The organism is Enterobacter sp. UPMP2052 (assembly GCF_053709675.1).
This window is the reverse complement of sequence record NZ_JBSKJR010000003.1, coordinates 115,343-173,013: the sequence shown is the minus strand read 5'-3', so window position 1 is coordinate 173,013 and position 57,671 is coordinate 115,343. Positions and strand designations below refer to the sequence as shown.

Here is a 57,671-nt window from a genome sequence, read left to right as displayed (position 1 = left end):
ATGGACTCGATTAGTCATTGAGTATTAACAATCATTTTGATGGCGAGATTAAGCGCCGTAATAAAACTGCCGACATCCGCTTTACCCTGGCCTGCCAGATCCAGCGCAGTACCATGGTCAACGGACGTTCGAATAAAAGGTAAACCGAGCGTGATATTCACACCGCGGCCAAAGCCCTGGTATTTTAGCACGGGTAGGCCCTGATCGTGGTACATCGCGAGCACGGCATCGGCATTATCAAGATATTTAGGCTGGAAAAGCGTGTCTGCAGGCAGCGGCCCGCTCAGATTCATCCCTTTCGCCCGCATCTCCTCGAGCACCGGAATGATGGTGTCGATCTCTTCGGTCCCCATATGCCCGCCTTCACCGGCGTGCGGGTTCAGACCGCACACCAGCACGTGCGGCTGCGCGATACCGAACTTGGTTTGCAGATCGTTATGCAGGATAGCGATGATCTCGCGCAGCAGTTCCGGGGTGATGGCGTCAGGAATGGCTTTAATCGGCAGATGCGTGGTGACCAGCGCGACGCGCATCGCTTCGGTTGCCAGCATCATCACCACTTTCGGGCTGTGTGAGCGCTCTTCAAAGAACTCGGTATGGCCCGTAAAGGGAATTCCCGCCTCGTTGATCACGCCTTTGTGCACCGGCCCCGTAATCAGCGCCGCGAACTCGCCGTTAATGCAGCCATCGCAGGCGCGTGCCAGCGTATCGACCACGTAGTGGCCGTTTTCCGTGCTGAGCTGACCCGGTACGACAGGAGCACGCAGCGGAACGGAAAGCAGCGTGAGCGTCCCCGCCTTCTGGGGGGAGGGCTGCAGGCCGGCATCATAGGGGAGAAGCTGTAAAGGCAGACCGAGCAATTTTGCCCGGTCTTGTAAGAGTGTTGCATCTGCGCAGACGACCAGTTCAACCGGCCAGCTGCGCTGAGCAAGCTGGACGACAAGGTCGGGACCAATCCCGGCGGGCTCGCCGGGAGTGATAACAACACGGTGCTGTTGCATTAGTTGCTCAACACTTTCACGTAGGCGCTGGCGCGTTGTTCCTGCATCCAGGTTGCCGCTTCTTCAGAGAATTTACGGTTGAACAGCATGCGATAGGCCCGGTCTTTCTGCGCCGCGTCGGTTTTATCCACGTTGCGGGTATCGAGCAGCTCAATCAGGTGCCAGCCGAAGGAAGAGTGCACTGGCGCACTGATCTGTCCTTTGCTCATTTTCATCAGCGCATCGCGGAAGGCCGGATCGTAGATATCCGCTGCCGCCCAGCCCAGATCGCCGCCCTGATTGGCAGAGCCAGGATCCTGAGAGAACTCTTTTGCCGCGTTGGCAAACGAGGTTTTACCGCTCTTGATGTCTGCTGAAATCTGTTCCAGCTTCGCACGCGCCTGATCGTCAGTCATGATCGGCGACGGCTTGAGGAGGATATGGCGAGCATGCACTTCCGTAACGGAAATATTCTGGCTCTGACCGCGCAGGTCGTTGACCTTCAGAATGTGGAAGCCCACGCCAGAACGGATAGGACCGACGATATCGCCTTTCTTCGCTGTGCTCAGGGCCTGGGCAAAGAGGGAAGGCAGTTCCTGAATACGTCCCCAGCCCATCTGGCCGCCTTTCAGCGCCTGCTGATCGGCAGAGTAGGTGATGGCAAGCTTACCGAAATCGCCGCCGTTACGTGCCTGTTCAACGATAGAGCGCGCCTGGCTTTCCGCTTCGGCTGCCTGATCGGAGGTTGGGTTTTCCGGAAGTGGAATGAGGATGTGGCTCAGGTTCAGCTCGGTGCTGGCATCGTTCTGATTACCCACCTGTTTCGCCAGCGCGTCCACTTCCTGAGGCAGGATGGTGACGCGGCGGCGCACTTCGTTGTTACGCACTTCGGAAATCAGCATCTCTTTGCGGATCTGATTGCGGTAGGTGGCGTAGCTGATGCCATCGTAGGCCAGACGGCTGCGCATCTGGTCCGGGGACATGTTGTTTTGCTTTGCGATATTGGCGATCGCCTGGTCGAGCTGCTCGTCGGAGATCTTCACACCCATTTTCTGACCCATCTGCAGAACGATCTGATCCATGATCAGTCGTTCCAGGATCTGGTGGCGCAGCGTGGCGTCATCCGGTAGCTGTTGACCCGCTTCGCCTGAGTTGAGCTTGACGGATTTCATCAAACCGTCAACGTCACTTTCAAGCACGACGCCGTTGTTAACCACAGCTGCGACTTTATCGACAACCTGGGGAGCAGCGAAGCTGGTGTTGGCAACCATGGCGACACCGAGCAGCAGCGTTTTCCAGTTCTTCATACTTTTTCCATTTCAATTAACCGCAAAGCGGATTACGTTGTAAATCAAGCACATTACAAGGAACTACGGTACGGCAGAATGTTCGAGCGCAGCATCTGCTGCGTGCCCAGACCGTAGTTGGAACTCAGGCCGCGCAATTCGATATTAAAGCCAATCACGTTGTCGTATTTGCTCTGAACGTTTTGGGTATCCCAGCCGTTAAGTTTGCGTTCGTAACCGACACGCAGCGCATAACAGCAGGAGTTATATTGCAGACCTACCATCTGGTCTGCAGCTTTATTGGCATTGGTGTCGAAGTAGTACGCTCCGACAATTGACCAACGATCGGCAATAGGCCAACTCGCTGCACCGCCCACCTGCGAAATCCCATCTTTGTATTGCACAGATTTCGCATAGTTAGGCAGTGTTGCCTGAATATATTCCGGGCTGGCATAACGATAGGTAAACTGCACCATACGGTCTTCGTCACGACGGTACTCGATTGCTGCACTGCTTGTTGCAACGTTGTTGAGACGCGTATCGTACTGCAAACCGCCGCGTAAGCCCCAGCGATCGGTCATGCGCCAGTAGGTATCACCTGCCCATACCAGTGAACCCGTTTTGTTGTCTTTCTCCCAGTTAATGTCGTCATCACCGGTACGAGACTCGGTGAAGTAGTAGATTTGACCCACAGAAACGTTAAAACGTTCAACGGCAGATTCATCATAAACGCGCGTTGTGACACCGGTCGTTAACTGGTTAGCAGAGGCAATACGGTCGAGGCCGCCATAGGTACGATCGCGGAACAGGCCGTTATAGTCAGACTGCAGGAACGAAGAGTCGTAGTTCTGGATTTTGCTTTGATCGCGATAGGGCACGTAGAGATACTGCATACGTGGCTCAAGCGTCTGGGTATAACCGTCCGCAAGCAGGCCCATATCACGTTCGAAGATGAGCTTACCGTCCATTTTGAACTGCGGCAGCACGCGGTTCACTGACTCTTCAAGGTCGGTACCATAATTGTTGTTGTACCAGTCCACATTTTTTTGCTGATAGTGGGTGGCCATCAGTTTGGCTTCGGTGTTCAGGCTTGCCCAGTTATTTGAAACTGGCAGGTTGATCGTTGGCTCAAGGTGAACACGCGTCGCTTCCGGCATATCCGAATTGGTATTAACGAAATGCACGGCCTGGCCGTAGACACGGGTATCGAACGGGCCGACATCGTTCTGGTACCAGTTAACATCCAGCTGCGGCTCCGCGCCGTAGGTGCTTCTCGTCTGGGTGTCAAAGACCTGGAACTGCTTGGTGGAGACCGTGGCGTTGAAGTTTTGTAAGGCATAACCGACGCTGAATTTCTGCGTGGCGTAACCGTCGGTACTGGAACCGTATTTAGAATCAAAGTCGTTGAAGTAGTAAGGATCGCTGACCTTGGTGTAATTGACGTTAAAACGCCAAACCTGATCCATCACACCGGCATGCTGCCAAAAATACATCCAGCGGTGTTTGTCGCCTTCGGTTGGATGCTCATCCTGGAAGACGTTGTCGGATGGCAGATAATCCAGTTCCATCAGGCCTGCGCCTGCCTGTGTCAGATAACGGAACTCGTTCTCCCACATGACGTTGCCGCGTTTGTGGATATAGTGCGGCGTGATCGTCGCGTCCATGTTCGGCGCGATGTTCCAGTAATACGGCAGGTAGAACTCAAAGTAGTTTGAGGTGCTGTATTTGGCATTCGGGATCAGGAAGCCGGAACGACGTTTGTCGCCCACCGGGAGCTGCAGATAAGGGCTATAGAACACCGGCACCGGGCCGAGTTTAAAACGCGCGTTCCAGATCTCTGCAACCTGTTCTTCACGGTCGTGGATAACTTCGCTGCCCACCACGCTCCAGGTGTTTGAACCTGGCAGACACGAGGTGAATGAACCGTTTTCCAGAATGGTATAGCGGTTTTCACCACGTTGTTTCATCAAATCCGCATTACCACGCCCCTGACGGCCCACCATCTGGTAGTCGCCTTCCCAGACGTTAGTATCTTTGGTATTCAGGTTTGACCAGGCTTTCGGACCTTTCAGGATGACCTGGTTATCGTCGTAGTGCACATTACCCAGCGCATCCACGGTACGTACCGGTTCTGCCGCCCCGTCCGGTTGCTTCTGGTGCAGCTGCACTTCGTCAGCCTGCAAACGGCTGTTGCCCTGGTTAATGTCCACATTACCTGTGAAGGTGGCATTATCCGGATAATTGCCTTTTGAACTGTCGGCAGTAATAGTGACCGGCAAGCTGTTTGCATCGCCCTGTACCAGCGGGCGATTATAACTTGGGACGCCAAGCATACACTGCGAGGCAAGATCGGCTGCCAGCCCCTGATGGCTATACAGGGCGGAGCCAATCATTGTGGCCAGGAGGGTGGGGATACGTTTTTTCATACGTTATATTTTAGTGTTCCGTCATCAGTGGCTACGGCGTACAAACGCTCAGAGACTATCTTACTCATCAGCGCAGTACCAGCGTTAATCCTGCCCGTTTGCGCGCCAGAGTGTTAGGCTCGCTATCGAATGACGAGTATGATAATGCAAATTATAGGCGATGTCCCTCAATTGACCGTGGCTCGACCACTGTAATGATGGAGTTGCGTCGAACCAGGAACATGACTATTCGGGGAGTATATGCAGTATTGGGGTAAAATAATCGGCGTCGCGTTCGCTATTATGATGGGTGCCGGATTTTGGGGCATCGTTCTCGGCCTTATTATCGGCCACATGTTTGACAAGGCACGCAGCCGCAAGATGGCGTGGTTTGCCAACCAGCGCGAGCGTCAGTCGCTCTTTTTCTCCACCACCTTTGAGGTGATGGGGCATTTAACCAAATCAAAAGGGCGCGTCACCGAGGCGGATATCCAAATCGCCAGCGTATTTATGGATCGTATGAACCTGCACGGTGAGTCACGCCTGGCGGCGCAAAACGCGTTTCGTGTCGGCAAGGCTGATAACTATCCGCTGCGTGAAAAAATGCGCCAGTTCCGCAGCATCTGCTTCGGACGTTTTGATTTAATTCGGATGTTTCTGGAGATCCAAATCCAGGCGGCATTCGCAGACGGGTCTCTCCATCCCAACGAGCGCGACGTTTTATACGTCATTGCCGAGGAGCTGGGGATCTCGCGCATGCAGTTCGATCAGTTCCTGCGCATGATGCAGGGCGGGGCGCAGTTCGGCGGGGGCTACCAGCAACAATCTTCTGGCGGAGGCTGGCAGCAGGCGCAGCGTGGCCCGACGCTGGAAGATGCCTGTAACGTGCTCGGCGTAAAACCGACGGACGATGCAACGACCATCAAACGCGCCTACCGCAAGCTGATGAGCGAGCATCATCCGGATAAGCTGGTGGCGAAAGGTCTGCCGCCGGAAATGATGGAAATGGCGAAGCAAAAAGCCCAGGAAATTCAGAAAGCGTACGAGCTGATAAAAGAGCAAAAAGGTTTCAAATAATAAAAAGGCCCGACGATGTCGGGCCTTTTTGTTCAGAAGTCCACCGGGGCTTTGAACGTCATCGAATTGCCAAATGCCGGATGGGTGATGGTCAGCGTTTGCGCATGAAGCTGCAAACGCGGCGCCAGCGCCAGCGCGTCGGGCGGGGCGTAGAAACGGTCACCCAGAATCGGGTGGCCCATGGCGAGCATGTGCACACGCAACTGGTGCGAGCGTCCGGTAATCGGCTTAAGCAATACGCGCGCGGTGTTATCCGCGGCGTACTCCAGCACTTCATACTCGGTTTGCGCTGCTTTGCCCGTTTCATAGCAGACCATCTGCTTTGGCCGGTTCGGCCAGTCGCAGATCAGCGGTAAATCTACCAGCCCTTCCGCCTGCGCCGGGTGGCCCCACACGCGCGCGACATACTGCTTTTTCGGCTCACGCTCGCGGAACTGACGCTTCAGTTCGCGCTCGGCGTCTTTATTCAGCGCCACCACAATCACGCCGCTGGTTGCCATATCCAGACGATGGACGGATTCGGCCTGCGGATAGTCGCGCTGAATACGCGTCATCACGCTGTCTTTGTGCTCGTCCAGGCGTCCAGGTACGGACAGCAGGCCGCTCGGCTTGTTGACCACCATAATATGCTCATCCTGATACAGAATGACCAGCCAGGGATCGGTCGGCGGATTGTAGGGCTCCATCACCATGTTGTGCTCCGGTTACTGATGCGTCACAACGATAAGACGCAGGGCATCCAGACGCCAGCCGGCCTGATTCAGGCTTTCCAGCACCTGCTGGCGGTTGCTTTCAATGGCGGCCAGCTCGTCGTCACGGATGTTCGGGTTCACCGCCTTCAGCGCTTCCAGGCGGGACAGCTCTGCGGAGAGCTTCTCGTCGGCTTCGCTGCGCGCGGCATCAATCAGTTCGCGAGCCGCTTTTTCTGCCTGGGCTTCACCCAGCTGCAGAATGGCGTGCACGTCCTGCTGTACCGCGTTGACCAGCTTGCTGCCGGTATGGCGGTTAACCGCGCTCAGCTGGCGGTTGAAGCTTTCGAACTCAACCTGTCCTGCCAGGTTGGTGCCGTTTTTGTCCAGCAGCAAACGTACCGGCGTTGGCGGCAGGAAGCGAGTGAGCTGCAACTGCTTCGGCGCCTGCGCCTCCACAACGTAGATCAGCTCGACCAGCAGAGTGCCAACCGGCAGCGCTTTGTTTTTCAGCAGGGAGATGGTGCTGCTGCCGGTGTCGCCTGAGAGGATCAGATCCAGCCCGTTGCGGATCAGCGGGTGTTCCCAGGTGATGAACTGCGCGTCTTCGCGGGACAGCGCCACGTCGCGCTCAAAGGTAATGGTGCAGCCGTCTTCCGGCAGGCCCGGGAAGTCCGGAACCAGCATATGATCGGACGGCGTCAGCACGATCATGTTTTCCCCGCGATCGTCCTGGTTGATCCCCACGATATCGAACAGGTTCATTGAGAAGCTGATCAGGCTGGTGTCGTCATCCTGCTCTTCAATGCTTTCTGCAAGCGCCTGGGCCTTTTCGCCGCCGTTGGAGTGGATCTCCAGCAGGCGGTCGCGGCCCTGTTCCAGCTGGGCCTTCAGCGCCTCGTGCTGTTCGCGGCAGGATGTGATCAGATCGTCAAACCCGTCCGTGTTTTCCGGCGCCGCCAGATAGCCGATCAGATCGGAATGAACCCGATCGTAAATGGCCCGGCCGGTTGGGCAGGTATGTTCAAACGCGTCCAGACCTTCGTGGAACCAGCGCACCAGCACGGACTGGGCGGTTTTTTCCAGGTAAGGCACGTGGATCTGAATATCATGCGCCTGGCCAATACGATCCAGACGACCAATACGCTGTTCCAGCAGATCCGGGTTAAACGGCAGATCGAACATCACCAGGTTGCTGGCGAACTGGAAGTTTCGGCCTTCAGAACCGATCTCAGAACAGAGCAGCACCTGCGCGCCGCTGTCCTCTTCACCAAACCAGGCCGCCGCGCGGTCGCGCTCGACGATGGACATGCCTTCGTGGAACACGGCGGCACGAATCCCTTCGCGTTCGCGCAGAACCTGCTCCAGTTGAAGCGCCGTCGCGGCTTTGGCGCAAATCACCAGCACCTTCTGGGAACGGTGCGCGGTCAGGTAGCCCATCAGCCACTCAACGCGCGGATCGAAGTTCCACCAGGTTCCGGTATCGCCTTCAAATTCCTGGTAAATCTGCTCCGGATAGAGCATATCGCGCGCGCGATCTTCGGCGCTTTTACGCGCGCCCATAATGCCGGAGACCTTAATGGCCGTCTGGTACTGGGTTGGCAGCGGCAGCTTGATGGTGTGCAGTTCGCGTTTCGGGAAGCCCTTCACGCCGTGACGGGTGTTACGGAACAGCACGCGGCTGGTGCCGTGGCGGTCCATCAGCATGGAGACCAGCTCCTGGCGCGCAGGCTCGGCGTTATCGCCCTCGCTGTTGGCGGCCTTCAGCAGCGGTTCGATGTCCTGCTCACCAATCAGCTCGCTCAGGGTGTTCAGCTCATCGTTGGATAGGCGTTTACCTGCCAGCAGCAGGGCGACGGCATCCGCCACCGGACGGTAGTTTTGCTGCTCTTCGACAAACTGCCCGAAATCGTGAAAACGGTTCGGATCGAGCAGACGCAGGCGGGCGAAGTGGCTCTCCAGACCCAGCTGCTCCGGCGTTGCGGTCAGCAGCAGGACGCCTGGCACGCGCTCGGCGAGCTGTTCAATGGCCATATATTCGCGGCTGGGCGCATTTTCGCTCCAGACCAGGTGGTGCGCTTCGTCAACGACCATCAGGTCCCACTCGGCATCGCACAGATGCTCAAGGCGCTGCTTGCTGCGGCGCACAAAGTCCAGAGAGCAGATCACCAGCTGTTCGGTTTCGAACGGGTTATCCGCATCGTGCTGCGCTTCAGCGTAGCGCTCGTCGTCAAACAGCGAGAAGCGCAGGTTGAAGCGGCGCAGCATTTCGACCAGCCACTGGTGCTGCAAAGTTTCAGGAACAACAATGAGCACGCGCTCTGCCGCCCCGGAGAGCAGCTGCTGATGCAGGATCATCCCGGCTTCGATGGTTTTCCCCAGACCCACTTCATCTGCCAGCAGCACGCGCGGCGCATGGCGACGGCCCACGTCATGGGCGATGTTTAACTGGTGCGGGATCAGGCTGGTACGCTGGCCGCGCAGCCCGCTCCACGGCATACGGTACTGTTCGCTCTGGAACTTACGCGCGCGATAGCGCAGCGAGAAGCGGTCCATGCGGTCGATTTGCCCGGCGAACAGGCGGTCCTGCGGCTTGCTGAACACCAGCTTGCTGTCGAGGAGCACCTCGCGCAGGATGACATTGGATTCATCCGTATCCAGACGCGTACCAATATAGGCAAGCAGTCCATTCTCTTCTTTTACGTCTTCAACCTTGAGCTGCCAGCCGTCGTGGCTGGTCACGGTGTCACCCGGATTGAACATCACGCGGGTCACAGGAGAGTCATTGCGAGCGTACAGGCGGTTTTCACCGGTGGCCGGGAAAAGGAGGGTAACCATGCGCGCGTCAACCGCTACTACGGTTCCTAATCCAAGTTCGCTTTCTGTATCGCTGATCCAGCGTTGACCAAGTGTAAAAGGCATATTTGTTCGGCTCTAATCTTTAATTGCAGGCAATAGTTCAACCGCCGTCGCAGAATGACGGCCAGTGAAAAATGGGTCCGGGAATGGAAAGGGCGCTATGGTACTGGATGGCAACGATTTCGTCACGCGTCAAAATAGCCCAAGTTGTCCTGTCACTAGTGTAGCAAAATCGTCGTCCAGGAAGGGCATAATTCCCTCGGCAACCGGCTGAAGCTGACGCGTAAGATAATGCTCATAATCCAGGGGCGATCGCTGGTAATCCACCGGTTCCGGGCCGCTGGTGGTCCAGACGTATTTAATGGAACCGCGGTTTTGATACTGCGGCGCGCGGCCCCGCTTAACATTCTCTTCATCCGCAAGGCGGGCGGCGCGCACGTGTGGAGGCACGTTACGCTGATACTCCGCCAGCGGGCGGCGCAGGCGTTTACGATAGACCAGTTGGCTGTCCAGTTCGCCGGCCATCAGGCTGGCAATGGTCTCGCGCACATAGTCCTGATACGGCTCATTGCGAAATATCCGCAGATAGAGCGTTTGCTGGAACTGCTGCGCCAGCGGCGTCCAGTCGGTGCGCACCGTCTCCAGCCCTTTAAAGACCATGCGCTGCGTGTCGCCCTCCTGGATAAGCCCGGCATAGCGCTTTTTGCTCCCCTGGTCGGTGCCGCGGATGGTGGGCATCAAGAACCGCGCGAAATGAGTCTCTAATTCCAGCTCTAACGCGCTGGTTAACCGCTCTTTTTGCAACGTTTCACGCCACCAGTCGTTCACAAGAGCCACCAGTCGTTTGCCGATACGCGCGGCCTCGTCTTCCGAATGCGGCCCCTTTAACCAGACAAACGTCGAGTCGGTATCGCCGTAGATCACGTCATAGCCCTGGGATTCAATCAGCGCTTTGGTCTGGCGCATGATGTCGTGCCCGCGCATGGTAATCGACGACGCCAGACGCGGGTCGAAGAAGCGGCAGGCGCTGGTGCCCAGCACGCCGTAAAAGGCGTTCATGATGATTTTCAGCGCCTGAGAAAGGGGCTTATTACCATGACGTTTGGCATCGTCGCGCCCGTGCCAGATTTTACCGACGATATCCGGCAGGCAGTGCGTCTCACGCGAGAAGCGCGCCCCAAGATAGCCTTCGGTGCTGTGCGCATCGTCCGGCTGCGCCATGCCCTCCACCAGCCCGACCGGGTCAATCAGGAAGGTGCGAATGATCGACGGATAAAGGCTTTTATAATCTAGTACCAGAACCGAGTCATAAAGACCCGGACGGGAATCCATTACGTAGCCGCCGGGGCTGGCCTGCGGCGGCACGTCACCGAGGTTTGGCGCGACATAGCCTGCCCGGTGCATCCGCGGGAAATAGAGGTGGCTGAACGCGGCCACCGAACCACCGTGCCGGTCGACGGCCAGGCCGTTCACCGACGCGCGCTCCAGCAGGAACGGCATGATCTCCGTTTTATGGAAAATGCGGGTGACCAGCTCACAGTCTTTCAGGTTATAGGTGGCCAGCGCCGGTTTATCTTCGTTAAAGCGCCGCTCGATTTCATCCATCCTGTCCCACGGGTTGTCGATGGATTTCCCTTCGCCCAGCAGCGCCTGCGCCACCGCTTCCAGCGAAAACGACGGGAAGCTCCAGAAGGCGGATTTCAGCGCATCGATACCGTCAATAATCAGCCGACCTGGGGCCTGAGCGAAGAACACACCGTTCTTGAAACCGTGCTCGCGCCACTCCAGTTCGCTATTGCCGCGCCCCAGCATCAGTGGGATACGGTAGCGCTCGGCGTGCTTTTGCAAAACGCGCAGATCGAACTGCACCACGTTCCAGCCGATCAGCACGTCCGGATCGTGCTCGGCAAACCACTGATTCAGCTTCTCCAGCAGCTGTGGGCGGCTGGTGACGTACTCAAGCTGGAAATCGAGCCGGGACGCATCGCCGTTTGGCGGCCCCAGCATATAGACAACGCGCTGGCCGCAGCCTTCAAGGCCGATGCAGTAAAGCTCACCGTGGCGGGTGGTTTCGATATCCAAAGAGACCCATTTGAGCGGTGGGCGAAAGTCGGGGTGGGGCTTCAGGCGGGCGTTCACAAGCCTGCCGTTTTGCAGGGTGCCATCGACCCAGACGGGAGCAGTGATAAACCGCTCCATCAGGAAACGCTCCGGCGGGCGGATATCGGCTTCATACAGCGTCACGCCCGCCTCGCGCAGCAGCTTTTCATAGCGCATTAGCTGACGGTGTGCGCGGCAGTAAAGGCCGTACACCGGCTGGCGGTGAAAATCTTTCAGCTCAAGCGGGGTGATACGCCAGTTGTTTTCGCCGCGCAGCAGCTGTTTAACTTTCTCAACCTGGGCTGCAGGGATAAAGGCCACGGACTCCTGCGGTGGCAGCGTGACCTGCAGCGGACCGCTGTCCGTTGCCAGCCAAAAATCCACTTCTGTCCCCTGAGGGGTATCCCGCCAGTGTCGGGTCAGTAAAAAGCCTTCTTGCGCCTGCGCCACGGCGTTATCCCATAAAACAAAACCAGGCTTGATTATAGCCTGGTTGAGGGTGTTTTGCTGGGGTTTTATACAGTTATTGCGCGTGATTTCCCCTCACCCCAGCCCTCTCCCAAAGGGAGAGGGTGCGTAAAATCCCCTCTCCCTTTGGGAGAGGGTTAGGGTGAGGATTACTGCCCGTAGTACGCCTTCGCGCCGTGCTTGCGCAGGTAATGTTTATCCAGCAGGGTTTGCTGCATATCCGGCAACTGCGGCGCCAGCTGGCGGCAGAAGATGCCCATATAGGCCACCTCTTCCAGCACAATCGCGTTATGTACGGCATCTTCGGCATTCTTGCCCCATGCGAACGGACCGTGAGAGTGGACCAGCACGCCCGGCATCTGTGCCGCGTCGATACCCTGTTTTTCAAAGGTTTCAACAATGACGTTACCGGTCTCCCACTCATACTCACCGCCAATTTCCGCATCGGTCATCAGGCGCGTGCAGGGAATCGAACCGTAAAAGTAGTCCGCGTGCGTGGTGCCGGTGGCCGGAATCGACTGGCCCGCCTGCGCCCAGATGGTCGCGTGGCGTGAGTGGGTATGCACAATCCCGCCGATAGTCGGGAATGCCTGGTACAGCAGGCGATGGGTTGGGGTATCGGAGGAGGGCTTTTTCGTCCCTTCCACCACCTCACCGGTGGTGAGGCTGACGACCACCATGTCGTCGGCGGTCATTAGCGTGTAATCCACGCCGGAGGGTTTGATCACCAAAACCCCTTTGTCGCGATCGACGGCGCTGACGTTGCCCCAGGTCAGGGTCACCAGGTTATGTTTGGGCAGCGCCAGGTTGGCGTCGAGCACCTGACGTTTGAGATCTTCTAACATTGTTATCTCCTGCCGGATGGCGCTTCGCTTATCGGGCCTACAGAACCGCAGGCGGTAAACGCAGCGCCACCGGGCATACAGGGCTTAACGTTTTGAACCGTAATAGACTTCGTTCCAGCGCAGCGCGTCTTTAAACGCTGGCAGGCGGGTATCGTTATCAATCACCGTCAATTCGATGTCGTGCAGCTCGGCGAACTGGCGCATATCGTTGAGATCCAGCGCGTGGCTAAAGACGGTGTGGTGCGCACCACCGGCGACGATCCAGGCTTCGGACGCGGTCGCCAGATCCGGCTGTGCTTTCCACAGGGCGTTAGCCACCGGCAGTTTTGGCAGAGAGTGCGGCGTTTCGACCGCATCCACGCAGTTGACCAGCAGGCGGAAGCGATCGCCCAAGTCGATCAGGCTGGCGTTGATGGCCGGGCCGGTACGGGTGTTGAAGATCAGGCGAGCCGGATCCGCTTTGCCACCAATGCCGAGATACTGCACGTCGAGGATCGGTTTCTCTTCCACGGCGATCGTCGGGCAGACTTCCAGCATGTGCGAGCCGAGCACCAGGTCGTTGCCGTTATCGAAGTGGTAGGTGTAGTCCTCCATAAAGGAGGTGCCGCCCTGCAGACCGGTTGACATCACCTTCATGATGCGAAGCAGAGCGGCAGTTTTCCAGTCGCCTTCGCCCGCAAAGCCGTAGCCCTGCTGCATCAGACGTTGCACCGCCAGGCCGGGCAGCTGTTTCAGGCCGTGCAGATCTTCAAAGGTGGTGGTAAAGGCGTGGAAGCCGCCCTGTTCCAGGAAGCGCTTCATCCCAAGCTCAATGCGCGCGGCATCGAGCACGTTCTGGCGTTTTTCACCGTTGACTTGGGCGGCGGGCGTCAGGCGGTAGCTGCTTTCGTACTCGTCGACCAGCGCGCTCACGTCACCGTCGGTGATCTCATTGACGACCTGCACCAGATCGCCAACCGCCCAGGTGTTTACCGAGAAGCCGAACTTGATCTGCGCCGCGACTTTATCGCCGTCGGTCACCGCTACTTCACGCATGTTGTCGCCAAAACGCACCACTTTCAGATGGCGGGTATCCTGTTTCGACACCGCCTGGCGCATCCACGAGCCGATACGTTTTTGCGCATTCTGATCCTGCCAGTGGCCAGTCACCACCGCGTGCTGCTGGCGCATACGTGCACCAATGAAGCCGAACTCGCGGCCGCCGTGTGCGGTCTGGTTCAGGTTCATAAAGTCCATGTCGATGCTGTCCCACGGCAGAGACGCGTTGAACTGGGTGTGGAACTGCATCAGCGGTTTGTTAAGAATCGACAGGCCGTTGATCCACATTTTGGCCGGGGAGAAGGTGTGCAGCCACACGACCAGCCCGGCGCATTTATCATCGTAGTTCGCGTCGCGGCAGATATTGGTGATCTCGTCCGGCGTGGTGCCGAGCGGTTTCAGCACCAGCCTGCACGGCAGTTTGGCTTCCGCGTTCAGCGCGTTGACGACGTGCTCCGCATGTTTCGTGACCTGCTGCAGCGCTTCCGGCCCGTACAGATGCTGGCTGCCAATGACAAACCACACTTCATAATTATTAAACAGGGTCATATCGTGTCCTTAATGAGTCAGGGTTGCCGTAGCATCCGCGGCGTTTTTAGCCGGGGCGGCGACAGGGAGATAGTGAAGTTCGGCGCTTTTCGCCCACTGCTGGTAGCGCTGGTAAAGCTGTTCGAAGCGCTGCGCCTGCTGAGGACGCGGCTGGAGCGTACTTTCCACCGCGCTCGCCATGTGTGCTTGTGCCGCCGGAATATTCGCGTGAACGCCTGCGGCCACGGCGGCAAAAATCGCCGCGCCAAGCGCGCAGCACTGATCGGAGGCCACAATCTGCAGCGGACGATTCAGAACGTCGCAGCAGGCCTGCATGATCACCGGGTTTTTACGGGCGATGCCGCCGAGCGCCATCACGTTGTCCACGTCGATACCCTGCTCGGTGAAACACTCCATAATGGCGCGGGCGCCAAAGGCGGTCGCCGCAATCAGGCCGCCAAACAGCGCGGGCGCGTCGGTCGCCAGGTTGAGATCGGTAATCACCCCTTTCAGGCGCTGATTCGCAAACGGCGTGCGGCGACCGTTAAACCAGTCGAGTACCACCGGAAGATGATCAAGAGAAGGGTTCGTCGCCCAGGCTTCCGTAAGCTGCGGCAGTAGCTGCTTTTTGCTTTCAGAAATCTGCGCTTTCAGTTCAGGATGCGTGGCTGCCAGCCGATCCAGCGGCCAGCCCAGTACGCGGCCAAACCAGGCGTAGATATCGCCAAAGGCCGACTGGCCCGCCTCAAGGCCGATAAGGTCCGGCACGACGCTGCCATCAACCTGGCCGCAAATGCCTTTCACCGCGCGGTCGCCCACGCTGGCTTTATCGGCCATCAGGATGTCGCAGGTTGAGGTGCCTATGACTTTCACCAGGGTGTTTGGCTGCGCACCGGCGCCGACCGCACCCATATGGCAGTCAAACGCGCCGCCGGAGATCGCCACGTTTTGCGGCAGCCCAAGGCGCGTCGCCCACTCCTGACAGAGCGTGCCAACCGGGATATCGGCGGTAAAGGTGTCGGTAAACAGCGGGTAGGTCAGGCTCTTGTTGATAACCGGATCAAGCTCATCGAAGAACGCCGCAGGCGGCAGCCCGCCCCAACTCTCGTGCCACAGAGATTTATGCCCGGCGCTACAGCGACCGCGACGGATATCCTGCGGACGCGTGGTGCCGGAAAGCAGGGCGGGTACCCAGTCGCAAAGCTCAATCCAGGACGCCGCCGCCTGCGCCACCGACGCGTCGGCGCGGGTCACGTGCAGGATCTTGGCCCAGAACCATTCGCTGGAGTAAACGCCGCCAATAAAGCGCGAGTAGTCGGTTTTGCCGGGCTGGTGGCACAAACGGGTAATGGCTTCGGCTTCTTCAACGGCGGTATGGTCTTTCCACAGCACGAACATGGCGTTCGGGTTGTCGGCAAACTCCGGGCGCAGCGCCAGCACGCGGCCTTCGGCATCCACGGGGGCTGGCGTTGAGCCGGTGCTGTCCACGCCAATGCCCACAACATCCGCACGCTGGGCGTCGGTGAGCTCCGCCAGCACGGTTTTGATCGCCGCTTCCATCGACTCAATGTAATCCCGCGGATGGTGACGGAACTGGTTATTCGGCGCATCGCAGTAGCGCCCCTCTTGCCAGCGCGGGTACCACTCAACGCTGGTTGCTATCTCCTGGCCAGTGTTGCAGTCCACTGCCAGCGCGCGAACCGAGTCGCTGCCAAAGTCGAGGCCAATCGCAATTGCCATGGTGTTGCTCCATCGAAAACAGGTATGGAAGAACATTAGAGACTGGGGGCAAAAATCGTCAGGCAGGATCCGCTAATCTTATGGATTAAATTGCTGTTACGTTTGAAAGTGTGACGCCGTGCAAATAATCAATGTGGACATTTCTGCCGTACTTATAGACACTTTTGTTACTGCTTATCTGCGCGCCAGCGTGGAGAAATCAGGGGAAAAGGCTGAAACATGGCGGACGTAAAAGCGGCGAGATGCGTGTAGGATCGTTTCGCGGGCCATTTTTATCCTGCTTTTAACGATATGGACAATTGGTTTCCTTCAGGACCGCCGGGAGAACTGAGTTTATGGCCGAAACGCAAAACGATCCCCTGTTGCCGGGATACTCGTTTAACGCCCATCTGGTGGCGGGGTTAACCCCCATTGAAGCCGACGGGTATCTTGATTTTTACGTCGATCGACCGCTGGGAATGAAAGGCTACATTTTGAACCTCACCGTGCGCGGTGAAGGGGTTATCAAAAATAACGATCGGCAGTTTATCTGCCGGCCCGGCGACATCCTGCTGTTCCCGCCGGGAGAGATCCACCACTACGGGCGTCATCCGGATGCCAAAGAGTGGTATCACCAGTGGGTCTATTTCCGCCCGCGCGCCTACTGGCAGGAGTGGCTGTCGTGGCCCGCCATTTTTGCGCATACCGGTTTTTATCGCCCGGAAGAGGCCCATCAGGCGCAGTTCCGCGAGCTGTTTGCCCAGATTATTGAGGCGGGGCAGGCCGGCGGGCGCTACGCCGAGCTGCTGGCGATTAACCTGCTTGAGCAGGTCTTGCTGCGCCGGATGGAGGCGATCAACGAATCGCTGAACCCGCCGCTGGATAACCGCGTGCGCGATGCCTGCCAGTACATCAGCGATCACCTCGCCGACAGCCAGTTTGATATCGCCAGCGTCGCCCAGCATGTCTGCCTTTCACCGTCACGCTTGTCGCACCTTTTCCGTCAGCAACTGGGGGTCAGCGTGCTGAGCTGGCGCGAGGATCAGCGCATCAGCCAGGCGAAGCTGCTGCTGAGCACCACCCGGATGCCGATTGCGACCGTCGGGCGCAACGTCGGCTTTGAAGATCAGCTCTACTTTTCCCGCGTCTTTAAAAAGTGTACGGGTGCCAGCCCCAGTGAATTTCGGGCTGGATGTGAATAAACGGTAAAAAAAGATAAACAGGCGGGTGAACCTGGAAAGCACCCTGTAAACTATTCAGACAATTGATGCCTTGACGCGGTGCAGGGCGCTAAGCAGAATCGCTGATTCGTTTTCTGACCGGAATAGTTATGCAGGCATTGCTGGAACATTTTATCACCCAGTCCGTTATGTACTCGCTCATCGCCGTGGCGCTGGTGGCGTTTCTGGAATCGCTGGCGCTGGTGGGGCTGATCCTGCCAGGCACCGTGATGATGGCGGGGCTTGGTGCGCTTATCGGCAGCGGTGAGGTCAATTTCTGGCAGGCGTGGATGGCCGGGATCATCGGCTGTTTGCTGGGAGACTGGATCTCCTTCTGGCTGGGCTGGCGCTTTAAGAAACCGCTGCACCGCTGGTCGTTCATGAAAAAGAACAAAGCGCTGCTGGATAAAACCGAGCACGCGCTGCATCAACACAGCATGTTTACGATTCTGGTGGGGCGCTTTGTCGGACCAACGCGTCCGCTGGTGCCAATGGTGGCCGGCATGCTCGATCTGCCCGTGGCGAAATTCGTGGTGCCGAACATCATCGGCTGCGTCTTCTGGCCGCCGTTCTACTTCCTGCCAGGGATCCTCGCGGGGGCGGCAATCGATATCCCTGACGGGATGCAAAGCGGGGAGTTTAAGTGGCTGCTGCTGGGAACAGCTGTGCTGCTCTGGCTGGCGGTATGGCTGTGCTGGCGGTTATGGCGCAGCGCGAAAGCCAGTACCGATCGCCTGACGCGCTATCTACCGCGCACTCGCCTGCTGTGGCTGGCCCCGTTGACGCTGGGTGTGGCGGTAGTGGCACTGGTGGCGCTGATTCGCCACCCGATGATGCCGGTATACGGTGAGATCCTGCTGAAGGTGGTAAGCCGTTAATCTTTTTTCCCTCTCCCTGTGGGAGAGGGCCTCAGACCGCATGAATGCCCAGCAGTGAAGACACCCCCGCTCTACCGCTCAGCAGTTCTTCCGTTTCCCCATCCCACAGAATCCGCCCCTCGGCGACCACCACCGATCGCTGCGCAATCCGCGCCGCATCTTCAATGCTATGGGATACCATAAGCATCGTGAGCTGCTGGCGCTGGCAGACGTCCTGCACCAGCGCGAGCATCTCCTGACGCAGGGCCGGGTCGAGCGCCGAAAACGGCTCATCCAGCAGCAGCACCGGCTGCTCGCGAACCAGGCAGCGCGCCAGTGCGACCCGCTGACGCTGGCCGCCGGACAGTTCGCCGGGAAGCCTGTCGATGAAGTCGGCGATCCCCATCTGGGCGGCGATCGTATCAAGCTTATGACGCTGTGCATCGTTCAGCTTCATGCCCGGGTTCATCCCCAGGGCGATGTTTTGTCGCACGGTCAGATGCGTGAACAGGTTATTTTCCTGAAACAGCATCGACACCGGGCGCTTTGCCGGGGGCGTGCGGGTATGGTCCCGGTTTTCAATCATGATTGACCCGCTGGCCGGTTGCAGAAAACCGGCAATCAGGTTGAGCAACGTACTCTTCCCGGCACCGCTCGGGCCAAGGACTGCAATCATTTCGCCCTGTCGAACGGACAGCGTGAAACGCATCGGCAGATGCTGGTACAGCCAGGTTACATCAGTCAGTTTTAACATTACGCCCCGGGATTTTTTCGATAACGGTAAATAACGCAAAGCACAGCAGCAGCAGTAATAGCGCGGTGACAGCCCCGTCCTGGCTACGGTAAGAGCCAATTTGCTGATACAGCCAGAACGGTAGCGTGCGGAAATCGTCATTGCCGAAGAGGGCGACGACGCCGAAATCCCCAATCGACAGCACGCAGGCGAAGGCCAGCGCCTGGGCCAGCGGGCGCTTCAGCGCGCGCAGTTCGACGACGTTTATCCGACGCCAGCCCTGCATTCCCAGCGACTGACACAGCAAACCGTAGCGGCTGTTGATATCGCGCATCGGGTTTTCCAGCACCTTCAGCGCATACGGAATGGCCATCAGGGCGTTGGTAAAAATCACGATACCGTCTGCGCTTTCCGGCAGGCCGACGGTGCTGTTAAAGAGTAAAAAGAAGCCCGTCGCCAGCACGATCCCCGGCATCGCGAGGATCAACATCCCCGTCAGCTCAAGGGCTTGTCCGGCCTTGCGTGCGTGGCGGGCGTACAGTTCGCGGCTGCTCCAGAGCAGCATCATGGTCAGAACGACGCACAGCAGACCGGCGGCCAGCGCGATGCGCAGCGAGGTCCACGTCGCCTGCCACAGAACCGGCTGCTGCAGCACGGACGCCATCGCCGGATTTAAGCCATCGACGACAACCGCGATCAGCGGCGGGAGCATCAGTAACAGCGCCATCACAATCAGAATGCCGTCCGTAATGCGGCTGTGCGTGCTGTCCTGCGGATCGCGCCAGCCCGCAATTTGATTGCTGCCGGGAGGAATGGCTTTGCTTAAGCGCTGGCTCAGAAGAACCAGCGCCAGGCAGCACATCATCTGCACGATTGCCAGCAGCGCGGCACGCCCGGGATCGTAGTCGTAACTCAGGGCCTGATAAATCGCCAGCTCAATGGTGGTGGCCTGTGGGCCACCGCCGAGGGAGAGCACGGTGGCGAAGCTGGCGAAGCAGAGCATAAAGATAAGCGCGGCAACGGGCGGGATCTGGCGGCGTAGCCACGGCCACTCAACGAAGCGGAAGAACGACCAGCCTCGCATCCCGAGCTGGGCGGCAATCTGCCGCTGCTCGCCCGGAATGGCCTCCAGCGCCTGTAAAAAGAGCCGGGTTGCCATCGGCATATTAAAAAAGATGTGCGCCAGCAGAATGCCCTGCAGCCCGTAAGGGGAGAAGGTCCACTCCAGGCCTAGCAGACCAGACAGCGAGGAGAGCCAGCCCTGGCGGCCATAGACGCTCAGGATCCCGAACACTGCCACCAGCACGGGCAGAATCAACGTCATGGCGCACAGGCGCAGCAGCGCCTGTCTGCCGGGGAAACGTCGGCGATAGAGCGCGCGTGCCAGGAAGATGGCTGGCACCACCGAGAGCATCGACGAGAGAAACGCCTGCCAGAAGGAGAAGCGGACGACGTGCCAGAGATAGCTGTCATGCCAGAGCGCGAGCAGGTCGCTCTCGGGCGCGTTCAGCCACAGCGCAAGAAAGGCACCCAGGCTGACCGTCACCATCAGCATGGCGGCGAGTAGCCCGGGGAGTAACCAGCCAGGGATCAGCGGCTGACGGCGCGTTGCCATTCACTTACCCATGTACCGCGCTCTGCGGCAACCTGCTGCGGTGTAAATTCCAGCGCGGTTTGCGGTTTGGTCAAGGTGTCAAAGCCCGCGGGCAGCGTCACGTCGATAACCGGGTACATCCAGTTGCCCGTCGGAATGGCATTCTGGAACGCAGGGGAGACCATAAATTTCAGGAACTTCTCAGCCAGCTCCGGCTGTTTGCTCGCGGCGGTACGCGCGGCGACTTCCACCTGCAGATAATGGCCTTCGGCAAAATCGGCGGCGGCGTAGTTATCTTTCTTCTCGCTGATAATGTGGTAGGCCGGAGAGGTGGTGTAGCTCAGCACCAGATCGCTTTCCCCTTTCAGGAACAGGCCGTAAGCCTCGCTCCAGCCCTTGGTCACGGTAACGGTTTTGGCGGCCAGTTTCTGCCACGCGTCAGGCGCTTTATCGCCGTAGACTTTTTGCATCCACAGCAGCAGGCCAAGCCCGGGGGTGCTGGTGCGCGGATCTTCATAAATCACGCGCCATTTCTGGTCGCTTTCAACCAGCTCCTTCAGGCTTTTTGGCGGATTCTTGAGCTTGTTTTTGTCATATACAAACGCGAAGTAGCCGTAGTCGAACGGTACGAAGGTGTCGTTTTTCCAGCCGCCCGGCACCTTAACGGCCTCTGCCGCGACGCCGCTTTTGGCAAACAGCTTCGTTTGCGTGGCCGCGTCCAGCAGGTTGTTATCGAGGCCCAGCACGACGTCGGCTTTGCTGTTTTTACCTTCCATACGCAGACGGTTGAGCAGCGAGACGCCGTCTTCCAGCGCCACGAATTTCAGCTCGCAGCCGCAGTCAGCTTCAAAGGCTTTTTTCACCACCGGGCCTGGGCCCCAGTCGGCAGAGAAGGAGTCGTAGGTGTAGACCGTCAGAACGGGCTTAGCAAACGCAGGCAGCGCAAACAGCGCCAGCAGGGGAAGAACTTTTTTTAACACTTTGCACCTCAAAGTTGAGTGGCAAAGGATTTTGAGCGACAGCCTCAAATCCCTTCGCCGGCGTTATCCGGATCAGGTTCGACGGGTATTATCTCAGCGCACATCAGTGATGCAGCACCCCGTTGAGAACGACAGCATTGTAATGATTTGGTGAATATTTCGAAAGCGTTATGGTTCCGGCGGCGCAAACCAGGCGGATTTAAAATCAAACCAGCCGAGGGTGTTCATCCGCAGGCCGCGCATACTGCGTTGCCCCTGAATCATCAGCCAGTGGTGGATCAGCGGAACGATTGCCTGCTCCGCCATCAGCTGCTGGCACCAGACGGCCAGATTCATTTCGCCCGCCCGCCACTGGGCGGCGTCCTGCTGCCAGTCCCGGTTGATACAGTGCTGGATCAGCGGCACTTCATAAAGATGCGAGAAGAGCGAGAAATCAAGCGGCAGTGTGAAGTTAGCACTGTTCAGCCAGATGTCGCTGACCACCTCACCGCGATGCCATTCGTCATAATCGACCTCTTTGATCTCCAGCGTCACCCCCACGGCGGCGAGCAGCCTGTGCATGATTCTGGCGATAAACCGGTGCTCGACGTGCTCGCGATAAAAAGTCAGGGTGATGGACTCCAGCCCGGCAGGCTTTTCAGCGTGCACCGGGCGCGCGTGGTGCCAGCGGGGAAGCAGCCCATACGCCGGGAACCACCACGACTGGTACTGCTCTTCCGCGTGATAAATCAGGTTCGCGGGGGCAAGAACGTGGCTGATCCACTGGCGAACCTCCAGGTTTGCACCACGGTGGGTGCGGCTGTCGAACAGCAGATAGTAGCAGCCCTCTTCGAGGCGACTCTCCACGGCTTTTTCCCCGGTCGTCGGGCCTTCCAGCGTCAGCCCCACGCTCAGCTCTTCAGTGATATCCGGCAGTACCCAGACGTTCACCTCGTCGATTAACGCCCGGTAGCCAAAGTAGTCATCAAAGGCGCGGATCTTGAGCTGGTTACTGTTATTGCGGGAAACGGCATACGGGCCGGTGCCGATTGGCAGGCTGGCAAAGTTGTTCAGTGATTCCCATTCGGCGGGCAAAATCATCGACGGCACATAGCCCAGCAGCCAGGGGAGCCATTGATCCGGCTGCGACAGTTCAATATCCAGCGTCCAGGCCGTCGGTGAATGAAGACGGGTGATATGCGAATAGAGCGGCAGCTTGCGGGCGCGTTCTAACGAGGCAATAACGTCGCTCATCTCCAGCTCGCGACCGTGATGGAAATGGATGCCGGGACGTAAAAAGAAGCGCCAGTGGCGCGGAGAAAGCTGTTGCCAGTGGTGCGCAATATCGGCTTCGAGTTCCCCGTTTTCCTCATTTATGCGCGTCAGGCCGCTGAAAATCTGCCGCGCCATGTGCGTTTCCGAGCGGCGTAAGGCGCTTCCCGGTAACAGATTTTTCATCGGACGGTAGTACAGCACCCGCAGAATGTGACGGCCCTGGCGGAAGCTCCGCCCGAGATGCGAGACCAGCATCTGGCGCACCGCCGCCTTGTCACCGACCAGCTGCACCAGCTGATCGATTCTGTCCTGCTCCAGCAGATCCTCCGCCCGCTGCTGCTGCAAGGCGAGGCCGGTATAGAGAAAGGTCAGACGCGAGCGCTTGCCGCGTCCGGCTTCTGCTTCCCAGTTTAGCCAGCCCTGCTGCTGCATGGTGTTGAGCAGCGTGCGCATATGGCGTCGGGAACAGTTAAGCAAATCAGCCAGCTCGTTAAGCGTGGTCTCCTGCGACTGGCCCTCGCAGCACTGCCAGAGGCGAATGAATTGTTGTTGCAGACGACCGGACGGCATAAAAGGGGAACTCCTGACAAAAAATCAGCAATTTATTTATCCCTATATTAAGCCAATAATTCTCCCTGATGAAGCGAGGAGGTAAATTATGAAGAGGTCTACCGCACGTCAGTTTTATCAACAGTATTTTTTAGCGACACAGGGTGTGTCCTGGCTGGCCCGCCAGTGTGCAGAGCAACGGCTGAAAATGCTTGAAGAACTGATGCAGTGGGACGTTACGAAATCGACCTCTTCTCGCTAACTCGCCTCGATCATGTGTGACTGAGTATTGGTGCTAATCACCCGCCAGCAAAATGTTTTTGCTGGCTTTTTTCGTTTACTATTTCGCCCAATTCGTTTTGCTTTCATAAGGATTTGCGCATGCTCTGGTTGATGACAATGGGGCGACGCCTGAACGGCGTGTACGCCGCTTTTATGCTGGTCGCCTTTATGATGGGCGTTGCTGGGGCGCTACAGGCTCCGACGCTGAGCCTGTTCCTCAGCCGCGAAGTGGGCGCGCAGCCGTTTTGGGTCGGCCTGTTTTATACCGTTAACGCCATCGCCGGGATCCTGGTGAGCCTGTGGCTGGCAAAACGATCGGACAGCCAGGGCGATCGCCGCCGGCTCATCCTGTTCTGCTGTGCCATGGCGGTGGGGAATGCCTTGCTGTTTGCCTTCAACCGTCACTACCTGACGCTCATTACCTGCGGCGTGCTGCTGGCTTCGTTGGCCAATACCGCCATGCCACAACTGTTTGCGCTGGCTCGCGAATATGCCGATAACTCGGCGCGCGAAGTGGTGATGTTCAGTTCGGTGATGCGTGCGCAACTCTCTCTGGCGTGGGTCATCGGCCCGCCGCTGGCGTTCATGCTGGCGCTGAATTACGGTTTTACCGTCATGTTTTCCATCGCCGCCGGGATTTTTGTGATTAGCCTTGCGCTGATAGCCTTCGCGCTGCCCTCGGTCGCACGGGTTGAACAGATAACGGATAAACCGATCACCCAGGTAAGCGGCTGGCAGGATAAGAACGTGCGCGTGCTGTTTATTGCCTCTACCCTGATGTGGACCTGCAACACCATGTACATCATCGACATGCCGCTGTGGGTAAGCAGCGATCTGGGCCTGCCTGACAGGCTTGCGGGGATCCTGATGGGAACGGCCGCCGGGCTGGAAATCCCGGCGATGATCCTGGCCGGGTATTACGTGAAGCGCTTTGGAAAACGCCGGATGATGATTGTCGCCGTGGCGGCTGGGGTGCTGTTCTACCTTGGGCTGATCCTCTTTCACTCGCGTGATGCGCTGCTGGCACTGCAGCTGTTCAACGCCGTGTTTATCGGGATCGTTGCCGGGATAGGGATGCTCTGGTTCCAGGACCTGATGCCGGGACGCGCCGGGTCGGCCACGACGCTGTTTACCAACAGTATTTCAACGGGCGTGATACTGGCAGGGGTTATTCAGGGCGCGTTGTCGCAAAGCTACGGGCACGCTGTGGTGTACTGGGTGATTGCGGGCATCTCGGTCGTGACGCTGGTGTTGACGTGCCGGGTAAAAGACGTCTGATTCTGGAAGGCGGCTTCACGAAATGAAATGACTTTCTGACAGATGCTGAGAAGGGGAATAGAGTGCGTGACGGGTGCTTGAGGCTGTTTGCCTCAGGCTTTCGCAAGAGGCAAACAGTGGAGAGTCCCACATCAATAAAACTGATGGGGAGACCAACTTCACAACCATCATTGCGAGGTTAGTCTCTTCGTTGCCGAAAAGCAATAAGGAGGCTGGAATGCCAAAACGTACTCTGCTGTTAGGTTTGTTTTTGATCTGTACGACGCTGTTGATCTTCACCTGGATGGTGCGCGATTCGCTATGTGAATTGCATTTCAGACAGGAGAAAACAGAGCTGGCGGCAGTGTTGGCTTACGAAGCAAAACGTTAGCGGTATTGGCGGGGAAGTGTCCCCGCCTCTCCAGAGTGGTTGAGCCTCAACGCACCCTTATCAATGGCCCGCATTCTGCGGGCCATTGCCTTTAGCCCATAAACGCAGGCTGTTTTTTCTCGTATTCGGAAATGGCGGCTTCGTGCTGCAGCGTTAAGCCGATGCTGTCCAGCCCGTTCAGCATGCAGTGACGACGGAACGCGTCAATGCTGAAGCTGTAGGTTTTATCGCCGGCTTTGACCACTTCCGCTTCCAGATCCACTTCAAACGACATGCCCGGATTCGCCTGCACCAGCGCGAATAACTCATCGACCTGTTCATCGCTCAGCGTCACCGGCAGCAGCTGGTTGTTAAAGCTGTTGCCATAGAAAATGTCCGCGAAACTCGGGGCGATAACCACCTTAAAGCCGTAGTCGGTCAGCGCCCACGGCGCGTGTTCACGTGAGGAACCGCAGCCAAAGTTTTCACGTGCCAGCAGAATCGAGGCGCCGTTGAATTCAGGAAAGTTCAGAACGAACTCAGGGTTCGGAACTTCACCTTTGTCGTCAAGGAACCGCCAGTCATTGAACAGGTGCGCACCAAAACCGGTCCGGGTCACTTTCTGCAAAAACTGCTTGGGAATGATCGCGTCGGTATCAACGTTGGCGGCATTCAGAGGGACAACCCGGCCCGTATGTTGGGTAAATTTCTCTGCCATGATTGTCTCCTTATTTCAGGCTGCGAATGTCGGCGAAATGGCCGGTGACGGCTGCCGCAGCGGCCATTGCCGGGCTGACCAGATGGGTACGCCCGCCGCGGCCCTGACGGCCTTCAAAGTTACGGTTGCTGGTGGAGGCGCAGCGCTCGCCCGGATTCAGGCGGTCGTTGTTCATGGCCAGACACATGGAGCAGCCGGGCAGACGCCACTCAAAGCCCGCGTCGATAAAGATCTTATCCAGACCTTCGGCTTCCGCCTGCGCCTTCACCGGGCCGGAGCCAGGCACGACCAGCGCCTGCACGCCGGGTGCCACTTTGCGGCCTTTGGCAATGTCGGCTGCGGCGCGCAAATCTTCGATACGCGAGTTGGTGCAGGAACCAATAAACACTTTGTCGATCGCGACATCGGTCAGCGGAACCCCAGGTTTCAGCCCCATATAGGCCAACGCTTTTTCCGCGCTGGCACGCTCTACCGGGTCGGCAAAAGAGGCCGGATCCGGCACATTATCGTTAACGGAGATCACCTGGCCGGGATTGGTTCCCCAGGTCACCTGCGGGGCAATCTCTTCCGCCTGCAGGGTGACCACGGTGTCGAAGACCGCGCCGTCATCGGTTTTCAGGGTTTTCCAGTATTCCACCGCATCGGCATAATCCCGATCTTTGGGGGCGTGCAGGCGGCCTTTCACGTAGTCAAAAGTAGTTTCGTCTGGCGCAACCAGACCCGCTTTCGCCCCCATCTCAATCGCCATGTTGCACAGGGTCATACGACCTTCCATGCTCAGGGCCTGAATGGCTTCGCCGCAGAACTCGACAACGTGGCCGGTGCCGCCCGCGCTGCCGGTTTTACCGATAATGGCCAGAACGATGTCTTTCGCGGTGATGCCCGGAGCGGCTTTGCCCTTCACCTCAATCTTCATGGTTTTGGCGCGGCCCTGCTTCAGGGTCTGGGTCGCCAGCACGTGTTCAACTTCAGAGGTCCCAATCCCGAACGCCAGTGCGCCGAACGCGCCGTGGGTGGCGGTATGGGAGTCGCCGCAGACGATGGTCATCCCCGGCAGGGTAATGCCCTGTTCAGGCCCCATCACATGGACGATGCCCTGATACGGGTGATTCAGGTCGTACAGTTCAACGCCAAACTCGTTGCAGTTCTTAATCAGCTCCTGCATCTGGATCCGCGCCATCTCGCCTGAGGCGTTGATGTCTTTAGTCTGGGTGGAGACGTTGTGATCCATCGTGGCAAAGGTCTTGCCCGGCTGACGTACCGGGCGCTTGTGCGCCCTCAGGCCGTCAAATGCCTGTGGAGAGGTCACTTCGTGTACCAGATGACGGTCAATGTACAGCAGTGGGGTTTCGTCAGGCGCCTCATAAACGACATGGGCATCAAACAACTTTTCATATAACGTCTTCGCCATGATTAGACCCCTTCAGCAACATAGCGGGCAATGATGTCGCCCATTTCATCGGTACTGACTGCCGCCGTGCCGCGCGCCAAATCGCCGGTACGGATGCCTTCTTCTAACGCGCGGTTGATGGCGTTTTCAATGGCCGTCGCGGCTTCGCCTGCATCAAGGCTGTAGCGCAACAGCAGAGCCAGCGACAGGATCTGCGCAATCGGGTTGGCAATGTTTTTACCCGCGATATCCGGAGCAGAGCCGCCCGCTGGTTCGTACAGGCCAAAGCCCTCTTCGTTGAGGCTGGCGGAAGGCAGCATCCCCATGGAGCCGGTGATCATCGCGCACTCGTCCGACAAAATGTCGCCGAACAGGTTGGAGCAGAGCAGTACGTCAAACTGGGACGGATCTTTAATCAGCTGCATCGTCGCGTTATCAATGTACATATGCGACAGCTCAACGTCCGGGTACTGTCTGGCAACGTCGCTGACGATTTCGCGCCACAAAATTGAGGATTGCAGTACGTTCGCTTTATCGATTGAGGTCACTTTGTGACGGCGCTTGCGTGCGGATTCAAACGCGATATGGGCGATCCGCTCGATCTCGAAGCGGTGATAGACTTCGGTATCAAACGCCTTTTCATGCTGGCCGCTGCCTTCACGGCCTTTCGGCTGACCAAAGTAGATCCCGCCGGTGAGCTCACGCACGCACAGAATGTCGAAGCCGTTAGCGGCGATATCCGCGCGCAGCGGGCAAAACTCTTCCAGCCCCGGGTACAGCTTCGCCGGACGCAGGTTGCTGAACAATTTGAAATGTTTGCGCAACGGCAGCAGCGCACCGCGCTCAGGCTGCTCTGCTGGTGGCAGATGTTCCCATTTAGGGCCACCTACGGAGCCGAACAGCACGGCATCGGCATTTTCGCAGCCTTCAACCGTGGCTTTTGGCAGTGGCGTACCCTGATTATCGATGGCGACACCGCCCACATCGTAGTGGCTGGTGGTAATTTTCATCGCAAAACGCGAGCGAACGGCTTCCAGTACTTTCAGCGCCTGTGCCATCACTTCCGGGCCAATACCGTCGCCCGGTAACACAGCAATATGGTGATTCTTCGACATTACACGGTTTCCTTGTTGTTCTCTTTATTCTGAGCTTTGCGTTGCAACTCTTTATCCACTTCAGCGGCGCGCCAGATGTTATTCAGGACATGAACCATCGCTTTGGCAGAGGATTCAACGATGTCCGTTGCCAGACCAACCCCGTGGAAACGGCGGCCATTGTGATTGACGACGATATCAACCTGACCCAGGGCATCTTTACCGTGCCCCTTGGCGCTGAGGCCATACTTAACCAGCTCGATGTCATACTCTGTGATGCGATTGATTGCCTGATAAATGGCATCCACCGGGCCGTTGCCGTTGGCCGCTTCGGCTTTAATCTCTTCACCGCAGGCCAGTTTCACCGAGGCGGTGGCGATATCGCTTGAGCCGGACTGCACGCTGAAGTAATCCAGGCGGAAATGCTCTGGCTCTTCCTGCTGTTTGTTGATGAACGCCAGCGCTTCCAGGTCATAGTCGAAGACCTGGCCTTTTTTATCCGCCAGCTTCAGGAACGCGTCGTACAGCTGGTCCATGTTGTAATCGCTGTCTTTGTAACCCATCTCTTCCATACGGTGCTTCACCGCTGCCCGACCAGAGCGTGAGGTCAGGTTCAACTGAACCTGGTTCAGGCCGATGGATTCCGGGGTCATGATTTCGTAGTTTTCACGGTTCTTGATGACGCCGTCCTGGTGAATACCGGAGGAGTGCGCAAACGCGCCGGTGCCAACGATCGCCTTGTTGGCAGGGACCGGCATATTGCAGATCTGGCTTACGGTCTGGCTGGTGCGCCAGATTTCATGGTGATTAATGCGCGTATTCACATTCATGATGTCTTTACGCACTTTAATCGCCATGATGACCTCTTCCAGCGAGCAGTTACCGGCGCGTTCGCCGATCCCGTTCATCGCGCCTTCTACCTGACGCGCCCCGGCGTGAACGGCCGCAATGGCGTTGCCGACAGCCAGACCCAAATCATCGTGGGTATGAACGGAGATGATCGCTTTATCGATGTTAGGCACGCGGTCATACAGGCCGGTGATGATGTTGGAAAATTCAAACGGCATGGTGTAGCCGACGGTGTCCGGGATGTTGATGGTTTTGGCTCCCGCGTTGATTGCGGCTTCCACCACGCGCGCCAGATCCTCAATCGGCGTACGTCCCGCATCTTCACAGGAGAATTCAACGTCATCCGTATAGTTACGCGCACGCTTAACCATATATACCGCGCGTTCAATCACCTCATCCAGCGTGCTGCGCAGCTTAGTGGCAATGTGCATTGGAGAGGTGGCGATAAACGTATGAATTCGGAAGGCTTCAGCTACCTTCAGCGACTCGGCCGCCACGTCGATGTCTTTCTCAACACAGCGCGCCAGACCGCAGACGCGGCTGTTTTTGATGGTGCGCGCGATGGTTTGTACCGATTCGAAATCGCCCGGTGAAGAGACCGGGAAACCGACCTCCATCACGTCAACGCCCATACGTTCGAGGGCCAGCGCAATCTGCAGTTTTTCTTTCACGCTCAGGCTTGCCTGCAACGCCTGTTCACCGTCGCGTAATGTCGTATCGAAAATAATGACTTGCTGGCTCATGGGTTAGGTCCCTGTCTGTCTTAGGGCGCCTTGCTACGAGCATAAAAAAACCCGCGCAGTGGCGCGGGTTCTTAGTTTTACTGGAGACGATTCAACGCTGAATTTCGCCCGCCAGACTACCGCGCACAGTGGATGCGTTTAGTAGTAGTAGGCTGGTGAAGCGAATGGTGCGGATCATGAATCGTGCTCCCGTTAAAATCGATATGCTTTTAGTGGTACTGGATACGAGGTTTCATGTCAACCCCCGATGGTAAAAACGCAGCGGATTAACGGGCAGGACGGATTTTACACTTTAGCTAATTGTGCTGGATTTCGTGTTTATAACCATTCTGATTGTCTATTTTTGGACCGGACATTTATTTATGAAATGGTTCAAATATATTTTCTTTCAAATAAACACATATTTTAAACGTCATGTGTAATGAAGCTAAACCTTTTTTAATTCATTTATTTATAATTATGGTGAATGATTTCAGGTGGGGGTGAGGCGGGCCCTATGATAGCAAAATGTTAATGAGTTTGTGTAGTCTGAGGTTAATAGTTTAATAATACTTAAATTATCATTCATTTTTGAGGTGATTGTTTATTTGCCGGAATTATGCTTTCATTTCATTATTAATGTTTTATATATCGATTGTTCGAACGTTACCTTTCGCTTAGTGGCTAAGCGAAGCCACTTTTTGATGAGTTTTTCTTTATATTTTCCGAATTTTAAAGAATTCTCTTTCGCTGGTTTTATATGCATGATAAATCATATTTTTCGAACTTATTACTGCACTTTGGTAAAGGGAGTTTAGCGTGACAGTGGAGTCAAGAATGCAAGAAAATAATATTAATCAACCTCAAGTCTATGATGGGGTTAAGCCTCAGTTACGCACCGTCGATCTTAATCTGTTAACCGTGTTTGATGCGGTCATGCAGGAGCAGAATATCACGAGAGCGGCGCAGTCTCTGGGAATGTCTCAACCCGCAGTCAGTAATGCCGTCGCCAGACTTAAGGTGATGTTTAATGACGAACTCTTTGTTCGTTATGGCAGAGGGATCCAACCTACGGCGCGTGCATTCCAACTTTTCGGCGCGGTTCGCCAGGCGCTGCAATTAGTGCAAAATGAACTGCCGGGTTCAGGGTTTGAACCGCTAAGCAGCGAACGTGTATTCCATCTCTGCGTCTGCAGTCCTTTAGATAATTATTTAACATCTATTATCTACAATAAAGTGGAAGAGATTGCGCCAAATATTCACCTCGTTTTTAAATCATCGTTAAATCAGAACACTGAGCATCAGTTGCGTTACCAGGAAACCGAGTTTGTGCTGGGTTATGAAGAGTTCCGTCGCCCGGAATTCTCCTGCGTTCCTCTGTTTAAAGATGAAATGGTGTTGGTCGCCAGTAAAAAACATCCGCGTATGAATTCACCGCTGCGTGAAAATGATGTCTATAACGAACAGCACGCCGTTGTGGCTCTCGACAGATATGCTTCGTTCAGCCAACCGTGGTATGACACGCCTGATAAACAAGCCTGCGTGGCCTATCAGGGAATGGCGATGGTAAGTGTATTAAACGTGGTATCTCAGACTCAGCTGGTAGCTATTGCACCGCGCTGGCTGGCTGAAGAGTTCTCAGAGCCGCTGGGGCTGCAAGTCCTGCCTTTACCGCTCAAACTCAATAGCCGCACCTGCTATCTTTCCTGGCATGAAGCCGCTGGACGAGATAAAGGCCATCAATGGATGGAAGAGCTTCTTATTAGCGTGTGTGGTCGCTAAATGAATCGGGGTAAATCGTGATAACGACCACGATTTATCCTGGGTTTGTTTAAATATCTACTATTTTATTCTGTTTGATTTTTTTTGCCTCGCCAGACAGCGCGTAAAAATAGATCATTTACTGATTCCTCCCGCTTTTAGGCGATGATTTATCAGCGCGTTTCACTCCCTCAGATGAATTCACCATTAATTATGATAATCCCTCTCTTTTCCACTTTTTAAGCTTCCAGGTCGCCCCGGTTTGCTAATTGCCTGCCTCATAACGAGCGGTTAAGGTAACGCTCACTCTGCAAAATATAAGATGGGTTAATCCCCGTTGTAAGACGGCGTGGATGATACGTTTGCGACCTGTCGATAACAAAAGCCTGGAGGCAAAGCATGGAGATGTTGTCTGGCGCGGAAATGGTCGTCCGATCGCTCATCGATCAGGGCGTGAAGCAGGTGTTTGGCTATCCCGGAGGCGCAGTTCTTGATATTTACGATGCGCTCCATACGGTAGGCGGCGTCGATCATGTTCTGGTTCGTCACGAACAGGCTGCGGTGCACATGGCCGACGGTCTGGCGCGGGCGACGGGTGAGGTGGGCGTTGTGCTGGTCACCTCCGGCCCTGGCGCAACCAATGCCATCACCGGGATTGCCACCGCCTATATGGACTCCATCCCGCTGGTGATCCTCTCCGGTCAGGTGGCCACCTCCCTGATTGGCTACGACGCGTTCCAGGAGTGCGACATGGTGGGGATCTCGCGCCCCGTTGTGAAGCACAGTTTTCTGGTGAAGCAGACGGAAGATATTCCCGGCGTGCTGAAAAAGGCGTTCTGGCTGGCGGCGAGCGGTCGTCCCGGCCCGGTGGTGGTCGATCTGCCTAAAGACATTTTGAATCCGGCAAACAAACTGCCTTACGTCTGGCCGGAGTCGGTAAGCATGCGTTCTTACAACCCGACGACTCAGGGACATAAAGGACAAATAAAGCGCGCGCTGCAAACGCTTCTGGCGGCTAAGAAGCCGGTGGTCTACGTGGGCGGCGGGGCCATCAATGCCGCGTGTGAAACGCAACTGCGCGAGCTGGTTGAGAAATTAAACCTTCCGGTGGCGTCATCATTGATGGGGCTTGGCGCGTTCCCGGCGTCGCACCGTCAGGCGCTGGGGATGCTGGGTATGCATGGTACCTACGAAGCCAACATGACGATGCACAATTCTGATGTGATCTTCGCGGTTGGCGTGCGCTTTGACGATCGTACGACCAATAACCTCGCGAAATACTGCCCGAACGCGACGGTGCTGCACATTGATATCGATCCCACGTCGATTTCCAAAACGGTCGCGGCCGATGTGCCGATCGTCGGCGATGCTCGTCAGGTTCTGGAGCAGATGCTGGAGCTGCTGGTTCAGGAAACCACCGCTCAGCCGCTGGATGAGATCCGCGACTGGTGGCAGCAGATCGCCCAGTGGCGTGCGCGTCAGTGTCTGAAGTTTGACACCCAAAGCGAGCACATTAAACCGCAGGCGGTGATCGAAACGATCTGGCGTCTCACCCACGGCGATGCGTACGTGACATCGGACGTTGGCCAGCACCAGATGTTTGCCGCGCTCTACTATCCATTTGATAAACCCCGCCGCTGGATCAACTCCGGCGGGCTGGGCACCATGGGCTTTGGCCTTCCCGCCGCGCTGGGGGTGAAGCTGGCGCTGCCCAACGAAACCGTGGTGTGCGTGACGGGGGATGGCAGTATTCAGATGAACATTCAGGAGCTTTCCACCGCGCTGCAGTACGAACTGCCGGTGCTGATCCTGAACCTGAATAACGGCTACCTCGGAATGGTGAAGCAGTGGCAGGATATGATCTATTCCGGTCGTCACTCGCAGTCATACATGACCTCCCTGCCTGATTTTGTCCGTCTGGCCGAGGCCTATGGACACGTGGGGATGCGGGTGTCCAGTCCGGCTGAGCTGGAGGCGAAACTCAGCGAAGCGCTTGAGCACGTTAAAAACAATCGCCTTGTTTTCATGGATGTCATCGTGGACGGGGCCGAACATGTTTATCCCATGCATATTCGCGGTGGTGGCATGGACGAAATGTGGTTAAGCAAAACGGAGAGAACCTGATATGCGCCGGATATTATCTGTATTACTGGAAAACGAGTCAGGCGCATTGTCGCGCGTCATTGGGCTTTTTGCCCAGCGCGGCTATAACATTGAAAGCCTGACGGTTGCCCCGACGGACGATCCGACGCTCTCGCGGATGACCATCCAGACCGTGGGTGATGCCAAAGTGCTTGAGCAGATCGAAAAGCAGCTGCATAAGCTGGTCGACGTGCTGCGCGTAAGCGAACTGGGGCAGGGCGCTTACGTCGAGCGTGAAGTGATGCTGGTGAAAATTCAGGCCAGCGGGTATGGCCGTGAAGAGGTTAAACGCAATACGGATATCTTCCGTGGGCAGATCATCGATGTTACCCCTTCTATATATACCGTGCAGCTGGCCGGCACGAGTGACAAGCTGGATGCTTTTCTCGCCTCGGTGCGGGATGTCGCAAAAATAGTTGAAGTGGCGCGCTCCGGCATTGTGGGCCTGTCGCGCGGCGATAAAATCATGCGGTAGACGTCAAAAAGGTTCGCCTCTTTCTGCCCGGTCACCAAAGCCGGGCTTTTTTTTGTTCAAACCGCCGCGAATGCAGATAAAAGCGATTGCCGCGGTGACTATTCTGCGTTTAGATGTTAAAAGATTTAACCATAACCTTGACAGGGCCATGGACTCTTTTCTTTTTTTGAGGGGCAATTGTGAAACTGGATGAAATCGCCCGGCTAGCCGGCGTGTCACGAACTACGGCCAGCTATGTGATTAACGGTAAAGCAAAGCAGTACCGTGTCAGCGATAAGACCGTGGAAAAAGTCATGGCGGTGGTTCGTGAGCATAACTACCATCCGAATGCTGTCGCCGCCGGTCTGCGTGCCGGGCGCACCCGCTCTATCGGTCTGGTGATCCCGGATCTGGAAAACACCAGCTATACCCGCATTGCTAACTATCTTGAACGTCAGGCGCGCCAGCGTGGCTACCAACTGCTGATCGCCTGTTCAGAAGATCAGCCTGATAACGAGATGCGCTGTATCGAACACCTTCTCCAGCGGCAGGTTGATGCCATTATTGTCTCGACGTCCTTGCCGCCTGAGCATCCTTTCTATCAACGCTGGGCGAATGACCCGTTCCCGATTGTGGCGCTTGACCGTGCGCTGGACCGCGAACACTTTACCAGCGTCGTGGGGGCCGATCAGGACGATTCAGAAATGCTGGCCGCCGAGCTAAGAACCTTCCTGGCGGAAACGGTGCTGTATCTGGGGGCTTTACCCGAGCTGTCCGTCAGCTTCCTGCGCGAGCAAGGGTTCAGAACCGCCTGGAAAGACGATCCGCGTGAAGTCCATTACCTCTATGCCAACAGCTATGAGCGTGAAGCTGCCGCACAACTGTTCGAAAAATGGCTGGAAACGCATCCGATGCCGCAGGCGCTGTTCACCACCTCTTTCGCGCTGTTGCAGGGGGTGATGGACGTGACGCTGCGTCGTGACGGTAAACTGCCCTCTGACCTGGCGATTGCCACGTTTGGGGATAACGAACTGCTCGATTTCCTGCAGTGCCCGGTGCTGGCCGTTGCGCAGCGTCATCGCGACGTGGCGGAGCGCGTGCTGGAAATCGTTCTGGCGAGTCTGGATGAGCCGCGTAAACCGAAACCGGGGCTGACGCGTATCAAACGCAATCTTTATCGCCGCGGCATTTTAAGCCGCCATTAAGTTGTTCAGGGGTAGCGTTTGCTACCCCTTTTTAGCGTAATAGGGTGAAAGACAATTCCCGCAGGAAAATTAGGATAATTCTTTACGCGTTGTCGTCTGCTATTTTTCTTAATTCATTCTGGCTTTTAAATAGCCTTTTAAAGAACATTTATACGATTTTTAATCCGCCGCACTGAATTATTTTGTTACAAACCCTGTCCGGGGCGATGAATATCCAGACGTTTTTTCTCGCTTCCAGCCAGCCTGCCCATCAACCTGCATCCTCGCGCGAATCTGGCGCTGTTCCTGTCAGGCAATATGTCCTAAAATGCTGCCCGCGTCGCAAACTGACACTTTATATTTGCTGGTGACGATATGAAGCGATCTTTAACGCTTACGTGCATATTCGTTTTTTTCTTACAAATATTCATAACGTTAATTTGCCTCGCCAGTTGTGCAGTTATTAATCAGGTTGAGTTGTCTCTGTAAATACCGGGCTTTCGGACTCATATAGGGATAGTCCTGGCTTGACAAGCTTTTCCCTCGCTCCGTAAACTCCTTTGGGTGGGAATTTGTGGGGTAAAGTGGTTTAGAGGGGTGAGGCTGGCATGTTCCGTGGGGCAACGTTAGTCAATCTCGACAGCAAGGGGCGTTTATCGGTACCAACCCGATACCGCGACCAGTTGATCGAGAACGCTTCAGGTCAAATGGTCTGCACCATTGACATCAACTCCCCCTGCCTGCTGCTTTATCCTTTACCTGAATGGGAAATTATTGAGCAAAAGCTGTCGCGACTGTCGAGCATGAACCCGCAGGAACGCCGCGTGCAGCGGCTGTTATTGGGACATGCCAGTGAATGTCAGATGGATAGCGCAGGGCGTTTACTGATCGCGCCTGTGTTGCGGCAACATGCCGGTCTGACAAAAGAAGTGATGCTGGTCGGGCAGTTCAATAAGTTTGAGCTGTGGGATGAAACGACCTGGTATCAACAGGTCAGGGAAGATATCGACGCTGAGCAGTCGGATTCCGCGACACTATCGGAACGGCTGCAGGACTTGTCTCTATAAATATGATGGAAAATTATAAACATACAACGGTGTTGCTGGATGAGGCCGTTAACGGCTTGAATATTCGTCCGGACGGCATCTACGTTGATGGCACTTTTGGTCGCGGTGGACACTCGCGTTTGATCCTCTCACAACTTGGAGCGGAAGGACGCCTGCTGGCAATCGATCGCGATCCGCAGGCGATTGCCGTTGCGCAAACCATCGACGATCCTCGCTTTTCCATCGTGCATGGACCTTTCTCTGCGCTCGCGGACTACGTGGCCGAGCGCGGCTTAACCAGCAAGATTGACGGGATTCTCCTCGATCTTGGCGTCTCTTCACCACAGCTTGATGATGCCGAACGTGGTTTCTCTTTTATGCGTGACGGTCCGCTGGATATGCGTATGGACCCTACGCGCGGTCAGTCTGCTGCCGAATGGCTTCAGACGGCGGACGAAGCGGATATCGCCTGGGTGATCAAAACCTTCGGTGAAGAGCGTTTTGGCAAACGCATTGCGCGCGCCATCGTTGAGCGTAACCGCATTGAGCCAATGACCCGCACGAAAGAGCTGGCCGAGGTTATCGCGGCGGCGACGCCGGTGAAAGATAAGCATAAACATCCCGCGACCCGTACCTTCCAGGCGGTGCGCATCTGGGTAAACAGTGAACTGGAGGAAATAGAGCTGGCGCTAAAAAGCTCGCTCGACGTGCTGGCCCCGGGTGGGCGGTTATCCGTAATCAGCTTCCATTCACTGGAAGACCGCATTGTGAAACGCTTTATGCGCGAGCAAAGTCGCGGTCCTCAGGTGCCTGCGGGGCTGCCGATGACGGAAGAACAGCTCAGCAAGCTGGGCGGTCGTCAGCTGCGAGCACTAGGCAAGTTGATGCCGGGCGAAGAAGAGGTGGCAGAGAATCCACGAGCCCGTAGTTCAGTGCTGCGTGTAGCAGAGAGGACGAACGCATGATCGGCAGAGTGACAGAGACCCTAAGCAAAGTTAAGGGATCGTTAGGAAGCAACGAGCGCCATGCCTTGCCTGGCGTGATCGGCGACGATCTTTTGCGGTTTGGGAAGCTGCCACTCTGCTTGTTCATTTGCATCATCGTGACGGCAGTAACGGTGGTCACTACGGCCCACCACACCCGTTTGTTAACCGCGCAGCGCGAGCAGTTAGTGTTGGAACGTGATGCGCTGGATATCGAATGGCGAAACCTCATTCTTGAAGAGAACGCGCTCGGCGATCACAGCCGGGTTGAACGGATCGCAACGGAAAAGCTGCAGCTGCAGCATGTTGATCCTTCTCAGGAAAATATCGTAGTACAAAAATAAGGGAAAACGCGACGCATGAAAGCAGCGGCAAAAACGCTAAAACCAAAACGTCAGGAAGAACAGGCCAACTTTGTGAGTTGGCGTTTTGCGTTGCTTTGCGGCTGCATTTTACTGGCGCTGGGGTTCCTGCTGGGACGCGTGGCGTGGTTGCAAATCATCGCCCCTGACATGCTGGTGCGCCAGGGCGACATGCGTTCTCTGCGCGTTCAGGAAGTGTCTACCTCTCGCGGCATGATCACCGACCGCTCTGGCCGTCCGCTGGCGGTGAGCGTGCCGGTAAAAGCCATTTGGGCAGACCCTAAAGAGCTGCACGACGCGGGGGGTATCACGCTTGATAACCGCTGGAAAGCGCTCTCCGATGCGCTGAAAATGCCGCTGGATCAGCTGGCGTCGCGCGTTAACGCTAACCCGAAAGGGCGTTTTATCTATCTGGCACGTCAGGTTAACCCTGACATGGCGGATTACATCAAAAAGCTCAAGCTGCCGGGTATTCACCTGCGTGAGGAGTCACGCCGCTATTATCCTTCCGGCGAAGTAACCGCTCACCTCATCGGCTTTACCAACGTCGATAGTCAGGGGATCGAGGGCGTCGAAAAAAGCTTTGATAAGTGGCTGACCGGCCAGCCGGGCGAGCGCATCGTGCGTAAAGACCGCTACGGTCGCGTCATTGAGGATATCTCTTCCACGGATAGCCAGGCCGCGCATAACCTGGCCCTGAGCATTGATGAACGTCTGCAGGCGCTGGTCTACCGCGAGCTGAACAACGCCGTGGCCTTTAACAAGGCGGAATCTGGCAGCGCCGTCCTGGTTGATGTCAACACGGGCGAAGTGCTGGCGATGGCCAGCAGCCCCTCTTACAACCCGAATAATTTCGCGGGCACCGCAAAAGATGCGATGCGTAACCGGTCGATTACTGACGTTTTCGAACCGGGTTCAACCGTAAAACCGATGGTGGTGATGACCGCGCTTCAGCGTGGCATTGTCAATGAAAGTACCGTTCTGAATACGATTCCTTACCGCATTAACGGCCATGAAATCAAAGACGTGGCCCGTTACAGCGAACTGACCCTCACCGGGGTCTTACAGAAGTCGAGTAACGTCGGTGTTTCAAAGCTGGCGTTAGCGATGCCGTCCTCAGCGTTAGTAGAGACTTACTCACGTTTTGGGCTGGGAAAAGCGACCAATTTGGGGTTGGTCGGAGAACGCAGTGGCTTATATCCTCAAAAACAACGGTGGTCTGACATAGAGAGGGCCACCTTCTCTTTCGGCTACGGGCTAATGGTAACCCCGTTACAGTTAGCGCGAGTCTACGCAACGATTGGCAGCTATGGCGTTTACCGTCCGCTGTCGATCACCAAAGTTGATCCACCGGTTCCGGGCGAGCGTATCTTCCCGGAATCCATCGTGCGTACCGTGGTGCATATGATGGAAAGCGTGGCGCTGCCTGGCGGCGGCGGCGTGAAGGCGGCGATCAAAGGTTATCGCATCGCCATTAAAACCGGTACGGCGAAAAAAGTGGGGCCAGATGGCCGCTACATCAATAAATACATTGCCTATACCGCAGGCGTTGCACCTGCCAGCAATCCGCGTTTTGCGCTGGTGGTGGTGATTAACGATCCGCAGGCGGGTAAATACTACGGTGGCGCCGTTTCCGCGCCTGTGTTCGGAGCCATCATGGGCGGCGTGTTGCGCACCATGAATATCGAACCGGATGCGCTGGCGACGGGCGAGAAAAGTGAATTTGTAATTAATCAAGGCGAGGGTACAGGTGGCAGATCGTAATTTGCGCGACCTTCTCGCTCCGTGGGTGCCAAACGCACCCGCGCGAGCGCTACGAGAGATGATTCTGGACAGCCGCGTTGCGGCTTCTGGCGATCTTTTTGTGGCTGTAGTAGGTCATCAGGCGGACGGGCGTCGTTATATCCCGCAGGCGATTGCGCAAGGTGTTGCTGCCGTTATTGCTGAGGCGAAAGATGAGGCAACCGACGGCGAAATCCGTGAAATGCACGGCGTGCCGGTTATCTACCTCAGCCAGCTGAATGAGCGTCTCTCCGCACTGGCAGGACGTTTTTATCATGAGCCCTCCGACCAGCTTCGTCTGGTGGGCGTTACGGGCACCAACGGAAAAACAACCACCACGCAGTTGATGGCGCAATGGGCTCAGCTGCTGGGTGAAACCGGCGCGGTAATGGGCACGGTCGGTAATGGCCTGCTGGGCAACGTTAGCCCGACGGAAAATACCACCGGCTCGGCGGTAGATGTGCAGCATGTGCTTGCCGGTCTGGCAGAGCAGGGGGCGAGCTTCGCCGCAATGGAGGTTTCCTCCCACGGGCTGGTGCAGCACCGCGTGGCTGCGCTGAAATTTGCCGCTTCCGTGTTCACCAACCTCAGCCGCGATCATCTTGATTATCACGGCGATATGGAGCATTACGAAGCCGCGAAATGGCTGCTCTATTCCACCCACCATCACGGCGAGGCTATCGTTAACGCCGATGATGAAGTCGGACGCCGCTGGCTGGCGAAGCTGCCGGACGCGGTTGCCGTATCGATGGAAGACCATATTAACCCGAACTGCCACGGCCGCTGGCTGAAAGCGGTTGAGGTGAAGTATCACGACCGCGGAGCGACTATTCGCGTTGCGTCGTCATGGGGCGAAGGCGAGATCGAAAGCCGCCTGATGGGCGCATTCAACGTCAGCAACCTGCTGCTGGCGCTGGCGACGCTGCTGGCGCTGGGCTACCCGATGGCGGAGCTGCTGAAAACGGCGGAGCGTCTGCAGCCGGTGTGTGGCCGTATGGAAGTGTTTAGCGCGCCGGGTAAACCGACCGTGGTCGTGGATTATGCCCACACCCCGGATGCGCTGGAAAAAGCGCTGGAAGCGGCACGTCTGCACTGCGCCGGTAAACTCTGGTGCGTGTTTGGCTGCGGCGGCGATCGTGACAAAGGCAAGCGCCCGCTGATGGGGGCGATTGCGGAACAGTTTGCAGACATTCCGGTGGTGACCGATGACAACCCGCGTACCGAAGAGCCGCGCACCATCATCAACGACATTCTGGCCGGTATGCTCGACGCTGGCCGCGCCCGCGTGGTGGAAGGCCGCGCGGAAGCCGTCACCAACGCCATTATGCAGGCGCAGGAGAACGACGTCGTTCTCCTGGCCGGTAAAGGGCATGAAGATTATCAGATTGTTGGCAACCGCCGTCTGGACTACTCCGACCGCGTAACGGCAGCACGTCTGCTGGGAGTTGTAGCATGATTAGCATTACGCTAAGCCAGGCCGCAGCCATCCTGAAGGGGACGCTGCAGGGCCAGGATCTGACCATTGACGACGTAACGACCGATACCCGCAAAGTGACCGCGGGTTGCCTGTTTGTGGCGCTGAAAGGCGAGCGTTTTGATGCGCACGATTTTGTCGATAGCGCTAAAGAGAACGGCGCAGGTGCGCTGCTGGTAAGCCGCAAGCTCGACATCGATCTGCCGCAGATTGTGGTGAAAGATACCCGCCTGGCGTTTGGCGAACTGGCGGCGTGGGTACGCCAGCAGGTTCCGGCTCGCGTTGTGGCGCTGACGGGATCGTCCGGCAAAACCTCGGTCAAAGAGATGACGGCAGCGATCCTCGGCCAGTGCGGAAACACGCTGTATACCGCAGGTAACCTCAACAATGACATCGGCGTGCCGATGACACTGCTGCGCCTGACTAAAGAACATGAATTTGCGGTCATTGAATTAGGGGCCAACCATCAGGGCGAAATCGCCTGGACGGTGAGCCTGACGCGCCCGGAAGCGGCGCTGGTGAATAATCTGGCGGCTGCGCACCTGGAAGGGTTCGGCTCGCTGGAAGGCGTGGCGAAAGCCAAAGGCGAAATCTACACCGGCCTGCCTGCTGACGGTATCGCCATTATGAATGCCGACAATAACGACTGGCTGAACTGGCAGAGCATCATTGGTTCGCGTAAGACCTGGCGCTTTTCCCCAAATGCTGCCAACAGCGATTTTACGGCAACCAATATCCATGTGACGTCGCACGGCACCGAGTTCACCCTCAACACCCCAACGGGTGGTGTGGATGTGCTGCTGCCGTTGCCGGGTCGCCATAACATCGCGAATGCGCTTGCGGCAGCGGCGTTATCGATGGCCGTGGGCGCGTCGCACGACGCTATCAAAACCGGGCTGGCGAATCTCAAAGCCGTGCCGGGGCGTCTGTTCCCCATCCCGCTGGCAGAAAACAAACTGCTGCTGGACGACTCCTACAATGCCAACGTCGGTTCTATGACCGCGGCTGTGCAAGTGCTGTCGGAAATGCCGGGCTATCGCGTCATGGTTGTCGGTGATATGGGTGAACTGGGCGATGAGAGCGAAGCCTGCCATATCCAGGTGGGCGAGGCGGCGAAAGCGGCGGGTCTGGATTGCGTGCTGAGCGCAGGAAAATTGAGTCAGGCGATTTCTCGGGCCAGCGGCGTTGGCGAGCATTTTGCGACCAAAGCCGAATTGATTGAACGCCTCAACGCGTTAATTGCAGAAAAACAAATTGTGACTGTGTTAGTGAAAGGTTCACGTAGTGCCGCCATGGAAGAGGTTGTGCACGCATTACAGGAGAACGGAACATGTTAGTTTGGCTGGCCGAGCATTTGGTCAAATATTATTCAGGCTTTAACGTCTTTTCCTATCTGACGTTTCGCGCCATCGTCAGCCTGCTGACTGCGCTGTTCATCTCCTTGTGGATGGGCCCGCGCATGATTGCCCGTCTGCAAAAACTCTCTTTCGGCCAGGTTGTGCGTAACGATGGCCCGGAATCTCACTTCAGCAAGCGCGGTACGCCGACCATGGGCGGGATTATGATCCTGACCGCTATTGTCGTGTCCGTACTGCTGTGGGCTTACCCGTCAAACCCTTACGTCTGGTGCGTGCTGACCGTGCTGGTCGGCTACGGGATTATTGGCTTTGTCGATGACTACCGTAAGGTGGTACGCAAAGATACCAAAGGCCTGATTGCCCGCTGGAAATATTTCTGGATGTCGGTGATTGCGCTGGGCGTCGCCTTCGCGCTGTATCTGGCAGGTAAAGATACCCCGGCTACCGAGCTGGTGGTGCCCTTCTTCAAAGACGTAATGCCGCAACTGGGGCTGTTCTACATCCTGTTGGCGTACTTCGTGATTGTTGGCACCGGTAACGCCGTCAACCTGACGGATGGTCTGGATGGCCTGGCGATTATGCCTACCGTTTTTGTCGCGGGTGGTTTTGCGCTGGTCGCCTGGGCGACAGGTAACATGAACTTTGCCAACTATCTGCACATTCCTTACCTGCGTCACGCCGGTGAACTGGTGATTGTTTGTACGGCGATCGTCGGGGCGGGGCTGGGCTTCCTGTGGTTCAACACCTATCCGGCGCAGGTCTTTATGGGCGACGTCGGTTCGCTGGCCCTGGGCGGCGCGCTCGGCATTATCGCCGTGCTGCTGCGTCAGGAGTTCCTGCTGGTGATCATGGGCGGCGTGTTTGTGGTGGAGACCCTGTCGGTCATTCTGCAGGTGGGTTCCTTCAAGCTGCGCGGACAGCGCATCTTCCGCATGGCACCGATTCACCACCACTATGAACTGAAAGGCTGGCCGGAGCCGCGCGTGATTGTGCGCTTCTGGATTATTTCGCTGATGCTGGTCCTGATTGGCCTGGCAACGCTGAAGGTACGTTAATCATGGCAGATTACCAGGGTAAAAAAGTCGTTATCATCGGGTTAGGCCTGACCGGCCTCTCCTGCGTGGACTTTTTCCTCGCGCGGGGTGTAACGCCGCGGGTGATGGATACGCGTGTTTCTCCGCCGGGTCTGGACACGCTGCCAGAGCAGGTTGAACGCCACCTTGGTGGTCTGAATGATGACTGGCTGCTGGCCGCCGATCTGATTGTTGCCAGCCCGGGTATGGCGCTGGCACACCCTTTGTTAAGCGCTGCTGCCGATGCCGGCGTTGAGATTGTCGGTGATATTGAACTGTTCTGCCGGGAAGCGCAGGCCCCCATCATTGCCATTACCGGTTCAAACGGCAAAAGCACCGTCACCACGCTGGTGGGCGAGATGGCAAAAGCCGCGGGCATGAACGTGGGCGTGGGCGGGAATATCGGCCTGCCGGCGCTAATGCTGCTGGATAAAGGCTGCGAGCTGTACGTGCTCGAACTCTCCAGCTTCCAGCTGGAAACCACCACCAGTTTGCATGCCGCCGCGGCGACGATCCTCAACGTGACCGAAGATCATATGGATCGCTATCCGTTTGGTTTGCAGCAGTACCGCGCGGCCAAGCTGCGCGTGTATGAAAATGCCAAAGTCTGCGTGGTCAACGCCGATGATGCGCTCACCATGCCGGTGCGCGGCGCGGACGATCGTTGTATCAGCTTTGGCATCACTATGGGCGATTATCACCTGAACCGTCAGTTGGGCGAAACCTGGCTGCGCGTGAAGGGTGAGAAAGTGCTGAACGTGAAAGAGATGAAACTGTCCGGCCAGCATAACTATACCAACGCCCTGGCGGCGCTGGCGCTGGCGGATGCGGTGGGGTTGCCGCGCTCTTCCAGCCTGCAGGCGCTGACCACTTATTCAGGTCTGGCACACCGTTTCCAGCTGGCGCTGGAGCACAACGGGGTGCGCTGGATCAACGACTCCAAAGCCACGAACGTCGGCAGTACCGAGGCCGCGCTGAATGGCCTGCACGTTGACGGCACGCTGCATCTGCTGCTGGGTGGCGATGGCAAATCAGCCGATTTCTCCTCGCTGAAGCAGTACCTCGCGGGCGATAACATCCGCCTGTACTGTTTCGGACGCGATGGCGGCGAGCTGGCGCAGCTGCGCCCCGAGATTGCCGAGCAAACAGAGACCATGGAGCAGGCGATGCGCCTGATTGCGCCGCGCGTTCAGCCTGGCGATATGGTGCTGCTTTCTCCTGCCTGCGCCAGCCTCGATCAATTCAAGAATTTTGAGCAGCGGGGCGATATCTTCACCCGCCTGGCGAAGGAGTTAGGCTGATGCGTTTCTCTCTCCCTCGCCTGAGAATGCCGCGTCTGCCGGGGTTTGGCATCCTGGTATGGCTTTTCGCGGCGCTAAAAGGCTGGGTCATGGCCTCCCGGGACAAAGATTCCGATAGCCTGGTGATGTACGACCGCATGCTGTTCTGGCTCACGCTGGGGCTGGCGGCGATCGGCTTTATCATGGTGACCTCGGCATCGATGCCTGTCGGGCAGCGTCTGGCTAACGATCCGTTCCTGTTTGCCAAGCGTGACGGCCTGTACATTATTCTGGCGTTCTGCCTGGCGATGATAACCCTGCGTCTGCCGATGGAGTTCTGGCAGCGCCACAGTACCGCGATGCTGATTGCCTCGATCATCATGCTGCTGATCGTGCTGGTTGTCGGCAGCTCCGTAAACGGGGCATCGCGCTGGATTGCTTTTGGTCCGCTGCGTATTCAGCCAGCAGAGTTCACCAAGCTCTCACTGTTCTGTTACCTGGCGAACTACCTGGTGCGTAAAGTTGACGAAGTGCGTAACAACCTTCGCGGCTTCTTAAAGCCGATGGGCGTGATTTTGGTTCTCGCCGTTCTGCTGCTGGCGCAGCCTGACCTCGGAACGGTGGTGGTGCTGTTCGTGACCACGCTGGCGATGCTGTTCCTGGCGGGTGCGAAGCTGTGGCAGTTTATCGCGATTATCGGCATGGGGATTTCCGCAGTGGTACTGCTGATCCTCGCTGAGCCATACCGTATTCGCCGTGTGACCTCGTTCTGGAACCCGTGGGAAGACCCGTTCGGCAGCGGCTACCAGCTGACGCAGTCGCTGATGGCATTTGGCCGCGGCGAAGTCTGGGGACAGGGCCTGGGCAACTCCGTTCAAAAACTGGAGTATTTACCTGAGGCGCACACCGACTTCATCTTCTCCATTATTGGGGAAGAACTGGGTTATATCGGTGTGGTATTGGCACTATTAATGGTATTCTTCGTCGCTTTCCGCGCCATGTCGATTGGCCGGAAAGCGCTGGAAATCGATCACCGCTTCTCAGGTTTTCTGGCCTGCTCAATTGGTATCTGGTTTAGCTTCCAGGCATTGGTTAACGTCGGGGCCGCAGCAGGTATGCTGCCGACCAAAGGTCTGACGTTGCCGTTAATCAGCTATGGTGGCTCCAGCCTGTTGATTATGTCGACGGCAATCATGTTCTTGTTACGTATTGATTATGAAACGCGTCTGGAAAAAGCCCAGGCGTTTACACGAGGTTCACGATGAATCAACCGAAGCGGTTAATGGTGATGGCAGGCGGTACGGGCGGGCATGTGTTCCCCGGACTTGCGGTTGCGCACCATTTAATGGATCAGGGCTGGCAGGTACGCTGGCTGGGAACCGCAGACCGCATGGAAGCCGACCTGGTACCGAAGCACGGTATTGAGATCGACTTTATTCGTATTTCTGGCCTGCGCGGAAAAGGTATCAAGGCGCAGTTGCTGGCACCGGTGCGGATCTTCAACGCCTGGCGTCAGGCCCGCGCCATTATGAAACGCTTTAAACCCGACGTCGTGCTGGGCATGGGCGGTTATGTCTCGGGTCCTGGCGGGCTGGCGGCATGGTCGCTGGGCATTCCTGTCGTTCTGCACGAGCAGAACGGCATCGCCGGGCTGACCAACAAATGGCTGGCGAAAATCGCCACCAAGGTGATGCAGGCCTTCCCGGGTGCATTTCCAAAAGCGGACGTTGTGGGCAACCCGGTGCGCGTGGACGTGCTGGCGCTGCCGCTGCCTGATGCTCGCCTGACGGGCCGTGAAGGGCCGGTGCGTGTGCTGGTCGTCGGCGGCTCTCAGGGCGCGCGTATTTTAAACCAGACGATGCCGCAGGCGGCCGCAAAGCTGGGTGATGCCGTGACGATCTGGCATCAAAGCGGAAAAGGCGCTCAGCAGATGGTAGAGCAGCTGTACGCAGAGCACGGCCAGCCGCAGCATAAAGTGACGGAGTTTATCGATGACATGGCCGCAGCCTACGCCTGGGCCGATGTCGTGGTGTGTCGCTCTGGCGCACTGACGGTGAGCGAAATCGCCGCCGCCGGTTTACCCGCGCTATTTGTGCCGTTCCAGCACAAAGACCGACAGCAGTACTGGAATGCGCTGCCGCTTGAGAAAGCCGGAGCAGCCAAAATTTTTGAGCAGCCACAATTTACCGCCGATGCGGTCGCCACCACCCTGGCGGGCTGGGACAGAGACGCATTGCTGAAGATGGCCGAACGCGCGCGCGCGACCGCCATCCCGGATGCGACGGAACGGGTAGCAAAAGAAGTGAGCCTGGCAGCCCAGGCTTAACCCTCGCAGCGCGTGTTGCGCTGCACGAATTTTTTAAAGTAGTCGATGGCGTTTAGAGAATGAATACACAACAACTGGCAAAACTGCGTTCAATCGTGCCCGAGATGCGTCGCGTCCGGCACATTCACTTTGTTGGCATCGGTGGTGCTGGCATGGGCGGTATTGCCGAAGTGTTGGCGAACGAAGGTTATCAGATCAGTGGTTCCGATCTGGCGCCAAACCCGGTCACCCAGCAGCTGGCGTCGCTTGGGGCGACTATCTATTTTAACCATCGCCCGGAAAACGTCAGCGATGCGAGCGTGGTTGTTGTCTCCAGCGCCATCTCTTCAGATAACCCGGAAATCGTTGCCGCGCACGAAGCGCGCATTCCGGTGATCCGCCGTGCTGAAATGCTAGCGGAGCTGATGCGTTTTCGTCATGGCATTGCGGTTGCCGGTACGCACGGAAAAACCACGACCACGGCGATGGTTTCAAGCATCTACGCAGAAGCGGGCCTGGATCCGACGTTTGTTAACGGTGGCCTGGTCAAAGCGGCGGGCGTGCATGCGCGTCTGGGCCACAGCCGGTACCTGATTGCGGAAGCGGATGAAAGCGATGCGTCGTTCCTGCATCTGCAGCCGATGGTGGCGATTGTCACCAATATCGAAGCCGACCATATGGATACCTACCAGGGCGACTTCGAAAATTTAAAACAGACCTTTATTAATTTCCTGCACAATCTGCCGTTTTATGGTCGTGCGGTGATGTGCGTTGACGACCCGGTGATCCGCGAGCTGCTGCCGCGTGTTGGTCGCCAAATCACTACCTACGGTTTTAGCGAAGACGCTGACGTGCGGGTGGAAGAGTACAAACAGTCTGGCGCGCAGGGGCATTTCACGCTTGCCCGTCAGGATAAAGAATTGCTGCACGTTACCCTTAATGCGCCAGGACGCCATAATGCCCTGAACGCCGCGGCGGCAGTAGCCGTTGCGACGGAAGAGGGTATTGATGACGAGGCGATCCTGCGCGCGCTGGAGAGCTTCCAGGGAACAGGTCGTCGCTTTGACTTCCTCGGTGAGTTCCCGCTGGATGCCGTAAACGGTAAATCCGGGAGCGCCATGCTGGTGGACGACTACGGTCACCATCCGACCGAAGTCGATGCCACGATCAAAGCCGCGCGTGCTGGCTGGCCGGACAAAAACCTGGTGATGATTTTCCAGCCGCACCGCTTTACGCGCACCCGCGATCTGTATGACGACTTCGCCAACGTATTGTCTCAGGTCGATACGCTGCTCATGCTGGATGTATATTCAGCAGGTGAAACTCCGATTCCGGGTGCAGACAGCCGTTCTTTGTGTCGTACCATTCGTGGACGCGGTAAAGTGGATCCTATTTTGGTTCCAGAGCCCGCTCAGGTGGCTGAAATTCTGGCACCAGTACTGACCGGTAACGATTTGATTCTGATTCAGGGTGCGGGAAATATCGGCAAAATCGCCCGTACCTTAGCCGAAATCAAACTGAAGCCGCAAACTCACGAGGACGAGCGTCATGGCTGATAAGATTGCGGTCCTGTTTGGCGGGACATCCGCTGAACGCGATGTTTCCCTGAACTCAGGCGCTGCCGTACTGGCGGGCCTGCGTGAAGGCGGCGTGGATGCGCACCCGGTCGATCCTAAAGACGTGGATGTGACGCAGCTGAAAGCGATGGGCTTTGATAAGGTCTTTATCGCGCTGCACGGCCGCGGCGGTGAAGACGGCACCCTGCAAGGGCTGCTGGATCTCATCGGCCTGCCGTACACCGGCAGCGGCGTAATGGCCTCGGCGATCTCAATGGATAAACTGCGCAGCAAACTGCTGTGGCAGGGCGCGGGTTTACCCGTTGCGCCATGGGTTGCCCTGACGCGTCGCGAATATGAAATGGGCCTTAACGATAGCGTTAATGGACGCATTGCGGCGCTGGGGTTACCGGTTATTGTTAAGCCGAGCCGTGAAGGGTCGAGCGTTGGTATGTCGAAAGTCGATAAAGCGGGTGATTTACCCGCCGCGTTAGCACTGGCATTTCAACATGATGAAGAAGTTTTAATCGAAAAATGGCTTAGCGGGCCAGAATATACCGTGGCGATGCTCGGTGAAGAAATTTTACCGTCAATTCGCATCCAACCCGCTGGCGTCTTCTATGATTATGAGGCGAAGTATCTCTCTGATGAGACGCAATATTTTTGCCCATCAGGTTTAGAAGATCAACGTGAGGCTGATTTACGCGCTCTGGTGCTTAAAGCCTGGACTGTTTTAGGCTGCCGGGGATGGGGAAGAATTGACGTGATGCTCGACGGTGACGGGCAATTTTATCTGCTGGAAGCGAATACCTCGCCGGGTATGACCAGCCACAGCCTTGTGCCGATGGCGGCGCGTCAGGCGGGCATGAGCTTCTCCAAGCTTGTTGTACGCATACTGGACCAGGCGGGCTGATATGTCTCAGGCTGCATTGAACACGCGCAACCGCGACGAAGAAGAAGAATACACGTCTTCGCGCCGGAGTAATGGAACGCGTCTTGCAGGGATCCTTTTCCTGCTGGGGGTGCTGTGCACCGTGTTTATCAGCGGCTGGATGGTGCTGGGGTGGATGGAAGATGCGCAGCGGTTACCGCTCTCGAAGCTGGTGGTGACCGGTGAGCGTCATTACACGCGTAACGATGACATTCGCCAGTCGATCCTGGCGCTGGGCTCGCCCGGCACCTTTATGACTCAGGATGTGAATATCATTCAGAGTCAGATTGAACGTCTGCCGTGGATAAAACAGGCGAGCGTCAGAAAGCAATGGCCTGATGAATTGAAGATTCATCTGGTTGAATATGTGCCCATTGCGCGTTGGAATGATCAGCACATGGTAGACGTGGATGGAAATTCCTTCAGCGTGCCGAGCGATCGTGTCAGCAAGCAAAATTTACCGATGTTGTATGGCCCGGAAGGTAGCGAAAACGAAGTGTTGCAGGGTTTTCGTGATATGGGCCAGGTGCTGGCTAAGGACCGCTTTACGTTAAAAGAGGCAGCGATGACGGCGCGCCGCTCATGGCAGTTGACGTTAACGAACGGCATTAAGCTTAACCTTGGTCGCGGCGACACAATGAAACGTCTGGCGCGTTTTGTAGAACTTTACCCGGTTTTACAACAGCAGGCGCAGACGGACGGCAAACGGATAAGCTACGTTGATTTGCGCTATGACTCAGGCGCAGCAGTCGGTTGGGAGCCGGCTCCGGTCGAGGAACCTAATCAGCAACAGAATCAGGCACAGGTACAGGCAAAACAACAATGATCAAGGCGACGGACAGAAAACTGGTAGTTGGACTGGAGATTGGCACCGCAAAGGTTGCCGCTTTAGTAGGGGAAGTTCTGCCCGACGGTATGGTCAATATCATTGGCGTGGGCAGTTGCCCGTCCAGGGGTATGGACAAAGGTGGGGTAAACGACCTTGAGTCGGTGGTGAAATGCGTTCAGCGCGCCATCGACCAGGCTGAACTGATGGCCGATTGCCAGATTTCTTCTGTCTATCTGGCCCTGTCTGGCAAGCACATCAGCTGCCAGAACGAAATTGGTATGGTGCCGATTTCAGAAGAAGAAGTGACGCAGGAAGACGTTGAAAACGTTGTGCATACGGCGAAGTCCGTGCGCGTGCGCGATGAGCATCGCGTGTTGCATGTGATCCCACAGGAATATGCGATCGACTATCAGGAAGGGATCAAGAATCCGGTCGGTCTTTCCGGCGTGCGTATGCAGGCAAAAGTGCACCTGATCACATGTCACAACGATATGGCGAAGAACATTGTAAAAGCCGTTGAACGTTGTGGTCTGAAAGTTGACCAACTTATTTTCGCCGGTCTGGCCGCAAGCTATTCTGTGCTGACCGAAGATGAACGTGAACTGGGCGTCTGTGTGGTCGATATTGGTGGTGGTACAATGGACATGGCCGTCTATACCGGCGGTGCGTTGCGCCACACCAAAGTGATCCCGTACGCAGGGAACGTTGTGACCAGCGATATTGCTTACGCTTTTGGTACGCCACCGAGTGATGCAGAAGCGATTAAAGTGCGCCACGGTTGTGCACTGGGCTCTATCGTAGGTAAAGATGAGAGCGTTGAAGTACCGAGCGTAGGCGGTCGTCCGCCGCGCAGCCTTCAGCGCCAGACGTTGGCAGAGGTGATTGAGCCGCGCTATACCGAGCTGCTCAACCTGGTTAACGAAGAGATTTTGCAGTTGCAGGAGCAGCTTCGCCAGCAGGGTGTGAAACACCATCTCGCGGCGGGGATTGTATTAACCGGCGGGGCAGCGCAAATTGAAGGTCTTGCGGCCTGCGCTCAGCGCGTGTTCCATACGCAGGTGCGTATTGGTGCGCCGCTGAATATCACCGGGTTAACGGATTATGCTCAGGAGCCGTATTATTCAACGGCCGTGGGCCTGCTGCACTACGGGAAAGAATCCCATCTGAGTGGTGAAGCAGAAGTGGAAAAACGTGTATCAGTGGGGTCGTGGGTCAAACGACTGAACAACTGGTTGCGAAAAGAGTTTTAATTTTTTTAAGAGACCGGAGAGAATTAGCGGTCTCGGGCGACAGGCACAACGGAGAGAGAAATTATGTTTGAACCTATGGAACTGACCAACGACGCGGTGATTAAAGTCATCGGCGTCGGCGGCGGCGGCGGTAACGCCGTAGAGCATATGGTGCGCGAGCGCATTGAAGGTGTTGAATTTTTCGCAGTCAACACCGATGCACAGGCACTGCGTAAGACGGCCGTAGGCCAGACGATTCAGATCGGTGGTGGCATCACCAAAGGTCTGGGTGCAGGGGCTAACCCTGAAGTCGGTCGTAACGCTGCTGAAGAAGATCGTGAAGCCCTGCGTGCCGCGCTGGACGGTGCAGACATGGTCTTCATCGCAGCGGGCATGGGCGGCGGTACCGGCACCGGTGCAGCGCCTGTTGTGGCGGAAGTGGCTAAAGATTTAGGTATTCTGACCGTTGCCGTCGTGACCAAGCCTTTCAACTTTGAAGGCAAGAAGCGTATGGCTTTCGCGGAGCAGGGTATCACCGAGCTGTCCAAGCACGTGGATTCTCTGATTACTATCCCGAACGACAAGCTGTTGAAAGTTCTGGGTCGCGGTATCTCCCTGCTTGACGCTTTTGGCGCAGCAAACGACGTGCTGAAAGGCGCAGTCCAGGGTATCGCTGAACTGATTACCCGTCCTGGCCTGATGAACGTTGACTTTGCAGACGTTCGCACCGTGATGTCCGAAATGGGCTACGCGATGATGGGCTCTGGCGTGGCAAGCGGTGAAGACCGTGCGGAAGAAGCAGCTGAAATGGCGATCTCTTCTCCACTGCTGGAAGATATCGATCTGTCCGGCGCGCGCGGCGTACTGGTCAACATTACCGCTGGCTTTGACCTGCGTCTGGATGAGTTCGAAACCGTGGGTAACACCATCCGTGCGTTCGCGTCCGACAACGCAACCGTGGTTATCGGTACATCCCTTGACCCGGAAATGAACGACGAGCTGCGCGTAACGGTTGTTGCCACCGGTATCGGTATGGACAAGCGTCCTGAGATCACCCTGGTGACTAACAAACAGACTCAGCAGCCGGTAATGGATCGTTACCAGCAGCACGGTATGGCTCCGCTGACGCAGGAGCAAAAACCAGCCGCGAAAGTGGTTAACGATAACACGCCACAAACCGCGAAAGAGCCAGATTATCTGGACATCCCGGCGTTCCTGCGTAAGCAAGCTGACTAAGAATTGGCTGGAATTTGGGGATTTTCGCTCTTTGTGCTAAACTGGCCCACCGTTAGTGATATACACTTTCGGTTGGATAGTTAATTTGGCGAGATTATACGATGATCAAACAAAGGACACTTAAACGTATCGTTCAGGCGACGGGTGTCGGTTTACATACCGGCAAGAAAGTCACACTGACGTTACGCCCTGCGCCGGCCAATACCGGGGTCATCTATCGTCGCACCGACTTGAATCCACCGGTAGATTTTCCGGCCGATGCCAAATCTGTGCGTGATACTATGCTCTGTACTTGCCTGGTGAATGAGCATGACGTGCGGATTTCTACCGTAGAGCACCTGAACGCCGCCCTGGCGGGTCTGGGTATCGACAACATTATGGTTGAAGTCGATGCGCCAGAAATCCCGATTATGGATGGTAGTGCTGCTCCGTTCGTTTATCTGTTGCTGGATGCCGGCATCGAAGAACTGAACTGCGCGAAGAAATTTGTTCGCATCAAAGAGACTGTTCGTGTCCAGGATGGCGACAAGTGGGCTGAATTCAAACCGTACAATGGTTTCTCGTTGGACTTTACCATCGACTTTAACCATCCGGCGATTGATGCCAGCACCCAACGCTATGCGATGAACTTCTCTGCTGATGCGTTTATGCGCCAGATCAGTCGTGCTCGTACGTTTGGTTTCATGCGTGATATCGAATATCTGCAGTCCCGTGGTTTGTGCCTGGGCGGCAGCTTCGATTGTGCCATCGTTGTTGACGATTATCGCGTACTGAACGAAGACGGCCTGCGTTTTGAAGATGAATTCGTTCGTCACAAAATGCTGGATGCTATCGGCGACCTCTTCATGTGTGGTCACAATATCATTGGTGCATTTACCGCGTTTAAATCCGGTCATGCGCTGAACAACAAACTGTTGCAGGCCGTCCTGGCGAAACAGGAAGCCTGGGAATATGTGACCTTCGAAGACGAAGCAGAACTGCCGCTGGCGTTCAAAGCACCCAATACGGTCCTGGCGTAACGCTCAATCCGTTGCGTGAAAAATCGACTGGTTAACCTGGTACTCTCTCCGGCCAGGGAAACCAGTCGTTTTTATTTTTACCTTTCTCAGATCTGTTCCCGTTTTCCTGTCGCCTTTGTCTGGCGCTGAAAATCCGTCCGTTAGCTGCATTCTTGACCGTTTTTCCTCGCTGCAACTCGTCATTCCTGCTGATGTGCATTGGCTTTAGTGGTAATATCTGGGCGCTAAAAGAATAATTGATCCCGGCCTGTATCAGGCTGGCTTATGTGGTGGAGCAGGTGAGCGGAATACTGACGCGCTGGCGACAATTTGGCAGACGTTATTTCTGGCCGCATCTCTTATTAGGGATGGTCGCGGCAAGCCTCGGCTTGCCTGCGCTCAGCAACAGCGCTCAGGCGGACACGCCAACCAAAGCCTCCACCAGTAAACACGATCTCAGCACGCGGGTTAACATTACTAACCTCGCGTGGCTTGAAGCCAATCGCCGGCCTAATTACTCGGTTGATTACTGGCACCAGCACGCCATCCGCACGGTTATTCGTCATCTGTCATTCGCAATGGCACCGCAGACGATGCCGGTGGCGGAACAGACGCTGCCTGCTCAGGTACAGCACCTTGCTCTGCTGGACACGCTCAATGCCCTGCTGACGCAGGATAGCCAGCCGCCGGTTGCTGTACGCCAGAAGACGCACGTCGCGTTCGTTTCTCCCGCCACATTCTCTGTTTCCTCATGGATCAGCCATGCCCACGGTATTCGCGCCGGGCCTCAGCGCCTCAGCTAAATTAACCCTTTTTCAATACCTTAATTTATCTGCCCGCACTGGGGCGTTTGAGAATTTATTATGCTAATCAAATTATTAACCAAAGTTTTTGGTAGTCGTAACGATCGTACCCTGCGCCGTATGCGCAAAGCTGTCTCCGTTATCAACGGCATGGAACCGGCGATGGAGAAGCTGTCTGATGATGAGCTGAAAGCCAAGACCGCGGAATTCCGCGCCCGTCTGGAGAAAGGTGAAACTTTAGAAAGCCTGATCCCGGAAGCTTTCGCCGTTGTGCGTGAAGCCAGTAAGCGTGTATTCGGCATGCGCCACTTCGACGTTCAGCTGCTGGGCGGCATGGTGCTCAACGAACGCTGCATCGCGGAAATGCGTACCGGTGAAGGTAAAACCCTGACCGCAACGCTGCCGGCTTACCTGAACGCGCTGACCGGTAAAGGCGTACACGTGGTTACCGTCAACGACTATCTGGCACAGCGTGACGCCGAAAACAACCGCCCGCTGTTCGAGTTCCTGGGCTTGACCGTGGGCATCAACATGTCCGGTCTGCCTGCTCCGGCCAAGCGTGAAGCCTATAACGCGGACATCACCTACGGTACCAACAACGAATACGGTTTCGACTACCTGCGTGACAACATGGCGTTCAGCCCGGAAGAGCGCGTTCAGCGTAAACTGCACTATGCGCTGGTGGATGAGGTGGACTCCATCCTGATCGATGAGGCGCGTACCCCGCTGATCATCTCCGGCCCGGCCGAAGACAGCTCCGAGATGTACCGCAAAGTCGATAAAATCATTCCGCACCTCCTGCGTCAGGAAAAAGAAGACTCCGACACCTTCCAGGGTGAAGGTCACTTCTCCGTGGATGAAAAAGCACGTCAGGTCAACCTGACCGAGCGCGGTCTGGTTCAGATTGAAGAATTGCTGGTTGAACAGGGCATTATGGAAGAGGGTGAGTCACTGTACTCTCCGACCAACATCATGCTGATGCACCATGTGACGGCGGCGCTGCGCGCCCACGCGCTGTTCACCCGCGACGTTGACTACATCGTGAAAGACGGTGAAGTGATCATCGTTGACGAACACACCGGCCGTACCATGCAGGGCCGTCGCTGGTCCGATGGTCTGCACCAGGCCGTTGAAGCCAAAGAAGGTGTTGAGATCCAGAACGAAAACCAGACGCTGGCCTCCATCACCTTCCAGAACTACTTCCGTCTGTATGAGAAGCTGGCCGGGATGACCGGTACTGCGGATACCGAAGCGTTTGAATTCAGCTCCATCTACAAGCTGGATACCGTGGTGGTACCGACGAACCGTCCAATGATCCGTAAGGACATGCCGGATCTGGTCTACATGACCGAAGCAGAAAAAATTCAGGCGATCATCGAAGATATTCGCGATCGTACCGCAGCAGGCCAGCCGGTGCTGGTGGGGACCATCTCCATCGAGAAATCCGAAGTGGTTTCAAACGAGCTGACCAAAGCGGGTATTAAACACAACGTTCTGAACGCCAAGTTCCACGCAAAAGAAGCGGATATCGTTGCGCAGGCGGGTTATCCGGGAGCCGTTACCATCGCCACCAACATGGCGGGTCGTGGTACCGACATCATGCTCGGCGGTAGCTGGCAGGCAGAAGTCGCTGAACTGGAAAACCCAACGCCAGAGCAGATCGCGCAGATCAAAGCCGACTGGCAGGTGCGTCACGATGCCGTTCTGGCTTCAGGCGGCTTGCATATCATCGGTACCGAACGTCATGAATCTCGTCGTATCGATAACCAGCTGCGTGGCCGTGCGGGTCGTCAGGGTGATGCTGGTTCTTCCCGTTTCTACCTGTCTATGGAAGATGCGCTGATGCGTATTTTCGCCTCTGACCGCGTGTCCGGCATGATGCGTAAACTGGGTATGAAACCAGGCGAAGCGATCGAGCACCCATGGGTAACCAAAGCGATTGCGAACGCCCAGCGTAAAGTGGAAAGCCGTAACTTCGATATTCGTAAGCAGCTGCTGGAATATGATGACGTGGCCAACGACCAGCGCCGTGCGATCTACACCCAGCGTAACGAACTGCTGGACGTGTCCGACGTAAGCGAAACCATTAACAGCATCCGTGAAGATGTCTTCAAGGCAACCATCGACGGCCATATTCCACCGCAATCTCTGGAAGAGATGTGGGATATCGAAGGCCTGCAGGAACGTCTGAAAAACGACTTCGACCTCGATCTGCCAATCAAAGAGTGGCTGGACAAAGAGCCTGAGCTGCACGAAGAGACGCTGCGTGAGCGTATCTTTGAGCACGCGCTGGAAGTGTATAAGCGCAAAGAAGAGGTGGTCGGCGCAGAGATGATGCGTCACTTCGAGAAAGGCGTGATGCTGCAAACGCTCGACTCCCTGTGGAAAGAGCACCTGGCGGCGATGGACTACCTGCGTCAGGGTATTCACCTGCGTGGCTATGCACAGAAAGATCCGAAGCAGGAGTACAAGCGTGAATCCTTCTCCATGTTTGCCGCCATGCTGGAGTCGCTGAAGTATGAAGTGATCAGCACCCTGAGCAAAGTTCAGGTACGTATGCCTGAAGAAGTGGAAGCGATGGAAGAGCAGCGTCGCGAAGAGGCCGAGCGTCTGGCCCAGATGCAGCAACTGAGCCACCAGACTGACGAGAGTGAAGCGGCGGAAGCGATTGCCGCGCAGACAGGCGATCGCAAAGTGGGCCGCAACGACCCATGCCCATGTGGTTCAGGCAAAAAATACAAGGCGTGCCACGGCCGCCTGAGCTAAGACGTTTACACACTGAAAAGGCGCAGATTACTGCGCCTTTTTTATGGAAGCGACATGATGAAAACTTTGCAAATCGCCGTCGGGATTATCCGTAACCCGCAACATCAGATCTTCATTACCCAGCGTGCCGCCGACGCCCATATGGCGAATAAGTGGGAGTTTCCTGGCGGGAAAATAGAGTCAGGCGAAACGCCGGAACAGGCGCTGGTGCGCGAGCTTCAGGAAGAGGTGGGTATCACCCCGCTGGGCGCTACGC

The 57,671-nt window shown here is 56.5% G+C and carries 48 protein-coding genes and 1 riboswitch (2 of these 49 running past the window's edge); of the genes, 29 read left to right on the top strand and 19 right to left on the bottom strand.

The features are described 5' to 3' along the window. The 4 genes in view from rsmA to lptD are tightly spaced (at most 53 nt apart) and all read right to left on the bottom strand, a layout consistent with a single transcriptional unit that may run on beyond the window. Positions 1–18: the 5' portion of a 16S rRNA (adenine(1518)-N(6)/adenine(1519)-N(6))-dimethyltransferase RsmA gene (gene rsmA / locus ACWKX3_RS12760; protein ID WP_006173910.1), read on the bottom strand. It extends 804 nt beyond the left edge of the window; 18 of the gene's 822 nt are visible here — the first part of the coding sequence; its start codon is at positions 16–18; the stop codon falls past the left edge of the window. Next, positions 15–1,001 carry a 4-hydroxythreonine-4-phosphate dehydrogenase PdxA gene (gene pdxA, locus ACWKX3_RS12755; protein WP_454541906.1) on the bottom strand — a complete coding sequence of 329 codons (987 nt, stop codon included), beginning with the start codon at positions 999–1,001 and terminating at the stop codon, positions 15–17. Before pdxA ends, rsmA begins: the two co-directional genes overlap by 4 nt. Next, the gene (gene surA, locus ACWKX3_RS12750; protein ID WP_454541905.1) at positions 1,001–2,287 is read right to left on the bottom strand and encodes a peptidylprolyl isomerase SurA; all 1,287 of its coding nucleotides are present in this window, start codon (positions 2,285–2,287) and stop codon (positions 1,001–1,003) included. The genes pdxA and surA overlap by 1 nt, the downstream gene beginning before the upstream one ends. Before the next feature lie 53 nt (positions 2,288–2,340). After that, on the bottom strand, positions 2,341–4,692 hold the full coding sequence (gene lptD, locus ACWKX3_RS12745) for an LPS assembly protein LptD (RefSeq protein WP_202561657.1): 2,352 nt from the start codon (positions 4,690–4,692) through the stop codon (positions 2,341–2,343). A 240-nt stretch (positions 4,693–4,932) separates the two neighbouring features. On the opposite strand from lptD, the gene djlA reads away from it, so the two are divergent. Further along, positions 4,933–5,748 carry a co-chaperone DjlA gene (gene djlA, locus ACWKX3_RS12740; RefSeq protein WP_006173902.1) on the top strand — a complete coding sequence of 272 codons (816 nt, stop codon included), beginning with the start codon at positions 4,933–4,935 and terminating at the stop codon, positions 5,746–5,748. A 32-nt stretch (positions 5,749–5,780) separates the two neighbouring features. Here djlA and rluA read toward each other — a convergent pair whose 3' ends face one another. From rluA to araB, 6 genes are all read right to left on the bottom strand, one after another. Continuing rightward, complete coding sequence (rluA, locus tag ACWKX3_RS12735; RefSeq protein ID WP_454541904.1) at positions 5,781–6,440, bottom strand: bifunctional tRNA pseudouridine(32) synthase/23S rRNA pseudouridine(746) synthase RluA; 660 nt, start codon at positions 6,438–6,440, stop codon at positions 5,781–5,783. Positions 6,441–6,452: 12 nt separating this feature from the next. Continuing rightward, the gene (gene rapA / locus ACWKX3_RS12730) at positions 6,453–9,359 is read right to left on the bottom strand and encodes an RNA polymerase-associated protein RapA (RefSeq protein WP_220711059.1); all 2,907 of its coding nucleotides are present in this window, start codon (positions 9,357–9,359) and stop codon (positions 6,453–6,455) included. 129 nt (positions 9,360–9,488) lie between these two features. After that, positions 9,489–11,846, bottom strand: coding sequence for a DNA polymerase II (gene polB, locus ACWKX3_RS12725; protein WP_454541903.1), 2,358 nt, complete (start codon positions 11,844–11,846; stop codon positions 9,489–9,491). A 167-nt stretch (positions 11,847–12,013) separates the two neighbouring features. Beyond that, positions 12,014–12,709, bottom strand: coding sequence for an L-ribulose-5-phosphate 4-epimerase (gene araD / locus ACWKX3_RS12720; protein WP_006173897.1), 696 nt, complete (start codon positions 12,707–12,709; stop codon positions 12,014–12,016). An 84-nt stretch (positions 12,710–12,793) separates the two neighbouring features. Further along, positions 12,794–14,296, bottom strand: a complete 1,503-nt coding sequence (gene araA, locus ACWKX3_RS12715; RefSeq protein ID WP_454541902.1) for an L-arabinose isomerase — start codon at positions 14,294–14,296, stop codon at positions 12,794–12,796. Between the two features lie 9 nt (positions 14,297–14,305). After that, positions 14,306–16,015 carry a ribulokinase gene (gene araB / locus ACWKX3_RS12710; RefSeq protein ID WP_282483891.1) on the bottom strand — a complete coding sequence of 570 codons (1,710 nt, stop codon included), beginning with the start codon at positions 16,013–16,015 and terminating at the stop codon, positions 14,306–14,308. A 335-nt stretch (positions 16,016–16,350) separates the two neighbouring features. Here araB and araC point away from each other — a divergent pair, with 335 nt between their 5' ends. Beyond that, complete coding sequence (gene araC / locus ACWKX3_RS12705; RefSeq protein ID WP_454541901.1) at positions 16,351–17,196, top strand: arabinose operon transcriptional regulator AraC; 846 nt, start codon at positions 16,351–16,353, stop codon at positions 17,194–17,196. A 128-nt stretch (positions 17,197–17,324) separates the two neighbouring features. Then, on the top strand, positions 17,325–18,092 hold the full coding sequence (locus ACWKX3_RS12700) for a DedA family protein (RefSeq protein WP_006173888.1): 768 nt from the start codon (positions 17,325–17,327) through the stop codon (positions 18,090–18,092). A gap of 31 nt (positions 18,093–18,123) precedes the next feature. On the opposite strand, the gene thiQ is transcribed toward ACWKX3_RS12700, so the two are convergent. The 4 genes from thiQ to sgrR form a co-directional block, all read right to left on the bottom strand. Then, the gene (thiQ, locus tag ACWKX3_RS12695; protein ID WP_006173887.1) at positions 18,124–18,825 is read right to left on the bottom strand and encodes a thiamine ABC transporter ATP-binding protein ThiQ; all 702 of its coding nucleotides are present in this window, start codon (positions 18,823–18,825) and stop codon (positions 18,124–18,126) included. Then, positions 18,809–20,419: a thiamine/thiamine pyrophosphate ABC transporter permease ThiP gene (gene thiP / locus ACWKX3_RS12690; protein WP_454541900.1), complete on the bottom strand. Its 1,611-nt coding sequence runs from the start codon at positions 20,417–20,419 to the stop codon at positions 18,809–18,811. Before thiP ends, thiQ begins: the two co-directional genes overlap by 17 nt. Next, positions 20,395–21,378: a thiamine ABC transporter substrate binding subunit gene (gene thiB, locus ACWKX3_RS12685; protein ID WP_006173884.1), complete on the bottom strand. Its 984-nt coding sequence runs from the start codon at positions 21,376–21,378 to the stop codon at positions 20,395–20,397. Before thiB ends, thiP begins: the two co-directional genes overlap by 25 nt. Before the next feature lie 31 nt (positions 21,379–21,409). Next, positions 21,410–21,510: riboswitch (TPP riboswitch) on the bottom strand. A 36-nt stretch (positions 21,511–21,546) separates the two neighbouring features. Then, positions 21,547–23,202, bottom strand: coding sequence for an HTH-type transcriptional regulator SgrR (sgrR, locus tag ACWKX3_RS12680; protein WP_006173883.1), 1,656 nt, complete (start codon positions 23,200–23,202; stop codon positions 21,547–21,549). Between the two features lie 88 nt (positions 23,203–23,290). Here sgrR and sgrT point away from each other — a divergent pair, with 88 nt between their 5' ends. The 3 genes from sgrT to ACWKX3_RS12665 all read left to right on the top strand — a co-directional run bounded on the left by sgrT (position 23,291) and on the right by ACWKX3_RS12665 (position 25,111). Beyond that, entirely contained in the window at positions 23,291–23,443 is a 153-nt protein-coding gene (gene sgrT, locus ACWKX3_RS12675; protein ID WP_042319274.1) for a glucose uptake inhibitor SgrT, read from the top strand. Between the two features lie 119 nt (positions 23,444–23,562). After that, complete coding sequence (locus ACWKX3_RS12670; protein ID WP_454541899.1) at positions 23,563–24,741, top strand: sugar efflux transporter; 1,179 nt, start codon at positions 23,563–23,565, stop codon at positions 24,739–24,741. Positions 24,742–24,958: 217 nt separating this feature from the next. Beyond that, positions 24,959–25,111 (top strand): Hok/Gef family protein, encoded by a 153-nt coding sequence (locus ACWKX3_RS12665; protein ID WP_010427008.1) that lies wholly within the window; start codon positions 24,959–24,961, stop codon positions 25,109–25,111. Positions 25,112–25,202: 91 nt separating this feature from the next. Here ACWKX3_RS12665 and leuD read toward each other — a convergent pair whose 3' ends face one another. The 5 genes from leuD to leuL form a co-directional block, all read right to left on the bottom strand. Beyond that, entirely contained in the window at positions 25,203–25,808 is a 606-nt protein-coding gene (gene leuD / locus ACWKX3_RS12660) for a 3-isopropylmalate dehydratase small subunit (RefSeq protein WP_454541898.1), read from the bottom strand. Between the two features lie 10 nt (positions 25,809–25,818). Then, positions 25,819–27,219, bottom strand: a complete 1,401-nt coding sequence (gene leuC / locus ACWKX3_RS12655) for a 3-isopropylmalate dehydratase large subunit (protein WP_058609674.1) — start codon at positions 27,217–27,219, stop codon at positions 25,819–25,821. Between the two features lie 2 nt (positions 27,220–27,221). Then, positions 27,222–28,313 (bottom strand): 3-isopropylmalate dehydrogenase, encoded by a 1,092-nt coding sequence (leuB, locus tag ACWKX3_RS12650; protein ID WP_058609675.1) that lies wholly within the window; start codon positions 28,311–28,313, stop codon positions 27,222–27,224. Beyond that, positions 28,313–29,884 (bottom strand): 2-isopropylmalate synthase, encoded by a 1,572-nt coding sequence (gene leuA / locus ACWKX3_RS12645; RefSeq protein ID WP_006173874.1) that lies wholly within the window; start codon positions 29,882–29,884, stop codon positions 28,313–28,315. The genes leuB and leuA overlap by 1 nt, the downstream gene beginning before the upstream one ends. Positions 29,885–29,975: 91 nt before the next feature. Next, complete coding sequence (leuL, locus tag ACWKX3_RS12640) at positions 29,976–30,062, bottom strand: leu operon leader peptide (protein WP_101738246.1); 87 nt, start codon at positions 30,060–30,062, stop codon at positions 29,976–29,978. Positions 30,063–30,700: 638 nt separating this feature from the next. On the opposite strand from leuL, the gene leuO reads away from it, so the two are divergent. From leuO to mutT, 23 genes are all read left to right on the top strand, one after another. After that, positions 30,701–31,645, top strand: coding sequence for a transcriptional regulator LeuO (leuO, locus tag ACWKX3_RS12635; RefSeq protein WP_006173872.1), 945 nt, complete (start codon positions 30,701–30,703; stop codon positions 31,643–31,645). Between the two features lie 378 nt (positions 31,646–32,023). After that, complete coding sequence (gene ilvI / locus ACWKX3_RS12630; RefSeq protein ID WP_006173871.1) at positions 32,024–33,748, top strand: acetolactate synthase 3 large subunit; 1,725 nt, start codon at positions 32,024–32,026, stop codon at positions 33,746–33,748. 1 nt (position 33,749) lies between these two features. Then, positions 33,750–34,241, top strand: coding sequence for an acetolactate synthase small subunit (gene ilvN, locus ACWKX3_RS12625; RefSeq protein WP_006173870.1), 492 nt, complete (start codon positions 33,750–33,752; stop codon positions 34,239–34,241). A gap of 179 nt (positions 34,242–34,420) precedes the next feature. Beyond that, a complete protein-coding gene (gene cra / locus ACWKX3_RS12620; RefSeq protein WP_454541897.1) occupies positions 34,421–35,425 on the top strand; it encodes a catabolite repressor/activator in 1,005 nt (334 codons plus the stop codon). 587 nt (positions 35,426–36,012) lie between these two features. Next, on the top strand, positions 36,013–36,471 hold the full coding sequence (gene mraZ, locus ACWKX3_RS12615; protein WP_006173863.1) for a division/cell wall cluster transcriptional repressor MraZ: 459 nt from the start codon (positions 36,013–36,015) through the stop codon (positions 36,469–36,471). Between the two features lie 2 nt (positions 36,472–36,473). Continuing rightward, positions 36,474–37,415 carry a 16S rRNA (cytosine(1402)-N(4))-methyltransferase RsmH gene (gene rsmH, locus ACWKX3_RS12610; protein WP_454541896.1) on the top strand — a complete coding sequence of 314 codons (942 nt, stop codon included), beginning with the start codon at positions 36,474–36,476 and terminating at the stop codon, positions 37,413–37,415. Beyond that, positions 37,412–37,777 carry a cell division protein FtsL gene (gene ftsL, locus ACWKX3_RS12605; protein WP_006173860.1) on the top strand — a complete coding sequence of 122 codons (366 nt, stop codon included), beginning with the start codon at positions 37,412–37,414 and terminating at the stop codon, positions 37,775–37,777. The genes rsmH and ftsL overlap by 4 nt, the downstream gene beginning before the upstream one ends. Positions 37,778–37,792: 15 nt before the next feature. Beyond that, positions 37,793–39,559, top strand: coding sequence for a peptidoglycan glycosyltransferase FtsI (locus ACWKX3_RS12600; protein ID WP_006173859.1), 1,767 nt, complete (start codon positions 37,793–37,795; stop codon positions 39,557–39,559). Next, positions 39,546–41,033 (top strand): UDP-N-acetylmuramoyl-L-alanyl-D-glutamate--2,6-diaminopimelate ligase, encoded by a 1,488-nt coding sequence (gene murE, locus ACWKX3_RS12595; protein ID WP_137849587.1) that lies wholly within the window; start codon positions 39,546–39,548, stop codon positions 41,031–41,033. Before ACWKX3_RS12600 ends, murE begins: the two co-directional genes overlap by 14 nt. Then, positions 41,030–42,388, top strand: coding sequence for a UDP-N-acetylmuramoyl-tripeptide--D-alanyl-D-alanine ligase (murF, locus tag ACWKX3_RS12590; RefSeq protein ID WP_454541895.1), 1,359 nt, complete (start codon positions 41,030–41,032; stop codon positions 42,386–42,388). Before murE ends, murF begins: the two co-directional genes overlap by 4 nt. Continuing rightward, positions 42,382–43,464 carry a phospho-N-acetylmuramoyl-pentapeptide-transferase gene (gene mraY, locus ACWKX3_RS12585; protein WP_003856353.1) on the top strand — a complete coding sequence of 361 codons (1,083 nt, stop codon included), beginning with the start codon at positions 42,382–42,384 and terminating at the stop codon, positions 43,462–43,464. The genes murF and mraY overlap by 7 nt, the downstream gene beginning before the upstream one ends. A gap of 2 nt (positions 43,465–43,466) precedes the next feature. Further along, a complete protein-coding gene (gene murD, locus ACWKX3_RS12580; protein WP_454541894.1) occupies positions 43,467–44,783 on the top strand; it encodes a UDP-N-acetylmuramoyl-L-alanine--D-glutamate ligase in 1,317 nt (438 codons plus the stop codon). After that, complete coding sequence (gene ftsW, locus ACWKX3_RS12575) at positions 44,783–46,027, top strand: cell division protein FtsW (RefSeq protein WP_102891427.1); 1,245 nt, start codon at positions 44,783–44,785, stop codon at positions 46,025–46,027. Before murD ends, ftsW begins: the two co-directional genes overlap by 1 nt. Then, positions 46,024–47,088 (top strand): undecaprenyldiphospho-muramoylpentapeptide beta-N-acetylglucosaminyltransferase, encoded by a 1,065-nt coding sequence (murG, locus tag ACWKX3_RS12570; protein WP_058609678.1) that lies wholly within the window; start codon positions 46,024–46,026, stop codon positions 47,086–47,088. The genes ftsW and murG overlap by 4 nt, the downstream gene beginning before the upstream one ends. 59 nt (positions 47,089–47,147) lie before the next feature. Beyond that, positions 47,148–48,623, top strand: coding sequence for a UDP-N-acetylmuramate--L-alanine ligase (gene murC, locus ACWKX3_RS12565; protein ID WP_088208867.1), 1,476 nt, complete (start codon positions 47,148–47,150; stop codon positions 48,621–48,623). Then, the gene (locus ACWKX3_RS12560) at positions 48,616–49,536 is read left to right on the top strand and encodes a D-alanine--D-alanine ligase (RefSeq protein WP_454541893.1); all 921 of its coding nucleotides are present in this window, start codon (positions 48,616–48,618) and stop codon (positions 49,534–49,536) included. Before murC ends, ACWKX3_RS12560 begins: the two co-directional genes overlap by 8 nt. A gap of 1 nt (position 49,537) precedes the next feature. Continuing rightward, positions 49,538–50,380, top strand: a complete 843-nt coding sequence (ftsQ, locus tag ACWKX3_RS12555) for a cell division protein FtsQ (protein ID WP_006173847.1) — start codon at positions 49,538–49,540, stop codon at positions 50,378–50,380. Further along, positions 50,377–51,633: a cell division protein FtsA gene (gene ftsA, locus ACWKX3_RS12550; protein WP_006173845.1), complete on the top strand. Its 1,257-nt coding sequence runs from the start codon at positions 50,377–50,379 to the stop codon at positions 51,631–51,633. Before ftsQ ends, ftsA begins: the two co-directional genes overlap by 4 nt. A 63-nt stretch (positions 51,634–51,696) precedes the next feature. Next, positions 51,697–52,848, top strand: coding sequence for a cell division protein FtsZ (ftsZ, locus tag ACWKX3_RS12545; RefSeq protein ID WP_006173842.1), 1,152 nt, complete (start codon positions 51,697–51,699; stop codon positions 52,846–52,848). Positions 52,849–52,949: 101 nt separating this feature from the next. Beyond that, positions 52,950–53,867: a UDP-3-O-acyl-N-acetylglucosamine deacetylase gene (lpxC, locus tag ACWKX3_RS12540; protein ID WP_006173839.1), complete on the top strand. Its 918-nt coding sequence runs from the start codon at positions 52,950–52,952 to the stop codon at positions 53,865–53,867. 278 nt (positions 53,868–54,145) lie between these two features. After that, positions 54,146–54,649, top strand: coding sequence for a secA translation cis-regulator SecM (secM, locus tag ACWKX3_RS12535; protein ID WP_454541892.1), 504 nt, complete (start codon positions 54,146–54,148; stop codon positions 54,647–54,649). A gap of 60 nt (positions 54,650–54,709) precedes the next feature. Then, the gene (secA, locus tag ACWKX3_RS12530) at positions 54,710–57,415 is read left to right on the top strand and encodes a preprotein translocase subunit SecA (protein WP_058609681.1); all 2,706 of its coding nucleotides are present in this window, start codon (positions 54,710–54,712) and stop codon (positions 57,413–57,415) included. Positions 57,416–57,472: 57 nt separating this feature from the next. Continuing rightward, a protein-coding gene (mutT, locus tag ACWKX3_RS12525; RefSeq protein WP_042320465.1) for an 8-oxo-dGTP diphosphatase MutT crosses the window boundary here: on the top strand, positions 57,473–57,671 show its 5' portion. The gene runs 194 nt beyond the window's last position; only the first 199 of its 393 coding nucleotides appear in the window; the start codon lies at positions 57,473–57,475; its stop codon lies off the right edge, out of view.

What these genes read in the sequence shown, in the direction of transcription:
- sgrT (WP_042319274.1), top strand. Translation starts at nt 23,291, where the DNA reads ATGAAGAGGTCTACCGCACGTCAGTTTTATCAACAGTATTTTTTAGCG.
- ACWKX3_RS12670 (WP_454541899.1), top strand. Translation starts at nt 23,563, where the DNA reads ATGCTCTGGTTGATGACAATGGGGCGACGCCTGAACGGCGTGTACGCC.
- mraY (WP_003856353.1), top strand. Translation starts at nt 42,382, where the DNA reads ATGTTAGTTTGGCTGGCCGAGCATTTGGTCAAATATTATTCAGGCTTT.
- ilvI (WP_006173871.1), top strand. Translation starts at nt 32,024, where the DNA reads ATGGAGATGTTGTCTGGCGCGGAAATGGTCGTCCGATCGCTCATCGAT.
- ftsL (WP_006173860.1), top strand. Translation starts at nt 37,412, where the DNA reads ATGATCGGCAGAGTGACAGAGACCCTAAGCAAAGTTAAGGGATCGTTA.
- ftsZ (WP_006173842.1), top strand. Translation starts at nt 51,697, where the DNA reads ATGTTTGAACCTATGGAACTGACCAACGACGCGGTGATTAAAGTCATC.
- leuA (WP_006173874.1), bottom strand. Translation starts at nt 29,884, where the DNA reads ATGAGCCAGCAAGTCATTATTTTCGATACGACATTACGCGACGGTGAA.
- rsmH (WP_454541896.1), top strand. Translation starts at nt 36,474, where the DNA reads ATGATGGAAAATTATAAACATACAACGGTGTTGCTGGATGAGGCCGTT.
- murD (WP_454541894.1), top strand. Translation starts at nt 43,467, where the DNA reads ATGGCAGATTACCAGGGTAAAAAAGTCGTTATCATCGGGTTAGGCCTG.
- djlA (WP_006173902.1), top strand. Translation starts at nt 4,933, where the DNA reads ATGCAGTATTGGGGTAAAATAATCGGCGTCGCGTTCGCTATTATGATG.
- araD (WP_006173897.1), bottom strand. Translation starts at nt 12,709, where the DNA reads ATGTTAGAAGATCTCAAACGTCAGGTGCTCGACGCCAACCTGGCGCTG.
- pdxA (WP_454541906.1), bottom strand. Translation starts at nt 1,001, where the DNA reads ATGCAACAGCACCGTGTTGTTATCACTCCCGGCGAGCCCGCCGGGATT.
- ilvN (WP_006173870.1), top strand. Translation starts at nt 33,750, where the DNA reads ATGCGCCGGATATTATCTGTATTACTGGAAAACGAGTCAGGCGCATTG.
- murC (WP_088208867.1), top strand. Translation starts at nt 47,148, where the DNA reads ATGAATACACAACAACTGGCAAAACTGCGTTCAATCGTGCCCGAGATG.
- leuO (WP_006173872.1), top strand. Translation starts at nt 30,701, where the DNA reads ATGCAAGAAAATAATATTAATCAACCTCAAGTCTATGATGGGGTTAAG.
- leuC (WP_058609674.1), bottom strand. Translation starts at nt 27,219, where the DNA reads ATGGCGAAGACGTTATATGAAAAGTTGTTTGATGCCCATGTCGTTTAT.
- leuB (WP_058609675.1), bottom strand. Translation starts at nt 28,313, where the DNA reads ATGTCGAAGAATCACCATATTGCTGTGTTACCGGGCGACGGTATTGGC.
- lpxC (WP_006173839.1), top strand. Translation starts at nt 52,950, where the DNA reads ATGATCAAACAAAGGACACTTAAACGTATCGTTCAGGCGACGGGTGTC.
- ftsW (WP_102891427.1), top strand. Translation starts at nt 44,783, where the DNA reads ATGCGTTTCTCTCTCCCTCGCCTGAGAATGCCGCGTCTGCCGGGGTTT.
- araB (WP_282483891.1), bottom strand. Translation starts at nt 16,015, where the DNA reads ATGGCAATTGCGATTGGCCTCGACTTTGGCAGCGACTCGGTTCGCGCG.
- rluA (WP_454541904.1), bottom strand. Translation starts at nt 6,440, where the DNA reads ATGGTGATGGAGCCCTACAATCCGCCGACCGATCCCTGGCTGGTCATT.
- ACWKX3_RS12665 (WP_010427008.1), top strand. Translation starts at nt 24,959, where the DNA reads ATGCCAAAACGTACTCTGCTGTTAGGTTTGTTTTTGATCTGTACGACG.
- rapA (WP_220711059.1), bottom strand. Translation starts at nt 9,359, where the DNA reads ATGCCTTTTACACTTGGTCAACGCTGGATCAGCGATACAGAAAGCGAA.
- ftsQ (WP_006173847.1), top strand. Translation starts at nt 49,538, where the DNA reads ATGTCTCAGGCTGCATTGAACACGCGCAACCGCGACGAAGAAGAAGAA.
- mraZ (WP_006173863.1), top strand. Translation starts at nt 36,013, where the DNA reads ATGTTCCGTGGGGCAACGTTAGTCAATCTCGACAGCAAGGGGCGTTTA.
- lptD (WP_202561657.1), bottom strand. Translation starts at nt 4,692, where the DNA reads ATGAAAAAACGTATCCCCACCCTCCTGGCCACAATGATTGGCTCCGCC.
- araC (WP_454541901.1), top strand. Translation starts at nt 16,351, where the DNA reads ATGGCCGAAACGCAAAACGATCCCCTGTTGCCGGGATACTCGTTTAAC.
- murF (WP_454541895.1), top strand. Translation starts at nt 41,030, where the DNA reads ATGATTAGCATTACGCTAAGCCAGGCCGCAGCCATCCTGAAGGGGACG.
- murG (WP_058609678.1), top strand. Translation starts at nt 46,024, where the DNA reads ATGAATCAACCGAAGCGGTTAATGGTGATGGCAGGCGGTACGGGCGGG.
- sgrR (WP_006173883.1), bottom strand. Translation starts at nt 23,202, where the DNA reads ATGCCGTCCGGTCGTCTGCAACAACAATTCATTCGCCTCTGGCAGTGC.
- ACWKX3_RS12600 (WP_006173859.1), top strand. Translation starts at nt 37,793, where the DNA reads ATGAAAGCAGCGGCAAAAACGCTAAAACCAAAACGTCAGGAAGAACAG.
- ACWKX3_RS12700 (WP_006173888.1), top strand. Translation starts at nt 17,325, where the DNA reads ATGCAGGCATTGCTGGAACATTTTATCACCCAGTCCGTTATGTACTCG.
- ftsA (WP_006173845.1), top strand. Translation starts at nt 50,377, where the DNA reads ATGATCAAGGCGACGGACAGAAAACTGGTAGTTGGACTGGAGATTGGC.
- surA (WP_454541905.1), bottom strand. Translation starts at nt 2,287, where the DNA reads ATGAAGAACTGGAAAACGCTGCTGCTCGGTGTCGCCATGGTTGCCAAC.
- leuD (WP_454541898.1), bottom strand. Translation starts at nt 25,808, where the DNA reads ATGGCAGAGAAATTTACCCAACATACGGGCCGGGTTGTCCCTCTGAAT.
- ACWKX3_RS12560 (WP_454541893.1), top strand. Translation starts at nt 48,616, where the DNA reads ATGGCTGATAAGATTGCGGTCCTGTTTGGCGGGACATCCGCTGAACGC.
- thiQ (WP_006173887.1), bottom strand. Translation starts at nt 18,825, where the DNA reads ATGTTAAAACTGACTGATGTAACCTGGCTGTACCAGCATCTGCCGATG.
- araA (WP_454541902.1), bottom strand. Translation starts at nt 14,296, where the DNA reads ATGACCCTGTTTAATAATTATGAAGTGTGGTTTGTCATTGGCAGCCAG.
- thiP (WP_454541900.1), bottom strand. Translation starts at nt 20,419, where the DNA reads ATGGCAACGCGCCGTCAGCCGCTGATCCCTGGCTGGTTACTCCCCGGG.
- leuL (WP_101738246.1), bottom strand. Translation starts at nt 30,062, where the DNA reads ATGATCCGCACCATTCGCTTCACCAGCCTACTACTACTAAACGCATCC.
- secA (WP_058609681.1), top strand. Translation starts at nt 54,710, where the DNA reads ATGCTAATCAAATTATTAACCAAAGTTTTTGGTAGTCGTAACGATCGT.